The following is a 54435-nucleotide window of genomic DNA, read 5'->3' as shown; positions in this document are numbered from 1 at the left end:
CGCGAATGCGGTGTGACAGTCGCCAGAGGCATTGACTGATCCACTGCATTCGCGAGCAAGCCCGCTCCCACATTTGCTTTGCGGCGCCCCGAAATCGACGCGGACAAAATATTTTTCAAAATTATATTGCGCGCTAACTATTAGCGCGATACATTTATCTCGCCACTTACTTAGCGCGCAAACATTTAGCGCAAATACTGACGAGGAAATCACCATGCAAACTCTCTACACCGCAGTAGCCACCGCCACCGGCGGCCGTGATGGCCGAGCTGTTTCCAGCGACAACATCCTCGATGTAAAACTCTCCACGCCAAAAGAGCTGGGCGGCGCGGGTGGCCAGGCCACCAACCCCGAGCAACTGTTCGCAGCCGGTTATTCGGCCTGCTTTATCGGCGCCCTGAAGTTCGTCGCCAGCCAGACCAAACGCAAAATCCCGGATGACGCGTCGATCACTGCCCATGTCGGCATCGGTCAGATCCCCGGCGGTTTCGGCCTGGACATCGACCTGCACATCAGCCTGCCCGGCCTGGCCCAGGACGATGCACAAAGCCTGGTCGACGCGGCCCACCAGGTCTGCCCGTACTCCAACGCCACCCGTGGCAACGTCGATGTACGCCTGCACGTAACCGTCTAACCCACGCGGTTTTTTGGAGAAGAACATGAACACATTTGGCAAAGCACTCACCGGCACCCTGCTCGCCCTGTCCATTACCAACGCCTTTGCGGCCGGCGGTGACGTGGAACACAACACCCAGGCGTTCCTGGATGTATTGAACGCCGGCACTGGCAAACCGATGGAGCAACTGACGCCCAAGGAAGCGCGTGCAGTGCTGACAGGTGCCCAGTCGGGAGTGAAGTTGACGCTGCCCAAGGCCGACGTCAGCCAGAAGACCATTCAGGTCGACGGCCAGCCATTGAGCCTGACCATCGTGCGTCCGGCCGGGGTCAAGGGCACGTTGCCGGTGTTCATGTTCTTCCACGGCGGTGGCTGGGTACTCGGAGATTTCCCGACCCACGAGCGGCTGGTGCGTGACCTGGTGGTAGGTTCGGGAGCGGCGGCGGTGTTCGTCAATTACACGCCATCACCTGAAGCGCACTACCCGGTGGCGATCAACCAGGCCTACGGCGCGACCCAATGGGTGGCCGAACACGGCAACGAGATCAACGTTGATGGCAAACGCCTGGCCGTGGCTGGCAACAGCGTCGGCGGCAATATGGCGGCCGTGGTCAGCTTGATGGCCAAGGACAAGGGCACCCCAAAGATCAAGTTCCAGCTGCTTTTGTGGCCGGTGACCGACGCCAACTTCGACACCGGGTCCTACAACCAGTTTGCCGAAGGCCACTTTCTTACTCGAAACATGATGAAGTGGTTCTGGGACAACTACACCACCGACGCCAACCAGCGCGCCGAGGTCTATGCCTCGCCGCTGCGAGCCACCACCGCGCAGCTCAAGGGTTTGCCACCTGCGTTGATTCAGACCGCCGGCTCCGATGTGCTGCGTGACGAAGGCGAAGCCTATGCCCGCAAGCTGGATGAAGCCGGTGTACCGGTGACCGCCGTGCGCTACAACGGCATGATCCATGACTACGGTTTGCTGAACGTCGTCAGCCAGGTGCCGGAAGTTCGCTCGGCGCTGTTGCAAGCATCTGAAGAACTGAAGCAACACTTGAAGTAAAAACCTGCGCCCACAAAAAAGCCCGACGCATGGTCGGGCTTTTTCTGTCGTACCGGTAACCCAAGAATTACTTCTTGGCGCGACCTTTGTACGAACCACCTTCACGGGTGTCGATCTCGATCATGTCGCCGATTTCGATGAAATCTGCAACGGCCAGTTCGGTACCGTTTTTCAATTTGGCAGGCTTCATGACCTTGCCCGAAGTGTCGCCGCGAGCGGAACCTTCGGTGTAGTCAACCTGACGCACGATGGTGGTCGGCAGCTCTACGGAAACCAGACGCTCTTCGAAGAAAATAGCTTCGCAGACGTCTTCCATGCCTTCTTCGATGAACGGCAGAACGGCTTCGATGTCTTCAGCGTTCAGCTCGTACATGGTGTAGTCGGAGGTGTCCATGAACGTGTAGGTGTCGCCGCTGATGAAGGACAGGGTCGCTTCTTTGCGGTCGAGGATCACGTCGTCCAGTTTGTCGTCGGCGCTGTAGACGATCTCGGTCTTGTAACCGGTCAGCAGGTTCTTCAGCTTGGTCTTCATGATTGCGCTGTTACGACCAGACTTGGTGAACTCAGCTTTCTGAACCAGCCAAGGGTCGTTTTCGAGACGGATCACTGTACCGGGTTTCAGTTCTTTACCAGTTTTCATTGCGAATATCCGAAATTTGGATGGGATTTACAAAAATCAAGGTCGCGTATCATATCCAATTTACATAAAACTGTACCAGCGCCGTCGCAAGATCGGTCCGCGAGCCTTGTTCCAGAGCCCATTTTTCAGCGTTCACCGTCACTTCCGGCCAGTGTTCAAGGAGCATTTTCCAACTTTGTGCCATATCGCCATCAGCGTTCCAGGCTTGCCAAAGGCTGACCAACGCCGTTTTTGCAGCGGGTGACAGGCCTTCGGTATACAACTCCAGAAAGGCATCGAGCTTGTCCAGGTGGATGTCTTCGTCCTGGCGATAGATGTGCCACAGCAGCGGACGCCCAGCCCATTGCGCCCGAACAAACGAGTCTTCGCCGCGCACGGCGTTGAAGTCGCAGCACCACAACAGCCGGTCGTATTGCTCCTGGCGCACGAACGGCAGCACTTGCACGGTCAAGGCATCACGCCGGTGTACATCGCCCACGCTCAACGACTCGACACCCAGCCAGCGCTGCACGTCACCGAGAATCCGCCCTTCCGGCACCAGCAGATGGGTGGCGCGGCCATCGGCTGCCAGCACGTCGAGCCAACTGGCCAGCCCGGCGTTTTCATAGGCAAACAACGACATCATTCGCGCGCCAACTGCCGGAAAAACCCCAAGGGCTTGCAAAAATTGCTGCCGCGCGGCGACGTTTTGCTGGAAGGCATCGCGCTGTTCCAGCAGCCCCGCTTCGCGCAGCAAGCCGCCGGTACCGGGACGGAACCCGGGAAAGAAGAAGTACTTTTGTACGCCCTTGAACTTCACCGAGGGCAAACCGTGGCAGCCGACGACCCAGTCTTCGGCGCTCAGGTAGTCCAGGTTCATCCACAGCGGCGTGCGTTCGCGTGCGGCCATCGCTTCCATATAGTCAGGCGGCAATTGGCAGGCGAACGCAGCGATCACCACGTCTGCCGCGTCGGTCTGCGGCCAGTCGGCAGGCCAGTAGCGCACGTCAACGCCCTCCTGCCACTGCTGGTGCACCTGCACATCAATTTCGGGGCACATGCGTTCGAACGCCCGCAGGTCATCGACCCACAAACGCACCGCGCAACCGTGTTCCGCCACCAATTGCCGGGCCAGGCGCCAGGTCACGCCGATGTCGCCGTAGTTATCGACGACACTGCAAAAAATATCCCAGCGGGCTTTCATTCCGGGCTCCAACGCTCAAAGGCTCGATTGTCCGTATAAATGCCCCGATACAGAAGGGTTGATCGCGATTATTCTGCACACGGCTGTGGGACAATCGGCGCCATGCCGCACGTGCCTGCCAGGAGGCCACCATGTCTGATCGTTCGTTCTCGCTGTTCAAACTCAGTATCGCCGTGGCCTTTGGCCTGTGGCTGGGGTTTATCGCCATTGTGCTGAGCCTGTGGCTGGCGTCCCGCTACTTGCCTGAGCAAACCTTGGCGCCTGTGGCCCGGGTAGTGCAGCAGTTGGGCAAACCGGCGGAGGTTGCACCGGAGCCGCCGAACCGCATGTTCGAGCAGTACCAGGAGAACCTGCGCAAGCAGGAGCAACAGCAGACCCTGGACCAGGCCCGCAACAACCCGCGCAACCTGTCCAACCCCAAATGCCAGTTCTGGCTGCAACAGGACCAGAACGCCCCCAACGACAAGAGCCGGGCGAATGTCCTGCAATTTTGCAATTGATCACAAAAGCCGCCCATGAATAAGCACGCCGTTCACCAATTGGTCCTGGACAAGCTCGCGGTCGATCTCGATATCGCCCAGCGCGCTGCGCAAACCGCCTACGAAACCGCGACCCACGAAGAAAACATCGCCGAGAACAAGTACGACACCTTGGGGCTGGAGGCATCCTACCTGGCAGCCGGCCAGGCCCGGCGCGTCGAGGAAATCAAGCAGGCGCTGACGCTCTGCCAGAACATGCAGCTGCGTGCCTACGACGATCAGCGCGGTATCGAGGTGGGTGCATTGCTGGGGCTGGTGGATGAAAACGATCGCCAGCAGTGGCTATTCCTGGCGCCGGACGGTGCAGGTTTGAAGGTCGATGTGGCGGGGCAACCGGTGACCGTCATCACCCCACGCTCGCCCCTGGGCAAAAGCCTGCTGGGCAAGTTCGAAGGGGATGAGGTGGAGATTCTGGTGGGAGGCGCTCGGCAACAGTTTGCTGTTACCGAGGTGAAGTAAGCCGATCAGTGAACCGGTAGTTCAACACCGTCGAACAGCTCTTCCAGTTCCTGCTTGTTGTGGCACTGAATGGCTTTTGCCATCACTTCGCGCGTCAGGTGCGGCGCGAACTTCTCGATGAAGTCGCACATGAAGCCGCGCAGGAAAGTGCCACGACGGAAACCGATCTTGGTCACACTGGATTCGAACAGCTCGCTGGCATCGAGCACCACCAGGTCGCTGTCGAGCTTGGTGTCGACCGCCATCTTGGCGACGATGCCGACGCCCAGGCCCAGGCGCACGTAGGTTTTGATCACGTCGGCGTCGGCGGCGGTGAACACCACTTTCGGCGTCAGGCCACGATGGCTGAAGGCTTCATCGAGTTTCGAACGGCCGGTGAAACCGAACACGTAAGTCACGATCGGGTATTCAGCCAGGGCTTCCAGCGTCAGCTTCGGCAGCTTGGCCAATGGGTGACCCTGCGGGACCACGACGCAACGGTTCCAGCGGTAGCACGGCATCATCACCAGGTCGCCGAACAATTCCAGGGCTTCGGTGGCAATCGCGAAATCGACGGTGCCGTCTGCGGCCATCTCGGCGATCTGCATCGGTGAACCCTGGTGCATGTGCAGGGCCACGTCCGGGTACTGCTTGATGAAACTGCTGATCACCGGCGGCAGCGCATAACGTGCCTGGGTGTGGGTGGTGGCGATCGACAGGGTGCCTTTCTTCTCGTTGGAGAATTCCTGGGCGATCTGCTTGATGCTTTCGACCTTGCGCAGGATCTCGCCGGCGGTGGTGATGATACGCTCACCGGCTGGGGTGACGCGGGTGAGGTGCTTGCCGCTGCGTGCGAACACTTCAACGCCCAGCTCGTCTTCGAGCAGGCGGATCTGCTTGCTGATACCGGGTTGCGAGGTGTAAAGGCTTTGAGCAGTAGCGGAAACGTTGAGGTCGTGGTGCGCCACTTCCCAGATGTAGCGCAGTTGTTGAAGCTTCATATGTGTCCCTCAAAGCGGATAGACGCCACGGGTATCAGCGACGGTATATAACTATATTAAAGGTTAGACATAGAAATCTAGAACTTTTTATCGTTTTCTACCAATCACACATCATCACTGCGGCGACGTTGCAACAGCGGCACCAGGTACACCGGTACCTGAGACAGCTGCAGCACCCGTGCGGCGGTTCTCCCCAGGGGCGTCGCCACTCCGACCGCCTGGCTGTGACTACCTACGATCAACAAATCCACAGAGAGTTTCTGCGACTGGTCGAGAATCACTTCACAGGGGTCGCCCTGGATCACCCGCACCGAACGGATCAACTTGAGGTCCTGCTCCCCTTCCCCCAGCTCCTCGCGAAAACTGTCGAGCACCCGTTGCTCGATGGTTGCCATCACCGTCGTCAGGCCCTGGCTTTGCCATTCACTCAAGGCCTTCTCATCAAGGTAGCTCTGCAATACCGATTCGGCGAACAGCCCGATGGGCTCGACCACGTGAATCACATACAGATCAGCCTTGAACGTTCGCGCCAGCGCCAGGGCATGTTGCATCACATAAGGCGCGTATAGACCCAGGTCAGTGGCGTACAGCATCGAACGAATCATAGAACCTCCTGGACAGCCAGGATGGCGGAGATTGATTCAGCTTAGCAGCGCGTTTGGCAGTGCTCAGCCCTCGGTCTGAATTTTCAACTCGTTACTGATGCCGTGGGGTACGTGCCCGGTGGCCACGAACTCCCTGGCCTTCTCGCAATGCCCTTCCTGGTCATCGAAAAACACATCGGCGGCAAAGGCTTCAAGGAACGCCGACTTTTCCAGGCCACCGAGGAACAGCGACTCGTCAAGACGGATATCCCACTCACGCAACGTACGAATCACCCGCTCGTGGGACGGCGCCGAGCGGGCGGTCACCAACGCGGTACGGATCGGGCAAGACTCGTCGGGGAACTCACGTTGCAACAGATTGAGCGCCGCCAGAAAGCCCTTGAACGGACCACCGCGCAACGGCTCGCGTGCAGACTCCCGCTCGCTGGCCTGGAAGGCTTCAAGACCTCCCGACTGATAAATGCGCTCGGACTCATCAGAAAACAGCACCGCGTCGCCGTCGAAGGCGATCCGCAATTCGGCGCTGGAGGCCCGACGCGCGCCACCCGACAGAATCGTCGCTGCGGCAAACCCGGCATCCAGGGCGCTGCGCACATCCTCGGCATGGGTGGACAGAAACAGGTGGCAGCCAAACGCTGCCAGATAAGGATAAGGGCTGCGCCCGCCGACGAACGCGGCGCGGGAGATGTCCAGGCCGTAATGCTGGATCGAATTGAACACGCGCAAGCCGGTGTCGGCACTGTTGCGCGACACCAGCACCACCTCGACCCGGGCACGGCCGAGGCTGGCGTTGAGGCTCAGGAGTTTCTTCACCAGCGGGAAGGCGTCACCGGGCTCGAGGGTTTCTTCCTCGTGGTCGATCTGGTACTTGCGATACGCCTCCACACCTTGGGCCAGGTAGACCTTGTGACTTTCGCTCAGGTCGAACAGCGCCCGCGAGGAAATCGCCAGCACCAGTTTGTCGCCCAATCCCTTTGCCATGGTGTTCCCCCCAATCAGCGGTTATGCCGATCCATAAAACTCAAGGCCTGGTACAGCGCCTGCATTCTTGGCAATTCACAACCGGCTGCCTTGGCCGCCGCCAAGGGGCGCGCGTAAATCGCCGCCAGCTCCAGCGGGCGCTTGTGTATGTAATCGTGATACATGCTGGGCAGGTAGTCATCCATGCTCTCGGTCATGGTGAACATCTGCTCGGCGTAACTGGCGGGAATCTCATGGCCGCACGCGTGGGCGCCCTGCACCACTTCGGCCATCAGCGCCTGGATCAGTTCGCGGCTCGACTCGTCCGCCATCATCGCCGTGGTACCCGTGCCGAACAACACGGAAAGACCGTTGTACGGCACATTCCACACCAGTTTATGCCAGCGTGCCTGATGCACATTGGCCATGGCCTGGGAATCGATGCCGGCCTGGTGAAACAGCGCGGCGCCTTCCTCGACAATCGCCCGCTGGTGAGCGTCATCGTTGGCCGCAGGGCCACTGTGATAACCCAGGTTGACCCGCCCCAGCGCCTGATGCTCGATAATCCCGGGGCCGGAACGGTGCACACCGATGTAGCACAGGCCGCCCAGCAGGTGCAGCGACGGCGGCAGGTGTTCACGCAGGCTGTCTTCAACGTCCAGGCCGTTTTGCAGCAATACCACCTTGGCGTCCGGAGCGGCGACCTGGCCGATGGTCGGGGCCAGCTCGACATTATCCGTCGACTTGGTGCCCACCAGCAGCCAGTCGCACGGCGGCATGTCGGCGGCGCGGGCATAGGCCTGCACCGGGTGCAGGTGCAAGGTTCCGTGGATCGTGCTGTTGAGTTGCAGGCCGCGCTCACTGACCGCCGCGTACTCGCTGCGCAGCAGGAAATGCACATCGAAGCCGGCACGCGCGAGCATCAGACCGTAGTAGCCACCAATGGCCCCGGTGCCGATAATCCCGATCCGTGGCGACTGCTTTGTTACTTCGATCATGGCAACTCCTCTGGTATTCGTTTGAGCGCCTGCTGCACACCCCGAGTCAGGTCGCTGGCGGTCAGACGCGTCAGTGACGCTAATATTCCATGGAATTTCCCGTCGCACACCACAAACAACGCCGGCAGATGGAAGATCTCGTAGCGTTCCACCGCACCGCCATTGTGGCCCGCATCCACCCAACAGACCCGGTCCACCGGCACGTCCCAACCCGGCAGTTGCTGGTGCAGGAAGCGGCAGCGCGAGCATCCGTCCCCGGTAAAAACCACCAGCGAGGTGCCGCAAAGCCCCAATAATTGCTGGTCGATATCCAGATCGGTAAGTTGCAGTTCTTTCACTATACTGCTGCCACCGCCGTCAACTGGACGGTGCTCGGAGTCCGTGTGCATGGGTCGTTTTTTTCCTCACCCTGATGATGTCGCTGTCGAATTAACCCAACGTCCCATTTCCGGCATTTCCCGCCAACGGCTGCACACTATCGGCCTGGGCGGCGTTGCATGCAATTACCCGCGCGCCTGGCGCCAGGGCACGGCCATCGAGATGCACATCCCGTCACTGGGCCTGACGGCTCGCTATCCGGGCTATGTGGCGTGGTGCCGCAAAGCTGGAAACGGCTACCGCGTGGGCATTGCCTTCACCGATGAGCAGGCCTTGTTCGGTGCAAGGATGGGCGAGCAAGTGTGCCAGATCGAACGCTACTGCCGCCTCCATGAAGGCACCCAGCCGACACCCAGGCAGAACGAAGCCCTGGCCCTGGAATGGGTCACGCGCCATGCCGGTGAGTTCTCCCATGAGGCTTTTGTGCAGCCAGCGCTGGATTAAAGCGGCCTTTGCCCATTGTCTCCCAGCCTTGTAACGCGCTAAGGTTCGGCTCCCCGCTGCATTTAAATCATGCTGTGCTCCGCCGCACGGGGATCGCTGGCGGCCGGCACCCGTGACCCTGACGAGTAACACGATGGCTGATTTACCGATCAACGACCTTAACGTCGAATCCAACGAGACCCTGATCACGCCCGATCAGCTCAAGCGCGAAATCCCCCTGAGCGACGCTGCCCTGCAGACCGTCACCAAGGGCCGCGAAGTCATCCGTGAGATTCTCGACGGCACCGACCACCGCCTGTTCGTGGTCATCGGGCCGTGCTCGATCCATGACCTCAAGGCTGCCCACGAGTACGCCGAGCGCCTGAAGGTGCTGGCGGCAGAAGTGTCCGACACCTTGTACCTGGTGATGCGCGTCTATTTCGAGAAACCGCGTACCACTGTCGGCTGGAAAGGTTTGATCAACGACCCGTACCTGGACGACTCGTTCAAGATCCAGGATGGCCTGCACATCGGTCGTCAATTGCTGCTGGACCTCGCGGAAATGGGCCTGCCGACGGCAACCGAAGCCCTGGACCCGATTTCCCCGCAGTACCTGCAAGACCTGATCAGCTGGTCGGCGATTGGTGCGCGTACCACCGAATCCCAGACTCACCGGGAAATGGCTTCCGGCCTGTCCTCGGCAGTCGGCTTCAAGAACGGCACCGATGGCGGCCTGACCGTGGCGATCAACGCCTTGCAGTCGGTCTCCAGCCCTCACCGCTTCCTGGGCATCAACCAGGAAGGTGGCGTGTCCATCGTCACCACCAAAGGCAACGCCTACGGTCACGTGGTGCTGCGTGGCGGCAACGGCAAGCCCAACTATGATTCGGTTAGCGTCGCCCTGTGCGAACAGGCGCTGAACAAGGCGAAGATCAAGCCGAACATCATGGTCGATTGCAGCCACGCCAACTCCAACAAGGACCCGGCCCTGCAACCGCTGGTGATGGAAAACGTGGCCAACCAGATTCTGGAAGGCAACCAGTCGATCATCGGCCTGATGGTCGAGAGCCACCTGAACTGGGGCTGCCAGGCGATTCCGAAGGACCTGGCCGACCTGCAATACGGCGTGTCGATCACCGATGCCTGCATCGACTGGTCTGCTACCGAGACCACCTTGCGCAGCATGCATGCCAAGCTCAAGGACGTCTTGCCCAAGCGCCAACGCGGCTGAGCACAGACTGCGGACACAAAAACGCCGGGCTAGCCCCGGCGTTTTTTTATCGTTCCCCCGCTCTGCGTGGGAATGCATCCTTGGATGCTCTGCGTCCCGCCTTACTCCAAGATTCAGAGCTTTGCGGCATGGCGCTGATGGCGCTCCATGTAGCGCTCCACGTAGGAGCAGGACGGGATCACCGTATAACCTGCCTCTTCGGCGAACTTCAACGCTTCCTCGGTGAGCGCGGCAGCAATACCACGGCCTCGCAGCGCGTTGGGCACGAAGGTGCGATAGATATCCAGGGTCTGCTTCCCAAGGTCCATATAGGTCAGATAGGCACGATGACCGTCCACATTGGTCTCGAACTGATGACCAGCCTGGTCATGGTGGATGGACAACGCCTCGCTCATCACTACTCCTCGCGGGTCTTGGTTTATGACCCCTACCTTACCGATGTTTTTCCGGCGAAGGAACATCTACGCCACCCGGTGCCGGTTTCGACAACGAGAAAAGCGGCCAGTGCCTCGCACTAGCACTCACAACCAGCACAGGGAAATAGTAGGCACCAATCGCGTAATTGCTCAAGGCGCACTCGTCTTCCGTTGCACTGGCGGACATAGAAAGGGCCGATCGAGCATCCTTAGGTCGATGGCCTGAACATTGCCGGCAGTTGAAGCTTGAGACGAACACGCGCTCTTAAAGTCACCTCTACATGCACAAAAGATACCGGGCGGCGAAAAGACAATCTGAACAATAGTGTCAGGGGCGATATATAAATTGACTTATATTTAGATGGCTTAACACATGCCAGCCGGCCCTTTCAGGCTGGATCCAATCCCCGGCAGAGTGCAAAAATCTGGACGATTTTTATACAGACTCTCAAAAGATTAGCCAAAATAGATTGGCCGCGAGAATTTTTTTTGCTTCTTGCGCTACGTCAGTTTACTTACTACAAGTAATGGGTAGTATGTACGCCGGCTATTAGCTCACTCTGAGAAAGTAGCCATTTAATAGAAAGTCCTTGAAGGGGAACACGATGAACAACGTTCTGAAATTCTCTGCTCTGGCTCTGGCCGCAGTTCTGGCTACCGGTTGCAGCAGCGTCTCCAAAGAAACCGAAGCTCGTCTGACTGCAACTGAAGACGCAGCAGCTCGCTCCCAGGCTCGTGCAGACGAAGCCTATCGTAAAGCTGATGAAGCTCTGGCTGCTGCTCAAAAAGCACAACAGACTGCTGATGAAGCTAACGAACGCGCTCTGCGCATGCTTGAAAAAGCAAGCCGCAAGTAATAATCCTTCGGGGTTGTTATCAAGCCGATCCATTCTTGGATCGGCTTTTTTTTGCCTGTGATTTGACTAATGGCCGGGCAATAAAAAACCCGCCACCGCGCAAGGCGATAACGGGTTATGGGGCGTGCAGGTTTATTGCTGCAGATCGACCGGCGTACTCGACACCATCGGCGCCCCGCCCGGCACACCGATTTCCGTGGGTATACCGTCTTCAGCGGCAACCACGTCACGCACCTGGTCCCAGTTGACCCGCAGGTTACTGGACAGGTCTTCGCGCTTGAGCAACGCGTTGATCACTGCGGTGTGCTTGTCGACCACCGACGGGGTGCCATCGTCGTTCAACGGCGTATGGGCTTCCAGATACACCTTGCCACCGGCAGCGCCAAACTTGTACGCGTCGCTGATGATCCGCACCGACGTGCCCACCGGCACCATATCGGCCATTTCCAGCACGTTGTTGTTGAACATGCGGAAGCAACCGTGGCTGGTACGGGTACCAATGCCGAACTTCATGTTGGAGCCGTGGATCAGGTAACCAGGCGTGCCCAGGGTGAATTTGAACGGCCCCAGCGGGTTGTCCGGGCCAGCCGGCACCACGTTGGGCAACGGGTCACCGTTGGCGGCGTGTTCGGCCTTGATCGAGGCTGGCGGGGTCCAGGTCGGGTTCGGGATCTTGCCCGTGATGGTGGTGTGGGCCACCGGCGAGCCCCAGCCTTCACGGCCAATCCCCAACGGGAACGTGTACACCACGTTCTGGCCCTTGGGGTAGTAGTAGAGCCGGTACTCCGCCAGGTTGATCACAATGCCTTCACGCGGGCCGGGCGGCAGGATGAAACGTGTCGGCAGCACAATCTCGGTACCCGCTCCCGGCAACCACGCATCGACGCCCGGGTTGGCCGCGACCATCTCCGAATAACCCAGGTCGTAGGTGGTGCCAAGGTCAGCGAAGGTATCTTCGTACTTGGCCTTGATCACCTGGACCTGGCCAACGATATCTTCACCCGGTGGCGGCAAAGGCAACTGCAAGGCTGCAGCGGAACCGGCCGCGCAGAGAGCAGCAAGAGACAGGCAGCAGGTGACGACGGAGAGGCGCGACAACATCCGGGAATTCCTTCGCAGATCGACGGGTAGTAAAAAATGGATTGTACACGGCTGCCCGCGGGCACCCCTATTCAAAGTTCGAAGCGCAGCTCTGGCCAGATCGGCGGTGTGCCGCGTTTTTGCGACTCCAGGATCGCCCGGCACAAGGGGCACAAACGCTGATCCTGGAAGATCGAGCGATCCACCGAAGACCAGCGCGGCTGGGCAGGCAATAAAGTACCGCAGAGGGTGCGGTCGATGGACCCGCCCAACTCCAATTGACGCGTCACCAGATGCACCCGGACTTCCTGGCAGGCGAACAGATCCAGCTGTTCGTCAGGCTCGATCAGTTGGTAGGCAAACAGGGACCAGGCAGGACGCGACATCGGGGGCTCCAGATCGGGGGGGCGCCACCTTAGCCGAAAGACCGCTGCTAGAAAAGCGTCATAGCAGTGGTTTTAGCGTTGGCCAGACATTTTCCAGCAACTTGCCCTGCGCGCCAACCGCCGGGTGCAATTGGTCAGCCTGCATCAGCTCCGGATGGCCGCCGATTCCTTCCAGGAAAAACGGCACCAGCGGGACGCTTTTTTCCTGGGCCAGGGCGCCGTATACCTCGGCAAACGCCGTGGTGTATTTCGGGCCGTAATTAGGCGGCAACTGCATGCCCAACAGCAGTACCTTGGCACCGCCGGCCTTGGACTGGTCGATCATCGATGCAAGATTTTGTTTCAATTGCGCAGGCGGCTGCCCACGCAAGCCATCATTGCCGCCCAGCTCAATGATCACCAGGTCCGGCTTATGCTCTGCAAGCGCCGCCGGCAGCCGCGCCAGGCCTCCGGCACTGGTGTCGCCACTGATGGAGGCGTTGACCACTTTATCGTCGAAACCTTCGCTCTTGAGCCGTTGTCCCAACAACGCTACCCACCCTTTGCTGGTATCCAGTCCGAAACCGGCACTGATACTATCGCCAACGATCAGGACTGTACCCGCCGCTGCGTTCTGGGCCATGCACATCAAGGCCAGGCCAGCACTCAAAAACCACATTCGCATTGGATTCTCCATGGGCGCAAGCATTCTCACCGCGCGAAACCTTAGCAAAGTGGTTCCCAGCGCGGAAGGTGAACTGACTATCCTGCACGAACTGAGCCTGGAACTGAACAAGGGCGATAGCCTGGCTATCGTCGGCGCTTCCGGTTCCGGCAAATCCACCCTCCTGGGCCTGCTGGCCGGCCTCGACCTGCCGAGCAGCGGCGAAGTCACCCTCGCCGGGCAAGCCCTGAGTACCCTTGACGAAGATCAACGCGCGCGCATCCGCGCCGAGCACGTGGGTTTTGTGTTCCAGTCCTTCCAGTTGCTCGACAGCCTCAATGCCCTGGAAAACGTGATGCTGCCGCTGGAACTGGACGGCCGCAAGGACGCCCGCGAGCGTGCCAAACACCTGCTGGAGCGCGTTGGCCTGGGCCAGCGCCTCACCCATTCGCCGCGCCAACTCTCGGGCGGCGAGCAACAACGGGTGGCGATTGCCCGGGCGTTTGCCGCCGAACCGGATGTGCTGTTTGCCGATGAACCCACCGGCAACCTCGACAGCCACACCGGCGAGCGCATCAGCGACCTGCTGTTCGAACTCAACAAAGAGAGCGGCACGACCCTGGTGCTGGTGACCCATGACGAGCGCCTGGCCCACCGTTGCCGCCGCCTGATCCGTCTTGAAGCCGGCCTGATGGTCGCGCCCCTGGAGCCTTGATGGCACGTTTGCCCTTGTTGCGCCTGTTCAGCCTTGCCCTTCGCCAGCTGCTGCGCGATGCCCGTGCAGGCGAGTTGCGCGTGCTGTTCTTCGCCCTGCTGGTGGCCGTCGCCGCCAGCACTGCCATCGGTTACTTCGGTGCACGCCTGAACGGCGCCATGATGTTGCGCGCCACGGAGTTCCTGGCGGCCGACCTGGTGCTGGAAGGCAGTTCACCCGCCCGCACCGAGCAAATCCAGAGTGGCACCGAGCTGGGCTTGCAGCACGCCAGGGTCGTGGAGTTCTCCAGCGTGATTGCCACCGACAATGGCATCCAGCTCTCCAGCATCAAGGCGGTCAACGACGAGTACCCGTTGCGCGGCGAGCTGAAGAGCGCCGCCGAACCCTTCGGCGAAGAAACCGCCGGCGGTGGCCCCAAACCCGGTGAAGCCTGGGTGGAAGCACGGCTGTTGACGGCGCTGGGCCTGAAGATCGGCAACAGCATCGACGTCGGCATGAAGACCCTGCGCCTGGCCCGCGTACTGACCTACGAGCCGGACCGCGCTGGCAACTTCTACAGCCTGACGCCCAGGGTGATGATCAACCTGGCCGACCTGGATGCCACCGGCGTGGTGCAGCCCGGCAGCCGCGTGAGTTATCGCGACCTCTGGCGCGCGCCGCAAGGCGGCACCGTGCTGCAAACCTATCGCGACCTGGTCAAGCCAGGCTTGGCCGCCAACCAACGGCTGCAGGATGCCCGCGACGGCAACCAGCAGATCGGCGGCGCCCTGGGCAAAGCCGAGCGTTACCTGAACATGGCCAGCCTGGTGGCGGTGTTGCTCTCCGGCGTGGCGGTGGCGCTCTCGGCGAACCGCTTCGCCAGCCGACGCTTTGATGCCAGTGCGTTGCTGCGCTGCCTCGGGTTGTCGCGGCGCGAGACCATGCTGCTGTACAGCCTGCAATTGGCAGTGCTGGGGCTGCTGGCCAGCCTGACCGGCGCCCTGCTCGGCTGGCTGGCGCAACTGGGGTTGTTTGCGCTGTTGCATGACCTGCTGCCGGCAGACGTTCCGCCCGGCGGGCTGTTGCCGGCCATTGCCGGGATCGGCACCGGGCTGGTCGCCCTCGCCGGTTTCGCCTTGCCACCACTGGCCGCGCTGGGTCGCGTACCACCGCTTCGGGTACTGCGCCGCGACCTGCTGCCGATCCCCTCCAGCACCTGGATGGTCTACGGTGCCGCGCTGTTCGCCCTGGGCCTGATCATGTGGCGCTTGAGCCTCGACCTGGTGCTGACCTTCGCCCTGCTGGGCGGCGGAGTGATTGCCGCGCTGGTTCTCGGCGGCCTGCTCCTGCTGCTGTTGCAAAGCCTGCGACGCCTGCTGGCCCGGGCCTCCCTGCCTTGGCGCCTGGGGCTGGGCCAGTTGCTGCGTCATCCATTGGCGGCAGCGGGCCAGTCACTGGCATTCGGACTGATCCTGTTGTCCATGGGACTGATCGCGCTGCTGCGTGGCGAGTTGCTGGACACCTGGCAAAATCAGTTGCCCAAGGACGCCCCCAACTATTTCGCCTTGAACATCCTCCCCGCCGACAAAGACACCTTCGGTGCACGCCTGCTGGAATTGCAGGCGCATTCTGCGCCGCTGTATCCGGTAGTGCCGGGACGATTGATCAGCATCAATGGCGCCCCAGTGCAGGAGATTGTGAGCAAGGACTCCAGCGGCGATCGTGCGGTACAGCGCGACTTGAGCCTGACCTGGGCCGCCGACCTGCCACCGGGTAACAAGCTGACAGCGGGCTCCTGGTGGACGGCGCAACCGACTGACGAGATTCCAGGCGTCTCGGTAGAGGCCAAGGTCGCTGACAGCTTGAAACTCAAGCTCAACGATCATCTGGTATTCACCGTCGGCGGGGAAAACCGTGAAGCACGGGTCACCAGCCTGCGGGAAATCAACTGGGACAACTTCCAGCCCAACTTCTTCATGATCTTCCAGCCCGGCACCTTGAAGGACCTGCCGGCCACCTACCTGACCAGCTTCTACCTGGCGCCCGGCCACGACCAGCAGATCGTCGACCTGTCGCGGGCCTTCCCGGCGGTGACCATCCTGCAAGTGGAGGCGCTGCTTGAACAACTGCGCAGCATTTTGGCCCAGGTCACCCTGGCGGTGGAGTACGTGCTGTTGTTTGTCCTGGCAGCGGGGATGGCGGTGTTGTTCTCCGGACTCCAGGCAACCCTCGACGAGCGCATTCGCCAAGGTGCCCTGCTACGGGCGCTGGGTGCTGAGCGCAAGTTGCTGGTCAAAGCCCGCCGTATCGAGTTCGGGCTGCTGGGCGCGGTCAGTGGCTTGCTGGCGGCGCTGGGTACGGAACTGGTGACGCTGGTGCTATATCGCTATGCGTTCGACCTGACTTGGCATCCGCATCCGTGGCTGTTGCTGCTGCCGGTAATTGGTGCCGTGCTGATCGGCGGCGCCGGCGTGTTCGGCACTCGCCGTGCGCTGAATGCCAGCCCGTTGACGGTGTTGCGCGAGGGCTGAAAACGCAGATGGCCCGCGCTCTTCAGAGAGTGCGGGCCATCCGTTGTTACTTCACATACTCGATAGCGGTGATCCACCAGCACACTTCGCCGCCTGGGGTCTGCACGAGCGCTTCGTCATCCATTTCTTTGCGCAACAAGGCACGGGCCATGGGTGAGTCGATGGAGATGTAGTCCATGCGCTCATAGATCTCATCGTAACCCACGATGCGAAAACGCTTGGTCTCGCCCTGCTCGTTTTCGATTTCTACCCAGGCACCGAAAAATACCTTCCCTTCCTGCTCTGGCATGTACTCGACTACGCGCATGTCTTCCAGGCGCTTGCGCAAATACCGCACCCTGCGATCAATCTCCCGCAGCAGCTTCTTGTTGTACTGGTAGTCGGCGTTTTCGCTCCGGTCCCCCAGGGAAGCGGCCCATGTCACTTTACGGGTGGTATCAGGACGCTTTTCTCGCCACAGGTAATCAAGCTCCTTTTTCAGGGCTTCATGACCTTCTTTGGTAATCAGCTTGGTGCTCAAAAGCTCTACATCCCCTGGAAGTTTCCATTTTCAGGCCCGCTGCCGCATCAGGCACAACGTATTTAACGCCCAATGTTGGCTGTGGGGGTCGATGATAAATGAACACAGGAAAGTAGCCAGACCCACCGATGGATTCCGGTAACCAGCGTCAGTCTGCATCAGAACGGAGTGGGCCGCTGTCAGGCTCGCTGCGTCCACTCTCGCCCAGCCATGCAAGCGACTCATCCAGGGTTTGTAGCGCAACCCTCAGGTTGTCCCGCAGCACCGGCAACTGAAACAGTGCTGCCGCCAGCTGTTGCTCCTTGTGACGAACCGCCAGGTCACGGTTGTGCATCTGGGCCTCCTGGCTTTCCAGGTAGCGCACACGCTCGTCGATTCGACGCTGCTCCGCTTGGTTTAGCGCCGAACCGCCAGCCAGATCTTCCTCACGAGCGGCCAGCGTGCGCGCCAACAATTCCAGCGAAGCCTCTTTTTCAGCCACTCGCTCGGCACTCCGTTGACTCCCCTGCGCGATATCAGCCTTTTCCTGGCGCAGTTCGAGTCGCATCTGCTCAAGCGCTTTCTCCTGCTTGAGCACGGTGAGCTTTTGCTGCGTCAGCTCTTGTGCCACTCGGGCAAGATTGGCCAGCGTATCGTCAACCTCGAACAACGAGGGCGACTCCTGCCGTACAGGGGGCGCCTGCGGCGTTGGTTGGGCAGGTTCAGGCTGTGGGGCTGCCGGAGCGTGCGGTGGCGCGGCGACCGGTACTTGTGGAGGTTGAGACTCAACAACGGGCTCGGTTATCTCGAACGTATCCACGCGTACTTGCGGCACCGGCTCGGGCAATGGTGATGCAGGCTCGGAAGGGTCCGGGGCCCTTGGAGGAGACACCATCCTTGAGGAGAAACGAATCGACGGCACGATCAGCGAGTTGCTTTCGATAGCGGGCAACCCCGGCGCCGAAGTTCCCAGGGAAATCACCTTCATCACCAGGGATTTCTTGATCGTCAGCGAGTGATGGTCTTCAGGCCTGGCGGGAGGCAGTTTGCAGCCTTTCAGATCAACGAAATGATAGGGAATCTGAGCCTCGCCGGCGCTTGCGGGTTTTGCCCCGGGAGCCGCCGCGAGCGTCAGGATTTGCTTGAAGACATGGGTCGCTATTTGCAGGTCTTCCTTGGAATCAATCGCCCCCAGAAAGTACCGTTCGGACTTTTTACGCAACGCCGCAATGTATACCCGTGAACTACCGGGTTCTGTTTCTTCATCCAGGCTATAGGCAAGAAAGTTTGAAGCAATCTGAGCCACCGCAAAACCACAAAGCAGTGCACCGTTGACCGGCGCATCATGCCCGGACTGTTCAAGAACAAGGGTACGTAGAAGCAGCATGACGATCAGGCTCCCTTTCAAATTGGCAGAACTTCAACTACACGCCAAATAAACAACGACCGTAATTAAAGCATCAAAAACAAAACAATTGTTTCAGCGAGCTATAGCTTGGCGCGTAGGACTTATCTTATTCAGGCTCCTCAGCGTTTCCAATACCGTTTATTGAACGTACCATTTTTTAACAGTACGACACCGGACACACCCCAACAAAAAAGATTTCAAATTTTGACTTTTCGAACATTCACAACCTGCCACTCATGCAGGTTATTCGAGGCATCGAATTAATCGAGCCTTGCCATACACATTCAGTAGAAAAGCATAATGATCGAGATAACGAGCCTGACAAAAAAGATGGGCAGAAAAAGCATTATCCATGACTTTTCATTCAGCGCCCAACCCCGGGAATGCCTGGGATTGTTTGGAAATGATGGCTCGGGTAAAACCACTATCATCAAAATGATATCAGGCTCGATTGCGCCCTCTTCAGGCCATATAAAAATATTCGGTAACGATATGCTCCTCAATACGCTACAGGCGAAGAAAATTACGGGATATCAGCCAGAACTACTGCTGAGCCATACTGCAATGAGGGTGAAGGGCTTTCTTGAGTTTATTGCTGAAGTGCGCGGATTCCACGGCGCGCAAAAACGCAAGATGATTGACCGCGCGATCGCACGACTTGAACTTTGGCGAATACTCAAATGCCCGATCGAAACCCTCCCGACAGGGTTGAAACGCAAAGTAGCCATCGCCCAGGCAATCCTGCACGACCCCAGCGTGCTGTTGCTCGATGAGCCAACGGAAGGCCTGAACGCCGACCAGAAACACAAAGTCAGAATGCTCATCAAGTCGCTGAACGACGAGATGACGATCATTGTCGCGTCCCGTACGCCTGAAGAACTGAGCGGCATTTGTAACAGGGCCTTGGTGATCGCCGACGGTCGATTAGTGGCAGACACTCCACTGCCCGAATTGCTGCGCAGTTCCCGTCATTACCAGGCTGTCACCCTTGCAGCAGACACGCCGCTGGATCTGCTGGCCCTGGCGGTATTGCCCGGGGTCGCCGGCATTGAGCAAGACCGCGAAACCCCAGGCACAGTGACTGTGCTCGCCATGCCGGGGCAAATCATTTACCCCCACATCAGTGCACTGATCACCCATCGCCGCTGGAAAATCAATGCCCTGAACCTGGAACCCGGGCGCCTGGATGACGTGGTCCACCACATGAGCCAGGAGGCATCGAATTGAAACTTCTACCCGTCATATTCAAGCGTCAACTTGTCAGTTATTTTTCAGCACCTGTCACTTATCTGAGCACTGCAGTTTTCCTGACAGCAGCCACTGCATTTGGCTTCCAGACAAGCCAACTGCTGGAAAAAGGCAGCGTGGACTTGCATGGTTTCTTTCAACTGCACCCATGGTTTTATTTACTGTTGACACCGGTTCTTTCCACTCAACTTTGGTCGGATGAGCACAAGTCTGGCGCCATGGACTTTCTAAAAACCCTGCCGGTCACGGGTTTCGAATTGGTTTTCGGGAAGTTCATGGCCGCCTGGGTCGTTTCTGGCGTTGCCTTGCTATTGACCTTTCCAATAGTCATTACCGTCAACTATTTCGGAAATCCGGATAATACAGTTATTGCTTCCCAATACCTGGCAAGCTGGCTATTAGCCGGAAGTTATCTGTCTGCGGGCTGTTTTATTTGCACACTGGCACACCACCGCGTCGTCATATTTACAGTAACACTGTGCTTGTTACTGGCCGCCAGCGGGCTGTCATCCATCCTTGATGCCATTGAGCATCAAGCACCGATCTGGCTCATTGACCGTATTATTTCCCTGAGTCCGACAACGCGCTTTGATGCCATTGACCAAGGGGTGCTGGCTCTTCAAGACAGTTTGTACTTCGTCAGCATGGTCGTTGCCTTTCTGGCCGCAACGACCATTGCCCTGAATGTTAGAAACCGTTGAGAAGGACGAATTACGATGAGAACGCCATTAAGCGCCAGCATCACAATTATCACCCTGCTATTACTCTTTCTCGCGTTTAACCTGGTATGGGCACTTAAACTACCGAATATACGGCTGGATTTTTCAGAGCAGAAAGTCCATACACCCTCCGCCCCTGTACGGACACTGCTCGCTTCACTGGAGCGGCCGGTTGATCTGTACTTTTTCAACTCAAGTAAACATCCGCAAAAATCCAATGGCATGGAAAGCTACGGTAAACGTGTGGAGCTATTGCTCAGGGAGTATGAAAAAGCGGCAAACGGCAAACTCAACCTGCACCTCATCGACCCCAGGCCTTTTTCGGAAGATGAGTACAAAGCCAGGCTACTGGGGCTTGACGACCAGCAAGGATTCTTCGGACTTGTCGGTACCAGCGCGGGCCACGGGCCACAAAGTATCGAGTCATTCAGCCCGGACCGGGAGCCGCTGCTGGAATATGAAATCAGCCACCTGATCCATAAGGTAATCCACCCGGAGCAACCCGTGATTGGCCTGATATCCCGGCTGCCAATGGACAGTGAACGGGATGAGCGCAACGGCGTAAATACGCCGCCCTGGCAGGTGTTGCAGGAGCTGCGTCGCCAATTCAACCTCGTGAGCCTGGAGCCAGGCATCGAGCAAATACCCGAACACATCAAAACCCTGATGGTGGTTCATCCCGGCAAACTGCCCGATCAAACCCTGTACGCAATCGATCAGTTTGTGCTGGGCGCAGGCAAGCTGATGATGTTTATCGACCCGCTTGTAGGGCTGGATGCGGGCATCACTGCCCCGGAAAACGCCAGGCTGGAAGCGTTGCTGACAGCCTGGGGCATCCAGATGCCTGCGAATAAGGTACTCGCCGATCGTGACTATGCCACCTCAGTGATCATGACCACCGGCCAGCCACCGATGCGCCATCCCGCGGCGCTGACCTTGCCCCGCCAGGCGATGGCACGGGATGACATCAGCACCTGGAAACTGCACAACGTCAATGTCTTGAGCAGTGGCGCACTGGCCCCCGCCAAAAAAAGCCGCATGACCTTCACCCCGCTACTGCAAAGCTCCGGGCAAGCTGCCCTGTTTGATGCTGAGCGCTTCGCCCTGCCGGCACAGTTCGGTTCACTGATCAACGAGGCAGACGCGCGCGGTCAGCAACAAGTTATCGCCGCCCGCGTCGAGGGGCCCGCCTATTCCGCATTTCCCGATGGGATCAACGGGCGTGAAGCCAATTTGCAAAAGTCTGCGCACATTCATGTCGTCGTGGTGGCCGATACCGATCTGCTCAGCGATCGTGTGGCTGGAATGGTCCAAAACAATAGTGCGACGAGCGGGGCTTCGTCAGATAACGCAATGTTTGTCTTGAGCACCCTGGATAACCTGGCGGCGCCCGACGCCCTGATGAATGTTCGCCCCCGCGCAGGCGGCACTCGCTCAATGCAGGTGCTACAGGCAATGCGCGAAGACGCTGCACAGGCCTACCGGGAAAAGTCCGCCGAACTGGCGCAACGCCTCGAACGCACGGAAAAGGAATGGCAATTGCTGAACCCCCGGACGGTTTCTCCGGGAAGCCAGACGGTCACCTCCAACGCACTGCTGCAAGCGCTCAACAAGGAACGCTTGCGAGTACCCATGGAAATTCACGCGCTTAAGGTTGAGGCATACGCCCAGGTTCACGCCCTGGAGCGTAAGGTGAAGCTGCTCAATATCCTGCCTGTACCGCTGATACTGTGCCTGATCGCGTGGGGCATTTGCCTGTTTCGCCGTCGTCGACAGCACCTGCCTTCAGCGGCGTTTTACTGAAGGCTCAACGCCGGGCGATCAGCCCTTGCCGGGCAATACGGGTCAACTGGCGAATCACTTCGCCCGCGTCGCTGGCACTCGGGGCCTGAATAACGGCGAGGTCAAAGCTGTTGGACGCAAAGCGCGCAAGGGAGTCGCCGTCTTCGACAAACTGGATCAAGAAGGCCGAAGGCCGCCCTGTGCGACGCGGCCAGCCATCCAGATAACGCAGCAGCGTAGGCTGGTGCTTGCCGCCCAGAAGGATTTTCGGATTGCGTTGGGTGAGGTCCGCGGTGATCGGGGCCAAGCGTATGAGGGGGCGTAGTGCATTCATCGTGTCGTGTCTCTGCCTCAAAAGTCTGCGGGCAGGTGAGAGGCAACACCGAACCAGCGCTTTAGCGGAATTTCGAAGCTGGCCTATGGCTCTGGCTTCTGTCGGGACTGTGATCAGTCACCGGTGGCGCCCCGCAATTAGCTGTTTAAATCGGCGCATGGGCAACATCCTAGAGAAGGCTGTAGGGCAGTGTCAAGAATCCCGAGCAACGAAAAGGCCCGCACGGGGCGGGCCTTTAAAGGGGATTTCGCGGTATCAGTGAGTGATGGCGCGGTCGGCAGACAATTTGCCAGCACCTTCCAGCAGCACCGCCAGCGTGCCACCCAGCAACGCCAGGGCGAACTCGTAACCGTTGTTGGCCATGAACAACCCGTTATGGATATGCACCGAGAAAATCGCCACCAGGGAAATGATCGACAGGCCCAACGCCGCAGGCCGCGCCAACAAGCCGATGATCAGCGCCAGCCCGGCGAAGAACTCGGTACCGCCAGACAACACCGCCATCAAGGTACCCGGCGCCAAGCCAATACTTTCCATCCACTGGGCAGTGCCCGCCAAGCCGCCGCCACCAAACCAGCCAAAGAGCTTTTGCGAACCGTGGGCGGCGAAGACGATCCCGACAAAAATCCGCAGGATTGTCAGGCCGTAACCGGCGCGGGTGGAGAGAATGCGGGTGATCAATGGGCTCATGCTGATAATCCTTTTCAAGGTAGGGGTTGGTTGGCCGCTATATTAATCAGTTTAAGCAATGATAAAAGCCGATAAAACGGCTAATTACAATCGAATTAATAGATCATTTTCGTGAGGCAACTTTCGCTGCCGGCGGCTCCAGGGACTCCCGTTCCCGATCAAACGCCAAGTAATACTTGTTCACGCTATTAACATAGCTGACGCCACTCATTCCCACCTGCTCCATGGCGATGCGCTCGACCTGAAAAAACCACTGGTTGGGGTTCAGCCCGCGGCGCCGGGCTTCGGCGCGCATCCCCTGGACCCGCTCCGGCCCCATGTTGTAGGCCGCCAGCACAAAGGCCATGCGCTCGCGCTCGTTGAGCTTGGGGCTTGAGAAAAACTTGCGCCGGATCATCGCCAGGTACCGCGCGCCCGCTTGCACGTTGCTGTCCAGGTTCTCGATGTTATTGACCCCGACCCGCTGCGCCGCCGACGGGGTGATTTGCATCAACCCGGTGGGGCCGCCGCTGCTTCGGGCGCCGGGGTCGAGGGCCGACTCCTTGAACGCCAGCGCCGCCAGGTTCAGCCAGTCCATGCCTTGCTCACGGGCATGCTTTTGCAGCACCGGGCGCAGTTTTTCCAGGCGTTGGCGGTCGGCCCGGGCCAGTGGATAACGCACTTGATACAGGCGGCGGTAGATACGCTGGAATGCCACATCCTGGTCGGACGGCGTGCGGTAGGTCTTGAGGAAACGATCAATACTGGCTCGCAGCATGGAGGCATCCTGGCGTACGAACCAATACTCTTCGCCCGGCTCGCTGATGGTCACCTGCCGGTCGAAACGCAGTTTGGGCAGAATCTTCGCCCAGCGCTCGGCGATCGGCCGCTCGACAATGGTCAGATGAAAAATCCCGGCCTGGACCATCTCCAGCACGTCTTCCACCGCAAGGCTGGGGTCGACCCATTCCACCTTCACCGGCGGCAACTTGTGCAGCGCCAGCTTCTGGTTGACCTGGTTGATCGCATCCGACGCGGCGCTGCCCGTGGTCAACGCCAGGGTGCGCCCGGACAGTTGCTCCAGTTTGGTAAACCGCCGCTCGCCTTTGAGCCCCACCAGCCACAACGGTACGTCGCTGGCAATCGGGTCGCTGGTGGCAATCTTGTGGGCGGCCTTCACGTCAAGCAATTCGCCGGGCGCCACCAGGTCGCCCTCGCCGCGCGCCAACGCGCCGATCAACTGATCCTTGGCCTTGGGAATAATCTTGAGGTTGATTTCCTCACCGTCACGGGCGTGACCGTTGAGGTATTGCTCGAAAGCGCGCAGGCGATGGTACTCAACGCCGATGGCCTGGCCCTGGACTTCACCGGAGCTGTTGCGGCTCTGGTTGACCAAAACCCTCAAGGTGCGGCTGCTGCGGATTTGCGCAAGATCACGAGCCTTGCCAGCCTTGGTCACTTCCAGCGGCCCGTCCAGACGCGCAACCGCCGCCATGGGCAGCAGTAACGTCAGGCACAACATAAGCAACGCCGAGGGTCGGATCATCCGCTCTCCGGAAGAAAGAATACTGCCCATTGCTTCGCGAAAAACGAGGCGTTGGGGGACAGAAACAGAGCGCCATGAGCGCAGGCTTTGGGCGCAAGGTTGGCACGGCAGATGGCGACAAACCAAACACGGTGTTACTTGCGACTTTCAAAGACAGCTTTAACTCGTTGTAGTTCTTGGCTTTTCTTATAAATCTACAGCTCTGATATGCTTTCCGACCGCAGGCGGAGGTAGCACCATGCAACTCATTGATATCGGCGTCAACCTGACCAACCCAAGTTTCGACGAAAAGCACCAGGCCGTTCTCGACCGTGCCTACGCCGCCGGGGTGAGCCAATTGGTGCTCACCGGTACCAGTGTCGACGGCAGCGAACAGGCCCTGGAGCTGTGCCAGCAACTGGACGAAAGCGGTCAACGCCTGTTCGCCACCGCCGGTATCCACCCCCACTCCGCCAGCGACTGGAACGCCGAAAGCGCCAAGCGCCTGCGCGGTTTGCTCCAGGAAAGCCGCGTGCGTGCGGTGGGTGAATGCGGGCTGGATTTCAACCGGGACTTCTCGCCGCGCCCCCAACAGGAAAAAGTCCTCGAAGAGCACCTGGCCCTGGCCGTGGAGCTGAAACTCCCGGTTTTCCTTCACGAACGTGACGCCAACCAGCGCCTGCTGGAAATCCTGCGGGACTACCGCGATCACCTGTCAGCCGCCGTGGTGCACTGCTTCACCGGCGAGCAGCGTGCGCTGTTCAGCTACCTCGACCTGGACCTGCATATCGGCATCACCGGCTGGATCTGCGACGAGCGCCGTGGAACTCACCTGCATCCGCTGGTCAGGGAAATTCCACGGGGCCGCCTGATGCTGGAAAGCGATGCGCCCTACCTGCTGCCTCGAACCTTGCGGCCCAAGCCGAAAAACGGTCGCAATGAGCCGGCCTATTTGCCGCAAGTGCTGCGGGAAGTCGCGCTGCACCGCGAGGAAACCGTGGAAGACCTGGCGCAACACAGTACCGCCTGCGCCCGCGCCTTTTTTGGATTGCCTGTGCCGGATTGACGCGGCTCATTGACCCATATCAAAACCCGGCTCCTCGATAGCGGCACAATAATGGCACCTTGCCAATGCTGTTTCCGCTATCAGAGAAAACCTTCCATGGGTGCCTGGCTTAGCAACATCTCGCTGAAGTACAAATTCTGGGCCGTGAACGCGGTCGCCTTCATCACCACCCTGTTGCTGGTGCTGTACGCCGTGCAGCTCGAACAACAGGCCCGCAGCCAGGCCTCACAGGCTTCGGCGCAAGCCCAGGCGCGCTTGCTCGGTGCCTGGCCGGCCGGCCAACCGCTGCCCAACGGCGAGCACTGGCTGACGTATGCCAAGGGCAAAGTCCCACAACTCGGCGATCTGGATCTGTCAGCCCTGGCCTCCGCGAATGGCTGGGTTGACTTCAATCACATGCCACTGTTCGGCGAAAACCCGCTGATGGGCGCCGAAGTGATCACCCGTGCCGACAGCCAACAGGTCGCCGTGCTGGCCTACGGCCCCAGCTTGAGCCAAGTGTTCGAAGAGCGTTTCGCCAACTACGCCGTGGCGGTCATGATTCTGATGCTGGCCATGCTTGGCGCCTCACAGTTGCTGATCCGCTTTCTGCTCAGCCAGCTCAACACCTTGAAAGACGTGATGCTGCATGTCGAGAAAACCGGCGACCTCTCGGCCCGCGTACCCCTGGCCTGTAAAGACGAAGTTGGCCAAATGGCCACTGCCTTTAACGCGATGCAGGCGGGTTATCAGCGGGTGGTCAACACCGTTGCACGCACCGTCAAGCAACTGGACGACGGCGCCGCTCGCCTGGCCAGCAGCATGAACGAGGTGCAGCACGGCATGCTCGGCCAGCAAAGCGAAACCGACCAGGCCGCCACCGCGATCAACGAGATGACCGCCACCGTCCATCACATCGCCCAGCACGCCGGCGCCACCCGCGACCTGTCCCAGACCGCCGACACCCTCGCCGGCAGCGGCCAGGAAGTGGTCAGCCGGGTGCAGCGTTCGATTGCCGGGCTGTCATCGGGCGTACAGCAAACCGCCGAAATGATCCAGAAACTGGCCGAGGACAGCCAGAAAATCAACAGCGTGGTGGGGGTGATTCACAGCATCGCCGAACAGACCAACCTGCTGGCCCTCAACGCCGCCATCGAAGCCGCCCGCGCCGGAGAAATGGGCCGGGGCTTTGCCGTGGTCGCCGACGAGGTGCGCAACCTGGCCAAGCGGGTACAAAGCTCCACCGATGAAATCACCCGCATGGTGTCCGCCCTGCAAGCCGGCACCCGGGACGCGGTGGACTTTATGCAGGAAAGCTCGTTCAAGGCCGACGACTGTGTGCAACAGGCGCAAGAGGCCGGGATTGCCCTCGCCGAAATCACCGGCGCGGTGGCGCAGATGCGTGAGAGCAACACACAGATTGCCGTGGCGGCCGAACAGCAAAGCCATGTGGCCGAGGAAATGAATCGGGCAGTGGTGAGCATTCGGGATGTCACTGAAAACACCGTGCAGCAAACGGTGGATTCGGCGACCACCAGCAATCAGCTGGCGACCTTGGCCGGTGAACTGAGCAAGGCGATCGGACAGTTGAAGCTGTAAACCCTAAAGGGATGGCTATCGCCTCCATAGCCATCCTTGATTCGCCGCCCCACCCTGCCCGGCCTACACTCTGTTCAAGATGTTTCAACGGACAGAGGAATCACGATCATGGGCAAACGTCATCCAAATCTCCCCGCCTGGCAATGGCGCACCCAGCCGCAGAACCATCAGCATGCGACCAATCAAGCGTTGCAGCTGCTTGCGCTGCCACTGCTGGTTATCGGTTTTCTGTTGATGGTGTCCGGGGTGTTCAGCGAGAACCTGGCGAGCGTCGCTATCGGTGTTGTCGGCATTCTGGCCGCCCTGGCGCTGCAGCATCACGGTCGTAGCCTGGAGGCACGCACCAGCGACGCCTCCAATGATCAACACCTGTTGGTCTGAGGACTCAGGCGAACACCACCACCGACTGGCGGCTGATAGCGATCAACTGGCCGTCGGGGCTCCACAGCTGCGCAGCAGCATGGCCGTAGCCGTCGCGGGCATGTTCGATGTGGACCAGGTACTGGCACCAGTCCAGTGTGCTGAGGGCTTGCAACGGCTGCACGAATTCGATGGTCCAGGTCAGGGTGCTGCCCGCCGCCGGTTGGGTCAGGTGCGGTAACACCGAGGGTGGCCACGCATCCACCAGCGCGAGAATATGCGCTTCGGTCAGCGGTTCTTCTTTCACATCGCCACGCAGGCGCACCCAGCCGCCCATCTCACGGGATTTATTGCCGGTGAACGGCAGGCCGCCGACGCTCCAGCGCATCGCCAGGTGCCGCATGAATTCCGGCGTCACCCCTTTGATGTAAGGCAGCTCCTGGCATTCATCCCAGTGTTTGAAGGTGGGCGCCGGTTCAGCCCCGACGTCGATCTGTGACGGCCGCGAAGCGCCAAAACTGGCTTGCACCAGGGTCATCGTTTCACCGTTTTGCACCACACGGCCCAGCAATTGGCTGACAGCCTTGCCTTCGCGCAGCACTTCTACTTCATAGCTGGCCGACACATCCGGCGCCACCGGGCCGACAAAGGTAATCGCCAGCGAGCGCAACGGCCGATCCGTCGGGACCTGCGCGCGCAAGGCTTCGTACTCCAACGCCACGACCAGGCCGCCAAAGGTGGCCCGGCCCTGGGCCCATTCGGCCGGGATCGAAACGTCCAGCGGGTGGCTGCGGGCAGCGTCAAGCAAATCACTAAAGCGCATGGCGATCTCAACTTGAAAAAGGCTTGAGGGATCTTAACCAGCCAGCCTGCGCCGTACAGCACCTATTCCAGCCAAAAGTCCGGACAGATACGCCGCGGGTTCAAGCGAAGCAGTCGGCGCTCAATTTATCCAGCACCCGATCCGCCTGCCCTTCGGCCTTGGCCATGGTGCGGTGCCAGCCGGTCACGCATGGCTGCAAATCGTGCTCGTGCCCGGCTTGCGCCAGCCATTGCCAGCAATCATGCCAATCGCCAAGGGCGCCTTGGGCCGCCTTGAGACGAGACACGGCTTTGGAGGGCAGCTTGTCCAGCTCGGGATAAGCCTCGGCCGCATACCGCACGCGCTTGATCAACAAACGCAGGCGGTGGCGGTCATGGTTGGGATCGCGTAGGGCCTCGCCGAGTGTTTTCCACTGCTTGGCCAGGCGTTTTTCAATGCGCGTGCGCAGGCCCTTGAGCAATTTCTGCCGTTGGGATGCGCGGATAAAGCGGGGGAATGCATCGAGGATCAGCAGCAGTTGCGCCAGCTGCGGCCCTTGTGCGACCGAGCGATAGGTAGCGGGCTGCTGGCGGATACGCCGCTCAGCTGCTTCGTGGTGGCCGTGCTGGTGGAGGTACGCCGCCAACACTTCACGGTCGCGAAACGGCGTGGTCAGTTGGCCCACGGCACTGGCGGCCTGTTCGAGTTGCTCGACACCGGGCAACCCGCGCAATGGCCGCAACAGGCTGCGCAAACGCCGCACGGTGGTGCGCAGATCATGCAGGGCTTCGTCGTCCGTGACGGCGGCCAGGCGCGCCTGGGAGTTCAGCAACCCTACTTCCAGGCCAATGACCTGAGCGACCAACTGATCTACCAAGGCTGACATCCTTTCCTCCTCAATGATTAAGCTTTTGTGGGCCTGAGGCCGCCGACGCAGCCTCGTTGCACTCGACAGCTACTACCGGTCAACGCCCTGCGCGCGACTCACGAATATAGAAGCGGGCTTTTTCGGCCTTGTTCGAGCAACCTTCGAAGGCTTCGAACTGCTGCTGGGTCTTGGCGCCAGTCAACAACGAAAGAGCCTTGGAGTAACTCACTGTGCCGGCAAAACCTTCAGCCTTGGCCAGGTCCAGCTCGTGCCACGCAGCGTCCAGTTGCGTGCCGCAGCTGTCGCGATAAGCAGTTTTTCCGGCACAACCGGCCAGGGCCAACACGATCACAGGCACACACATCCAGGCTTTCATCAAATGACACCTCAAGAAAAGAAAAAACAGTCACAGGTGTAGACGTTGCCTACACCGAAAAGTGCCTTATCCGACTGCCTGAATCCGCAGTGCCGATTGCCAGAGCATACCCGAGCCAAGTGGCCCGCTCGCGAAAATAATCGGTTGTGACAGTGATGATTGAAGCGCGCCCCTCGATGGGTGCATTGTGGTCACCTGTTTTGCGAAGGATCAGGTCATGAAGAAACGTGTTGCATTGGTGCTGGGCTCCGGTGGCGCCCGGGGCTACGCCCATATCGGCGTGATCGAGGAAATCGAAAAACGCGGCTATGACATCGCCTGTATCGCCGGCTGCTCAATGGGCGCGGTAGTGGGCGGAATCTATGCAGCGGGCAAACTTGAGGAGTATCGGAACTGGATCGAAAGCCTCGACTACCTGGACGTGCTGCGCCTGGTAGACGTGAGCTTTCGCCTGGGGGCGATCCGTGGCGAGAAGGTGTTCGGGCAGATCCGCAAGATCGTCGGCGAGATCAACATTGAAGACCTGCGCATTCCCTACACCGCCGTGGCCACCGACCTGACCAACCAGCAGGAAATCTGGTTCCAGGAAGGCTGCCTGCACCAGGCGATGCGTGCCTCGGCGGCGATTCCCAGCCTGTTCACCCCAGTGATGCAGGGCAACCGTATGCTAGTGGACGGCGGTCTGCTTAACCCGCTGCCGATCGTGCCGGTGGTGTCGAGCCATTGCGACCTGATCATCGCGGTCAACCTCAACTCCACCAACCAGAAGCACTACACACTTCCAGTGATCCAGCGTCCGCCGGCGTTCAGGAGCCGCTTCGATAACCTGGTGCGCTCACTGGGTTCGCACTTGCCGTTTCGCCGCAAGCAGGCCGAGCAGTTGTTAATGCTGGAGCAAGAAGCGCTGTTGGCCCAGGCCGCCGATATCAACCCGTGGCTGGACTCTGCCGAACCCGAAGCGCAGCAACCGGCGGCCGCCCCCGAAAAGGCCGGGGCGCCGAAGTCGGCAACGGGTTCGTTCATCATTGATAACGTGGGGCCGGCGTCGTTGCTGGACTTGATCAACCAGAGCTTCGAGGTGATGCAGACGTCGTTGGCGCAGTACAAGATCGCCGGGTATCCGCCGGATATCCTGATCAACGTGCCAAAGCGGGTTTGCCGGTTTTTCGAGTTTTACAAGGCGCCGGAGTTGATCGCGCTGGGCCGGGAGATCGCCAGCGATACGCTGGATCGGTATGAAAGTGAGCAGCACTGAAATTTTATGAGTAGGGCTTTGGTGGCGAGGGAGCTTGCTCCCGCTGGAGTGCGAAGCGCTCCCAGGATTTCGGGGCTGCTGCGCAGCCCAACGGGAGCAAGCTCCCTCGCCACAGGTTAAGCACAACCCTTACGCTTCGGTGTTCAACAAGCGATACCCAACACCTGCCTCAGTCACGATAAACCGTGGCTGAGTCGGATCATCCGCGAGCTTCTGGCGCAGATGCCCCACCACAATCCGCAGGTAATGACTGTCTTCGGTATGGGTCGGCCCCCAGATATCCTTGAGCAGTTGCTGCTGCGTAATCACCCGCCCGGGATGCCGCGCCAGTTGCGCCAGCACCGCGTACTCCTTGCGGGTCAGCGCCACTTCGACACCGTCCAGCAGCACCCGTCGATACGCCAGGTCCACCGTCAACGGGCCAAAACGCAACGCCGCTTCCTGGGCCTCCCCCGCCGGCGCCTGACGCAACAAAGCCCGCACCCGCGCGAGAAACTCCTGGATACCAAACGGCTTGGTCACGTAGTCATTGGCGCCGTTATCCAGCGCCTCGACCTTTTGCACTTCGCTGGCCCGCACCGACAACACCAGCACCGGCACCGTGGACCACTCACGAAACTCGCGCAGCACCTGCTGGCCGTCCATGTCTGGCAGGCCGAGGTCGAGCACCAGCAGGTCCGGTTTACTCAAGGCGGCCTGGGCCAGGCCTTCGTTGCCGGTGCCGGCCTCGATCACTTTGTAGCCCTGGGAGGCCAGGCTGATACGCAAGAACTTGCGGATCTGCGGTTCGTCGTCAATGACCAAAATCGTCGCAGTCTGGCTCATGGTTCCAATCAAAATCCGTGAAGAAACATTTTATTGTAGGAGCGAGCTTGCTCGCGAAAAACGCAAGGGCTGCGCGTTAACTCAGGACACCATCATCATCGTTAACGATCTTCGCGAGCAAGAGCCAGGCGCCCCCCTCGCTCCTAGAGTTCGCTTTCCAGGCCAGGCTGGGCCTGCAATGGCAGGAATAAAGTGATGCAGGTGCCACGGCCTTCAATCCCGTCAGCCACACTGATATGCCCACCGTGAGCACCCACCATGCCCTGGCAGATCGCCAGGCCGAGCCCGGTGCCCTGCCCGCCACGATCACCTCTGGCTGCGGTGTAGAACATGTCGAAAATCTTTGCGCGCTCCTCCTCGGGAATGCCCGGGCCTTCATCGGCGACGGCAAAAAACAGCTGGTTATCCTGCACGCCAGCGCTCAGTTTCAGCCGACCCTGCGGCGGTGAGAAGCGCGCAGCGTTTTCCAATACGTTGACCAGCGCTTGCTCGATCAAGGCCGCATGCACATACAGCAATGGCAGCTCGGGCGGCACGTCGGTGGTCACTTGCAGCGGCGCCAGCACCGCGCGCAAACGGCCCAGGGAGCTGCCGACGATATCGCCGGGCGAGACCCAATCCCGCGCCAGCTTCAGGGCGCCGTGACCCAGGCGAGTCATGTCCAGCAGGTTCTGGATGTAGCGATCCAGGCGCTCGGCTTCATCGCGGGTGCCTTCCAGCAACTCCCGGCGATCTTCCAGGGGAATCGCCTCGCCGAGGGCCAGCAGGCTGTCGATGCTGCCGCGCATGGAGGTCAGCGGCGTGCGCAAATCATGGGACACCGAGGCCAGCAAGGCGCTACGCAATTGCTCGGTTTCGCCGTGCAGCCGGGCCGCTTCGAGTTCCTGGGCCAGTTGCGCGCGGGCCAAGGCCTGGGCCAATGGCTGGCTCAAGGCAGTGAGCAGGCGACGGCGCTGGCCGCTCAATTCGAGCCCGGCTTTCGGGCTGACACCCAGCAAGCCCAACGGGCCTTCTTCGCTGGACAACGGCCACCACCACCAGCGACCAAACGGCAAAGTGCCGGTGCCCATTCCAGCCGGTTGATCGTGCTGCCAGGCCCAATCGGCGGCGGCGCGTTCGGCTTCGGTGAAGGTGATCGGGCCTCCGGTCTCAACCTTCCAGTCGCCCTGCCCGTCACGGTTGAGCAGGCACAATTGCAGGTCGCTCCAGCCTTCAAGATGATGCGCGGCCGCACTGATTACCGCCTGGCGATCCGTGGCGGCGGTGAGCTTGCGGGACAGGTCGAGCAGCTCGCTGGTTTCTTCCTGGGTATCGCGCAATGCTTGCAACTGCCGCCGCTGGCGGGCGGCCAGGTTGCCGGTGAGCGCGGCCATCAGCAGGAAAAACAACAGTGTCAGCACGTCCTCTTCACGCTGGATCGCGAAGGAAAAATTCGGCGGGATAAACAGGAAGTCGTAACTCAGGAATGACAACGCCGCACACGCCAGCGCCGGGCCCAAACTGCTGCGCACCGCCACCAGCAATACGGCGGCAAGGAACACCAACGAGATATTCGGCAACGGCAAAACACTGGCGACTCCCCAGGCGACTGCGGCCGCTATCACAGTCGCTACCACCGCCAGCGCATAGTCAAACCACACCAGCCCACGCACGTCCGGCAGGCGTGGCGCGGTCGGGACTTCGTCGCTGTCGAGGACGTTGATTTCCAGGCCTCGGGCATTGCGCAGCAGGCGCGCCGCCAAGCCACCGCCAAACAGATTACGCCACCAGCCCGGCCTCGATTGGCCCACCAGAATCAAGCTGGCACGACGTTCGGCGGCGTGCTGAATCAGCGTTTTTGCAACCTCTCCCGCCCGCAGCAGCACCACTTCGCCGCCAAGGCGCTCGGCCAGTTGCTGGGCGTTTTGCAGGCGCAGGCGTGACTGTTCATCGCGCACCCGGCCGTTATCCACATGCACCAGGCTCCACGGCAAATGCCGACGCTGGGCCACGCGACTGGCGTGACGCACCAGGCGTTCGGCCTGGGCGTCGCCGTCCACGCCCACCAGCAAACGACCACGCACGGCGGGCGCCGCCTGGCCCAATTGGCGATAACCCTGGGCCAGGTCGTCGTCGACGTGGGCCGCAGCGGTTTGCATCGCCAGCTCGCGCAGGGCCATGAGGTTGGTCTGGGTGAAAAAGGCATCGATGGCGGCGCGGGCCTGTTCCGGCACGTAGACCTTGCCGTCGCGCAGGCGCTCCAGCAGTTCGCGCGATGGCAGGTCGATCAGCAGCAGCTCGTCAGCTTCCTGCAAGACCCAGTCGGGCAAGGTCTCGCGCACTTGCACGCCGGTGATGCCGCGCACCTGGTCGTTGAGGCTTTCCAGGTGCTGGACGTTGACCGTGGTGAATACGTTGATGCCGGCAGAGAGCAGTTCCTGAATGTCTTGCCAGCGTTTCTCGTGACGGCTGCCGGGGGCGTTGCTATGGGCCAGTTCGTCCACCAGCACCAGTTTTGGCTTGGCGGCGAGCAGGCCGTCGAGGTCCATTTCCTCCAGCATCACGCCGCGGTATTCGGAGCGCAGCAGCGGCTGTTGCGGCAGGCCGCTGAGCAAGGCTTCGGTCTCGGCGCGGCCGTGGGTTTCCACTACGCCGGCGATCAGCCGCACGCCCTGGCGCAGTTGAGTGTGGGCCGCCTGGAGCATGGCGTAGGTCTTGCCCACGCCGGGGGCGGCGCCGAGGAAAACTTTGAGCCGGCCACGGCCGTCCCGGGGTAGATCGGCTAACAGGGCATCGGCGCGGCCGGAGTCGCTCATGCGGGCAGTCTTCCTTCAGGTGTTGATGTGGATTTCTTAAGTCCGCCTTCGCGAGCAAGCCCGCTCCCACATTCGACCGCATTCCAAAGATGAAACTCAGTCAAATGTGGGAGCGGGCTTGCTCGCGAATGGCGGCGCCACTGCTTACAACTTTTCCAACGCCATGTTCAGCGCCAAAACGTTCACCACCGGCGGGCCCACCAGCGGGCTTTCGATGTGCTCGTCCATCAAGCGCTCCAGCGTCGCCACCGGCAGGTTACGTGCAGCAGCCACCCGAGCCAGTTGATAGGCAATCGCCTGTGGTGGCAAGTGTGGATCAAGACCGCTGCCGGAGGTAGTCAGCAATGCCATCGGCACCGGCCCCTGGTCTGGCACCAGCATTTTCTTGGCATCGTCAAACACACGAGTAGCCAACGCCGGGTTGCTTGGGCCGAGGTTGCTGGCGCTGCTGGAAACGGTGGCAAACGCACCGGCGGATGGCCGTGGGTGGAACCAGCCGTCACCAGTAAAGTCCTGGGCAATCAGGCTCGAACCACGCACCTTGCCGCTGGCATCGCGTACCAGGCTACCGTTGGCCTGGTCAGGGAACGCGACTTGCGCCACGCCGGTAACAACCAAAGGATAGGCCACGCCGGTGATCAGGGTCATCAACACCAGCAGGCTCAGGGCCGGGCGGATTATGTTGGACATTTCAAATTCCTCAATTCGGTCATTGCAACCTGCTGGCACCGGTTTGCCGGCGCCCGCAGGCATCGGGTCAAACCAGGTGCAGCGCGGTCAACAGCATGTCGATCGCCTTGATGCCCACGAACGGCACCACAATCCCGCCCAGGCCGTAGATCAGCAGGTTGCGACGCAGCAACGCCGCCGCGCTCGCCGCCTGCACGCGCACACCGCGCAGCGCCAGCGGGATCAGCACCACGATGATCAGGGCGTTGAACACGATGGCCGAGAGGATCGCGCTCTGCGGGCTTTGCAGGTGCATCACGTTGAGCACACCCAGTTGCGGGTAGATCGAGGCGAACAGCGCCGGCAGAATCGCGAAGTACTTGGCCACGTCGTTGGCGATGGAAAAGGTCGTCAGCGCGCCACGGGTCACCAGCAACTCCTTGCCGATCTGCACCACGTCCAGCAGCTTGGTCGGGTCGCTGTCGAGGTCGACCATGTTGGCGGCTTCACGGGCGGCTTGTGTGCCATCGTTCATCGCCATGCCGACGTCAGCCTGGGCCAGCGCCGGGGCGTCGTTGGCGCCGTCGCCGCACATTGCAACCAGGCGACCGTCGTTCTGTTCGTGACGAATGCGTGCCAGCTTTTTCTCTGGAGTGGCTTCGGCCAACACATCATCCACGCCGGCTTCAGCGGCAATCGCAGCAGCGGTCAGCGGGTTGTCGCCGGTCACCATCACGGTGCGAATCCCCAGCTTGCGCAGCTCGGCGAAACGTTCGCGAATGCCGGGCTTGACCACGTCCTTGAGGTGAATCGCGCCGAGCAACTTGCCGTCGGCACACACCAGCAATGGAGTGCCGCCGCTCTGGGCGATCTTGTCGATTTCCCGGGCCAGCGCTGGTTGCAGGTCGCGGCGTTGCAGGCCGACGAACGCGAGCAGCGAATCCACGGCACCTTTACGGAACACGCGGCCCTGGTAGTCGACGCCCGACAAACGGGTTTCCGCGCTGAACGGTACGGCGGTCAGCTCATCCGTCGACGGCTCGGCTTGCGGGTGCAGGCCACGCAGGTATTCGACGATGGATTTACCTTCGGCCGTATCGTCCGCCAGCGACGCCAGCAGCGCGCCTTCGGCAAGCTCCTTGCCGCTGACACCGGGCGCGGCGATCACGTTGGTGCAACGACGGTTACCGAAGGTGATGGTGCCGGTCTTGTCCAGCAACAGCACGTGCACGTCCCCCGCCGCTTCCACCGCGCGACCGGATTTGGCGATCACGTTGAGGCGTACCAGGCGGTCCATACCGGCAATACCGATGGCCGACAGCAGGCCGCCGATGGTGGTCGGGATCAGTGTGACCAACAGCGCCACCAGGAACACCAGCGGCAGGTTGCCATTGGCGAAGTGGGCGAACGGTTGCAGGGTCACGACCACCAGCAGGAAGATCAGCGTCAGGCCGATCAGCAGGATGTCCAGCGCGACTTCGTTGGGGGTTTTCTGGCGTTTGGCGCCTTCCACCAAGGCGATCATGCGGTCCAGGGTCGACTCGCCCGGGTTGGCGGTGATGCGGATCATCAACCAGTCCGAGACCAGGCGGGTGTTGCCAGTGACGGCCGAGCGGTCGCCGCCGGATTCACGGATGACCGGGGCCGATTCGCCGGTGATCGCCGCTTCGTTGACCGCGGCAATCCCTTCGATGACCTCGCCGTCGCCCGGGATCATTTCCCCGGCGACCACACGGACCACATCACCTTTACGCAGGCTGGTGGCGGGCACGACTTTGAAGGTGCCGTCGGCCTCCTTGCGACGGGCACTGAGGCCCTCACTGCCAGCCTTGAGGCTGTCGGCGCGGGCCTTGCCGCGACCTTCAGCCAAGGCTTCGGCGAAGTTGGCGAACAGCACGGTGAACCACAGCCACACGGCGATTTGCACGGAGACGTAGGTCGGTACGGCCACGTCCGGCACCAAGCACAGGATGGTGGTGAGGATCGCGGTCAGTTCGACCACCAGCATCACCGGCGAGCGTTGCAGCTGGCGCGGGTCCAGCTTGACGAACGCCTGGACCAGCGCCGGGCGCCACAGGGCCGACATTGCGGTTTTGGCCGGCTCCTGGGTTTTCACGGGAGCTGCGTTTTTTGCAGGCATATTCATTTTCATATCCCTCAGAAGCCCATGCTCAGGTGTTCAGCGATAGGCCCAAGTGCCAGCGTCGGCAGGAAGGTCAGGCCGCCCACCAGCAAAATGGTCACGGTCAACAGGGTCACGAACAGCACGCCGTGGGTCGGGAAGCTGTTCTGGCCAATCGGTGCGGTCTTCTTCATCGCCAGGCTGCCGGCCAGGGCCAGTACCGGGAAGATGTAGCCGAAGCGGCCAAGCAACATCGACAGGCTCATCATCAGGTTGTGGAACGTGGTGTTGGCACTGAAACCGCCGAACGCCGAACCGTTGTTGGCACTGGCCGAGGTGTAGGCGTACAGCAACTGGCTGAAACCGTGGGGGCCAGGGTTACTGATGGCACCGGCCGGGCCAGGCAGGCTGGCGGCGATGGCGCCCAGCACCAGGGTGCCGACCGGCATTACCAGCAGGGTCACGACCAGCAATTGCACTTCCTTGGCCTGGAGTTTCTTGCCGAGGTATTCCGGCGTGCGGCCAATCATCAGGCCGGCGAGGAACACCGCGATCAACACGTTGAGCAACATGCCGTACATGCCGGCACCGACGCCGCCGAAGATCACTTCGCCGACCATCATGTTGACCAGCGACACCATCCCGGTCAGGGGGTTGAGGCTGTCTTGCATGCCGTTGACCGAACCGTTGGACGCAGCGGTGGTAGCCACCGACCACAACACAGTGCCGGTGGTGCCGAAGCGCGCTTCTTTACCTTCCTGAGGTGCGGCCTGTTCAACCGCCGGGTTGTTCAGCGCCGGGTTGGGCTGATATTCGGCCCACATCGCAGTCGCACCGCCGATCAGGAACAAGGCAAACATGCAACCGAGGATCGCCCGGCTCTGACGCAGGTCTTTCACGTAGTGACCAAAGGTGAACACCAGCGCGACCGGAATCAGGATGATCGCGCCCAGTTCAAACAGGTTGGCCCAGGCAGTCGGGTCTTCGAACGGATGCGCCGAGTTGACCCCGAAGAAACCGCCGCCGTTGGTGCCCAATTGCTTGATCGCAATTTGGCTGGCCGCCGGGCCCAGTGGAATCACCTGATCAACGCCCTGCATGGTCACCGCGCTCACATAGTGAGCGAAGGTTTGCGGTACGCCCTGCCACACCAGGAACAATGCAAACACCAGGCACATCGGCAACAGGCCGTAGAGGGTGGCGCGAGTCATGTCGACCCAGAAGTTGCCCAGGGTCTTGGTGGATTTGCGACCGATCCCACGGCAAAAGGCGACAAGCACCGCAAGGCCGGTGGCCGCGCTGACGAAGTTCTGCACGGTGAGACCCGCCATCTGGCTGAGGTAGCTCAGGGACGCTTCACCGCTGTAGTTCTGCCAGTTGGTGTTGGTGATGAAACTGATGGCCGTGTTGAAGGCCAGGGTCCATTCCAGACCCGGTAATTTCTGCGGATTCAGCGGCAAGTATTGCTGGAACAGCAAAAACGCGAACAGCAGCGCGAAACCTGCGAAGTTGAAGGCAAGCAAGGCCAGTGCATACTTCTGCCAGCTTTGCTCCTGATCCGCGTCGACACCCGAAAGGCGATAGCAAACGCGCTCGACCGGGCCCAACACGGGCGTGAGCCAGGTTCGCTGCCCTTCCATTACCTTGTAGTAGAACCGCCCCAGGGCCGGTGCGGGAATCAGCACCAAGGCAAAGAAGGCGATGATCAGCCAATAGTCATAACTGTGCATAGCCTGCTCCTAGTTCCGATCCGCGCGTAACAGCGCAACCAGCAGATAAATGAACAGCGCCACAGCCAACAGCAGTGACACCCCGTCCAGAACGCTCATGGAAGTTTCTCCGTCGTGCGGCGACTGCCGCGTGTAGGAGGATTGTCCGCAGGAGTGGCGTAAAGGAACGAGAGCGAGGGTATGGGTGGGGCGTAAAGACGGCGTAAAGAGTGGGTTTATGCGGGGTTTACAGGGGGATTTGTGAGCGTTTCCCGTAGGCGGCGCCCTTATCTGGTGCAAGCCCTCCGGGCATTCAAACGCCAAACCGTTCCCTCGGCGACAGTTCGGCGCCTTTACGACACTGCATTGCGCAATGGCATGCCCGCTGCAATGCCCTGAAACATTCCAAACCGTTCAGGGAGCGCTACACGATGAACACACAACTCAAACCCACCTTGGGCACCCTGCATTTGTGGGGTATCGCCGTCGGGCTGGTAATTTCCGGGGAATATTTCGGCTGGAGCTATGGCTGGGGCGTGGCAGGAACACTGGGCTTCCTGGTGACCTCATTGATGGTCGCCGCCATGTACACCTGCTTTATATTCAGTTTCACCGAACTGACCACCGCTATTCCTCACGCTGGCGGCCCGTTTGCCTACAGCCGCCGGGCGTTTGGTGAAAAAGGCGGCCTGATTGCCGGGCTGGCGACGTTGATCGAATTCGTCTTCGCCCCGCCTGCCATTGCACTGGCCATCGGTGCGTATTTGAACGTGCAGTTCCCCGCGCTGGACCCGAAACACGCGGCCGTGGGTGCCTACATTGTATTCATGGGCCTGAACATTCTCGGCGTGAAGCTGGCTGCCACGTTTGAACTGGTGGTGTGCGTACTCGCCGTTGCCGAGTTGCTGGTGTTCATGGGCGTGGTCGCCCCCGCTTTCAGCTTCAGCAACTTCGCGCTGAATGGCTGGGCCGGTTCCGACACCTTCGGCGCGCCGGCGATTGCCGGGATGTTCGCGGCGATTCCGTTTGCCATCTGGTTCTTCCTCGCCATCGAAGGTGCCGCCATGGCCGCCGAAGAGGCGATAGACCCAAAACGCACCATTCCAAAGGCCTACATCAGCGGCATCCTGACCTTGGTGGTGCTGGCGATGGGCGTGATGTTCTTTGCCGGCGGCGTGGGCGATTGGCGCACCCTGTCGAACATCAACGACCCGCTGCCCCAGGCGATGAAAACCGTGGTCGGCGACAGCTCGGGCTGGCTGCACATGCTGGTGTGGATCGGCCTGTTCGGCCTGGTGGCCAGCTTCCACGGGATCATCCTCGGCTACTCCCGCCAATTCTTCGCACTGGCGCGGGCGGGCTACTTGCCGTCTTTCCTGGCGAAACTGTCGCGCTTTCAGACGCCGCACCGGGCAATCATCGCGGGTGGCATCGTCGGTATCGCCGCCATTTATAGCGACGGGCTGATCAACCTGGGTGGCATGACCTTGACCGCGGCAATGATCACCATGGCGGTGTTCGGTGCAATCGTCATGTACATCATGAGCATGCTCAGCCTGTTCAAACTGCGCAAAACCGAGCCGCTGCTGGAACGCACCTTCCGTGCACCGGGCTATCCGATCGTGCCCGGGATTGCGCTGGTGCTGGCGGTGGTATGCCTGGTGGCAATGGCGTGGTTCAACGCGCTGATCGGGCTGATCTTCCTGGGTTTCATGGTAGTGGGGTTTGTGTACTTCCAACTGACCGCTCAAGACCGCGCCGATGCGCCGGCAGACGCTATGTTGACCGGGCTATAAGGTTACTGGGGCAGAACGGGCCTACAATGAACTACTAAGAAAGCCCGTTACTCAAAGCAGCTATTACCGTGGGAAACTTTCCCACGGCTTGCTGCCTCAAGGAGAACCCTATGCCGTGGTATGCCTGGTTGATTTTAGTGGTTGCGATCGGTTCGATCGTTGGTGGTTTGTTGATGCTGCGAGACAGCGCCAATAAAGTCGAATTGACTGACGAGCAACGCCAGCGTGTCGCCGAGCGTAATGCCCAAGCGGACTCCAAGGACGCCCAGGACCGCTGAGCCTGAAGCGGCTCCAGATCGTTGAGCCGCACAATTTTGTAAACACCCGCGTATGCCCAGGAAAGCTTGGTTAATATGGCCGGACGTTTCGGAGGCCACCCCATGCGCTATTCCCAAGACCACAAAGCTCAAACCCACCAGCGCATCATCAAGGAGGCCTCCGTACGCTTTCGCCGCGACGGCATTGGCGCGACCGGCCTGCAGCCATTGATGAAGTCGCTGAACCTGACGCATGGCGGGTTTTATGCGCACTTCAAGTCCAAGGACGAGTTGGTGGAAAAGGCCTTGCAAGAGGCCGCCGCGCAACTGGATGAGCATTGCGAACAGCTGTTCAGCCAGGAACGGCCGCTGGAAGCATTTATTGATAGTTATTTGTCTGAATGGCACCAGGCCTCACCGCATGAGGGATGCCCGCTGACGACGATGTCTTCGGAGTTGGGGTTGCGTGGGCAGAACAGCCGCACGACGGATGAAGTGCTTAATGCTCGACTCAAGCAGGTTGAAGCTGCGCTTGGGAGCCCGAATGCCGGGGAGCAGAGCCTGGTGCTGATGTCGACGCTGGTCGGGGCGTTGGTGTTGGCGAGAAGTGTGGAGAGTGCCGAGTTGGCGACGCGGATTCTCGATGTGGTGCGGGGGAGCCTTAAGGCAGAGGTCGTTGACCAGAAGAAAGCCGGTCAATGACCGGCCTCCTCGTCTGCTTTCAGATTCTCAATTCACCTCAAGCCTGTCGCGGTTCTTTTCCAGCAGTGCCTTGCCGATGCCCTTTACTTCCAGTAACTCATCTACCGCAGTGAAGGGGCCGTTGGTTTCGCGGTAGGCGATGATGGCTTTGGCTTTGGCGGCGCCGATGCCGAAGAGGTCGCGCTGCAGGGTCTCTGCGTCGGCAGAGTTGAGGCTGACCTTGCTGGTTTGTTCGACCGTGGTCATTTGGGTGGGGATGGAGGTTGGGGTTTCGGGTTTGGTGGACGGTGCGGCCGTTGTGGCTAGCGAGATGCTGGTGAGGAAGGCGAAGATGAGGGATGAGAAATACGCTTTATGCATTGGTGACGCTCCATGACATCGATAAGGGAAAAGCAGCTTTTCCGAAGCTGCTTTTCAAACTTAGGTGATGTTTGGGGAGAGTCAAAAATGGGTGAGTTACAGGGTGTGAGTTCAGGGTTCCAGGCGACGTTGCTGGTGGATCCAGTCGACGATTTCGCCGTCTGGGGAGTAGCCACTGACAGTTTCGCGTAGAAGTTGGCGAACTCGGGTGTAATCGTCCTCATCCACGGCGCCAAGCAGCTCGGTAAGCTTGCCTTTGAGGACGTCCCAAGAAAGGTGATCCTCGTTTGCGCTCATGATCATTGGATGCTGGGTAGCGACTACGTTGTCTCCAATCAGCAACTCTTCGTAAAGCTTTTCACCAGGACGCAGGCCGGTGAATTCGATGGCTATGTCGCCCTGAGGATTTTTGTCCGAGCGAATACTCAGACCGGACAGATGAATCATCTTTTCAGCCAGCTCGACGATTTTTACCGGTTCGCCCATGTCCAAAACGAACACATCACCGCCCTGCCCCATGGAACCTGCTTGGATGACCAATTGCGCGGCTTCGGGGATGGTCATGAAGTAGCGGGTGATTTTCGGGTGAGTGACTGTCAACGGCCCACCGAGTTTGATCTGATTGTGAAATAGCGGAATCACTGAACCTGAAGAACCCAGCACATTGCCGAAACGTACCATCATAAAGCGTGTTTTATTGACCCGAGATACATTTGCTTTGTCGCCGAACAACACCGGAGCAATTTCCCGACTCAACGCTTGTAAAGTCAACTCGGCAAGGCGTTTGGTACTGCCCATTACATTAGTTGGGCGAACAGCTTTGTCAGTCGAGATCAACACAAAGTTAGAAACCCCCGCCTGCAATGCTGCCTGAGCAGTGTTGAGCGTGCCAATAACGTTGTTCAGTACACCTTCAGCGATATTGTGCTCAACCATCGGCACATGCTTGTACGCTGCCGCGTGATAGACCGTATCCACTCGCCACGTCTTCATCACTTCCAAAAGCTTGTCCTGGTGACGAATAGACCCAAGAATCGGCAATAAACGCACAGAGCGCGGCTTCCTGCGATCACGCGCCTCAAGTTCCGACAATATGCTGTATAGATTGAACTCACTGTGATCAAACAGTAAAAGAGTGGTAGCTCCGAGCTCGAAAATCTGCCGGCAAAGCTCCGCTCCGATTGAACCTCCTGCGCCGGTAACCATGACAGTCTTGCCTTTAATACAGCGCTCTAGCAATTCCGGCTGTGAGGATACAAAGTCACGACCCAGCAAGTCGGCAATGTCGACTTCTTGAATATCTTCAACTTTGACCCGACCACTCGCCAAATCGGTGAAATTAGGAACACTTCGTATATGAAGGGGGAAATTCTCAAGGATATTAAGAATTTCCCGACGCCGCGCGCGAGTAGATGATGGCAACGCGAGGAGGATTTCCTGCGCCCCGGTTTCATCGATCATCTGCTGAATGTGTTTGGGTTTGTAGACCTGGAGGCCCGCGATAGAACGGTCTGCAATCCCGGCATCGTCATCGAGGAATGCGACTGGACGCATGGCTCGGCCCATACGCAATGCTGCAACGAGCTGGTTACCCGCCACGCCTGCGCCATAGACCGCGACTTTAGTGAGCCCGTCATCACGACCGGTGGAAGGGGCGTGCTGGGAACCCGCAAACCAATCCCCCATAAAATACTGACGCATGCACAAGCGCAGGCCGCCAATGATGACAAGGCTTAACCACCAGTAGTTAAAGACGATGGAGCGAGGAATTACCGCTTCGTGGTTGCCGTACCAGTAGACGACAAGCGCCAGGACCAGGGACGACAAACTGACTGCCTTGATAATTGCCACAAGCGCGTCGTTGCCAAAGTAACGCATCACCGCCCTGTACATGCCAAACCGAATAAACAAAGGGGTAGCAACGATCGGCGCACTTAAAAATAGCCAGAAGTGAACCCTGAAAGGGTTGTACATATCATCGATACCCAAGCGCACGATGAATGCCAACCACAGGGCGAACCAGACCAGCAATATGTCTGTCGCGACCTGTAGCATGCGCTTCTGCCGCCTGGGCAGACCGACAAGGCGCGCCCTGACGTTATCCATAAAATCGTCAAACACCTCAGTCTTCTCCCTTCAACCGCAGTACTGCTGCAGTAATCTTATAAGCGCATCACGCTGACTTTAGAACGAAAATAAACGTTTTCGCTTAGCTCTTGATTGGCGGAGCTTCAATCGCCCCAGCGTGAAACCTGATGGCCAGCACTACCAGAGGAGCATAGGCAATAATCATACCCAGCCAGGGTTCCAAGTCATAACGCGTAACCCCTAAAGCGATAGGTAGCAACCAAACCACATTAATTACACCTACTGTCAGCGTCACGGGCAGATGATTACCCAACTGACGGGAGGCGAATTGGTAGGCATGACTACGGTGTGCTTCGTAGACCTTGTCCCCCCTGAGCAAACGGCGCAAAAGCGTGAACGTGGCATCCACGATAAACACACCTAGCAGGATCAGCCATCCCCACAGAAAGTTTGGAGAAACCCATGCCGCCTGGAGCGATAAACCACCAAGGATGATACCCAGGAAACCACTGCCGGCATCTCCCATGAAAATTTTCGCCGGTGGAAAATTCCAAACGAGAAAGCCCGCTACAGAAGCAGCCAATAACAAGGGAGCCCAGACAAGCTGAGGCGCACCGCCCATCCAGTATAAAAAACAGGCGCCAAGGCACACGCAAATGGCCTCAACACTGGCTATACCGTCGATTCCGTCCATGAAGTTGTAGAGATTGAGCAGCCACACTAGATAAAAGACCGCAAGCAGATGGCCAAACCAGCCCAGACTGAATGTGCTGCCCCCGATTTCAATCGAGGGCAATCCGCCAACCCAGAACAATAGCCAGATTGACGCGGTAAAGTGCCCCAACAAACGCCATCGGGCAGCGATGTGCCCATGGTCATCCATGAAGCCGATAATAGCGACGAGTGCTCCAGCACCAGCAATGCTCAAAAATCCGTACAACGAAGAGGCCTCCACAGCCCACTGCACGGTCAGAACAAACAAAAAAACCAGCACTATCGCCACTCCACCTCCCCGCGGGGTGGAAACGGAGTGTGAGCTACGCGCATTCGGGATATCCATCAGACTACGTGACAGTGCATAGCGACGCAGCAGCCCCGTAAAAAAAAGAGAAACGCCGGCGATAACCGGTATTAACCACCAGCAAGTCATGCTTTTTTATGTTCCAAAAAATACTGCGCAGTCGTACGAAGGGCACTCTCCATTTTGACAGAGGGCACCCAATTCAATAGCTCGGCATTTTTCCTTATATCCACCTTCAAGGAACCTAGCAGCCGTTGAGCGAGTGGAGCCTTCCCCGAAAGAACCAGCGCGGCGCGCAAAAACCAGCAGGGAACGGGCAGCAACCGAGCAGGCTTACCTAACGCGAGACCCATTTTCTGCAACAATGTAGAGGTGGAAATATCGTCATCATCACTGACTAAAAAAACTTGATTAGCTGCATTAGGATGTTCAAAACACACCACGATTAAATCGATCAAATTATCCAGAGAAACCAAGCTACGACTATTGGAAATAGAGCCGAATGGCAAGGGCACGCCTTTATCCAGCCATCTCATCATATTTAAAAAGTTCGCTTTAACTCCCGCACCATAAACAAGCACCGGCCGGATAATTACTACTTCCATAGAGCTTTCAGCAGCAATTTTTAGAAGCCCTTGTTCTGCTTCATATTTAGAAATCCCATAAGGATCAACGGGGGCCGGTAAGTCGTCAGCAGTAAATACATGACCCGGATTAGTCTGTTCACCATTAACCTTGATGGAACTGATAAAAATAAAGCGTTTTACACCGGCAATGGCCGCTTGCCGGCCGAGATTAAGCGTCCCCTCTACATTGACAGCACGGAACTCTGCAAGAGGATCGGTCGCGACGTCCGCCATAACATGTACACGTGCAGCTGTATGTACAACGATATCCACATCAGAAAGTATGAGGCTCCAGTCGGTAGCCCCATCCAGGGTGCCCACTGGTTGCAGCCTCACACTGGAAGGGAGGTCAACAACCAGGTTTCTAAGCGCCGCAGCTACAGACAAGTGTTCAATTGACGCCAGATGTGCGATTAACGCCCGCCCCAAAAAACCAGAACCTCCCGTGACAAGGACAGATGATGACTTCATACCAGCGACCTAAAAAAAAATGCGGCCAATATTATAATGCCACCCACCCCATACGAGCAACATGCACCCACCGCTATAAACCGCATGAATAACAAAGGGCGCGAATAAGCAAGTTCGTTTTCAACTGCATCTCCGAAACAACAAGACGTCTCAACATCAGGTCACTAAATTAAACTACGATACAAATCAGAATAAGAAGAAACCATCGACTCGACAGCAAAATGCTTTTCACAGCGGATTGCTGCAGCCGCCCCCATAGCTTCTGCCAATTCAGAATTACTCCAGAGTCTCAACATAGCTTCGGCAAGCGCCGAGGAATTGCGAGGCGGAATCACCACACCCGTTTCTTCTGAAATATTAATATAGCTTGTACCGGTGCCAATTTCGCAAGAAATCATTGGCTTACCATACATGGCTGCCTCAAGTAAGGAAATCCCAAAGGCTTCGGAGCGTAGGTGAGAGGGAAAAACGAGCGCATAACAAAGACTGAGCAAAGCACATTTATCTTCGTCAGGTAAGCCGCCTAAAAAGTGGACATTGCTAACGCCGAAGCGCTCAGCTTGCTGCTTCAACTCGGCCTCAAGAGGCCCAGAACCGAGAATCACAACCGGGAGGTTGGTTTGATGCGCAGCATCAAGCAAAAAGTTAAGGCCTTTGTAATAACGCAACGCACCTACAAATAGAAAAAATCGAGATCCCAAGCGGTTGCGCCAAAATGCCAATTTTTCGGCCGACGGCGTTACATAGGTATCTTTCTCAAGCCCAAATGGAATGACAGAAATTTTGTCTTTGAAGTTCTGCAGTACCGGGCTACTTTCAACGTAGTTTGGAGAAGACGCCACAATACTATCAACACTATTAAGGAAACGATTCATCAACGGATTATAAAGCCTCAACAAAAACTTCTGCTTAACGATATCCGAGTGATACGTTACAATCGAAGGCTTATTAACACCTGAAGCAAAATGCACTAAATCCATGTACGGCCAGGGAAAGTGATAATGTACAATATCAGCATTCCTGGCCAGTTCCTTGAAGTCTTTAAATGCAGAAAGTGAAAAACCTGTAGAGGCCACCTGCATATCCAGCCGAGAACAATGAGCAAGGTGGTTAGCCACTTTCCTACCACGTACCGCACCAGCTCGGCTAAGGGATAAAACCTCTGACTCTACACCATGCTTTATACAACCTTCGGCCAGCTGAAAAATAACCTGCTCTATCCCGCCCATACTATCAGGATAGTATGTTTTAAAAAAATGCAAAACCTTGATCATTAGCCACTCAAACCTTGTTATCTTCAGGGACGCTACAACAAACAATAGTCAGCCGTCTAATTGTACTGAGGTTACACTTATTATCAAGAACATGAAAAACCATAAGAAGGCTAGGGTTTAGTAGCACTTTCCAAAAGCCCCAGCTTACTCATGATTTTGCGAACTATCCGCTTGGCCAATACTAACGGATAGAGCCCGCGCTCCAGACATCTTATCTGACTCTTCAATTTCTCCTGAACAGCAATTGCATCCCGAAACGCCTGGCGAGCGTGTTCAAGGTCACTCAACTTTTCAGTACGTGTAGTAGCCGCCTCGAGCCTGCCCTGTTTCACAGGGTCCGCGACCTTCGTAAGCGTTACCATAAACTCTCCTGACACATCGCCGCCTTCTACTGAAGGCTCACCCTGCTCAGGCGTAGTCATCGTGACGTTTATCAAACCTAGATCTATCAAGGTAGAAATAACGTCCACGAAACTTTCAGGCGTGAACACAGAGCAATGAACATCGAGATATTCGTCTGAGTAATAGGAGTTGACAGCATAGTTATATGCCTCATCCAAGGAGTAAACACGCTTGGCTTCGTGAACAGGCAGATGCAAATCGAAGGGGCGACTACCAGCAGGGCCAGAGTCATCCGCAGCCATCGACAAGCAATCAAAAATTTGTTTGGGAGAGGGCTTACTGGCTTGACGAATCCAAGCATCAACAAACTCGGCTACCGGAGTAGTCTGACGGTAATAATCAAAACAAGCAGTTTTGTTAGGTATTACCAACGCAAGTTTACCGCCAGGCTTAATAACCGCCAAAATCTCGTTCAGCCAACCGACTATGTTAGGTACATGCTCGATAACGTGCGATGCGACCGCATAATCGAACACAAGTTCGTTTGGCACCGAGGCCTTGAGGTTGCTACCTGGCAACCAAACGAAGTCCAAAGTCTGTATTCCAGCATACTGGCCTGAATGCGCGCTTGGGTTGTTTGCATTCTTTTCACGAAGTACCTCAGTGGGCGCGTAGTCCGTGTAGTACACATTATAGCCGTGCTTGGGCACGGTGGGCCTGAACAGTGGGGCTATTTCGAGACCGCAGCCCGAAAGGTTCAAATGCTTCGTTATATGCTGCTGCCGACTGTCCATGCTTTCTCCTCGCTATTTGGATCCATCCTACGCACCGGAACGAGCAAGCAAGTCGTTCGAACCCGCGCCACCAAGCCTACTGAACACGAATCCAGCTGTAAAAAGCAATACCTTAACGAACTCTGAGGAGAACAAAGCACCAAAAGCCCAACCTAAGGCAGTGTTGATGGGCATAGCAAGGGTGATGGGCCGTCCAAAACCAATGAGCTCCAGGTCAAAAACGACCGCGCCCTGTCATGTCACCTCGGTAACCGTACCATGCTTCAACTCAAAAACCCGATTACAGAATTTGCTGATCAATTCTTCAGAGTGAGAGGCAAAAACGAAAATTTTGGCTGAGGAAATAATACCTTCCATACGCGCCTTAGCCTTTTCCTGAAAACCTTTGTCCCCGGTGCCAAACATTTCATCAACCAACAAAATTTCGGGTTGATTCGACGTACTTACGGCGAACATCAAACGCATCAACATTCCGGAAGAATAAGTACGTACTGGAGCCTGAAGGAAATTTCCAAGCTCCGTAAATTCTTCGATAACCGGAATAAGCTTTTGCACTTGGACCTTACTCATGCCTAACAGCAAGCCCAAACGAAAGATATTCTCATACCCGGACAACTCAGAATCAAGACCGGCACCCAGCTCAATAATCGTTGAAATCCTGCCGTCTGTCGTAACCAAACCAGAAGATGGCGGATAGATACCAGCCATCGTTCTCAGAAGCGTGGTTTTCCCTGCGCCGTTATGCCCAATCAAACCAATGGCATCTCCGTCAGACAGCTTGAAGCTGACCTTATCCAACGCCGTGATTGTCAAAACATCGCCCGGCTCTTTTGATAAAAATCCGCCAGTACCGACATTAACCAATGTTTTTTTCAACGATTTGGCCGCGCCATTATATATCGGATATCTGATGGTGACATTATCGAAAGTTATGTGAGCCATTTTTTAGATCCAAAATGAAATATGTTTCCGGTGCTTTCCAAACTGGTAAACTGTAAATACCGTGCCGATTAGCAGAGCCAGAAGGGAAACCTGATATACAAACAGCGGCGGAACATTTCCCAAAATTGGGTCACGGATCAACGTAATAAAATAGCTGAACGGATTGAACCATACTATTTGCTGAGCAATACCGAGTTGACTCGGCCGATAAATAACAGGACTCAAAAAGAACATCAAAGGCATCACAGCGCCAATAATCTGTTCAAAATCGCGAAATCTCGAACCCAGCATGGCGATGAGCAATATAATCCAGCTCAAATTACCTATGACAATCAGCAGCCCAGGAATGATCAATAACTGATTAAGGTGCACAACCGGAGAAAAATACAGCACAACCACTACGACAACAATTGCGTTATGCCCGAAGTTAATCAACTGCCGCATGACCAATTGCATGGGAAATATAAAAAAAGGTATTCTTATATTTCGGATAAAATGCGCATTTCGGGAGAACACCGTCGGCGCCTCCAAAATACAGCCGGATATAAACTGCCAGATAACCAAGCCAACGGTCAGTGACGGCACTAACTTAATAGGATCGTCTTTGAGTAGCATACTCCAAAGAAACCCAAGCCCCGCAACACTTACAGCAGTACTGAGAACCATCCAAAATGGCCCCAGAACGCTTCGGCGGTATCTTGCCTTTGTATCTCCCCATGCAAAAAAGAATGCCAAGCCGATATTTTTCAGCCCTTGGAAAATATCACCAACTCCGTCTAGGAGTGCCTTTCTCTGCAACTCTAGAAAGGCAGGAGACCGTTCTGCGCTCAAGCCACACCCCCACTCACATACGTTTCAGCTTGAGATTTCAAACTATAGGTGGAATCGTCACAAAATGGGAAAGATCTCTTCTCCGAACGCAAGATCATCTCAGTCTTCAGCCCCATCTCCAATATATTGCCTATATCAAAGCGCATGACGTTGTTATAGGTGACAAGTTTGAAAAGTTCATCAAAGGCGAAGGACGTCGAGCACAGGACTCTCGGGCACAAGTCCAAGCAAATCGAGGCAATTCCGGAACCATCTTGACCGTTTTCGTAGTAGGGCAGCCAGGCAACATCGACACTACTAACAACGTCCAGAAAATCGTTATCGTTTAGTTCGCCCATAAAAAACACACGTTTTTTCAGCAAACTATTATTTTTAATCAGACCAATCAAACGCTCCAGATATTCATCTGGTTTACCATTCGCCTTGAGCGTCTGTGGATGCTGACGACCAAATATAAGAAGCTTATAGTTATCAGGCAACTGCTCAAGCGCCTTTAGGGCATCGACGTGACCTTTGTACGCACTTATGTAGCCAAACATACCGACCAGCCGATCACTTTCCGCCAAATTGGCTTGGCGGGCAATGTCCCCTAAAGTATCGTGATTCGGCACATAGCCCACGGGCACCATTTTCAGGGGGTGAACAACTATATTGGTATAGGAAAAAAAATCCCTGACCTGCTTTTCGGAACGATTGGTATGCACAATCATTCGGGCATTAAATTTAATCGCCGCCTGGACTATTTTTCTATTAATATTTAAATGTATTTGAGCATATTTATCGCCAATGAGATCACGCAACCCACCCTTGATATCAAATTTGAGTAGTTTTTTTATACCAGCGCGAAACGCAGACTGAGCCGATGAGATCAACCGAGGGGAATGCAGAGTAACACTAGTATGAGGATTGGCAGAGACAAGCTTACGAAAACGATTGACAATATCACCAGGGAGAGTCCCATATAATCCGGCCTCCATCTGGATATTTACCAAATCGTAATCCTTAAGACGAGTGCATATCTCTTGAATGTGTTCATTTGCCTTGGCTCTTACAGAACGCTTGATTGATTGCAGCAGTTTCAGATCAAGCTCAACCACTTCAACTTGCACACCCTCCTGATAATGCTCAATACTATCATGCAATATTCTTGTGAAAGCGGCATTACCACAACTTTCAGAATAGCTCGAAACAATCGCCATCTTTCTGTTATTCACACCCGAATCTCCTTCACATTTTCAGAATACCACTTATACAAGCGCTCAATGCCTTGCTGCAAACTTATGGACTGCGAAAATCCAAGAGTGGTTAATAACTCATTATCAACAACTCTGGATTGGATGCCGACAGGCTTGTCCGACTGAAACCTAACATCGGTAACGCCGGCTTCCTGGGCAATCAGCCCTGTCAGTTCACGGATTGTCGCAGCCACGCCGCTTGAAATATTAATCAATGGCGAGGACGCATCAGACATCATGCATAACACTACGGCCTCAGCAGCATCTTCAAAATGTAAAAAATCTCTCTGGGCCGTACCATCACCCCATACATAAAAGGGCTGTCCAGCCTGGCTAGCTCGATGAGCCTTCATTATTAACGACGGAATAACATGGCCACTATTCTCATTGAAGCGGTCATTCTCCCCATATAGATTTGTAAATACCCCATATGTGAATTTGACTCGCTTAGTCTCTGCGAGTATGCGCAAATAAGCATAAGCGTGCCGCTTGGACATGGCATATCCAAATTCACCACCATGAGGAAGACCGGCAAAAAAATCGGCTTCCTGCAAAGGAACTTGAACATAGGGGTATGAGTAAGCGGCTACTGTTCCAGCAAAAAATACATAATCGACTGGATTTTCATTTATCGCAGAAAAAAGATTAGAATTAATCTGGGTGTTTTCCACCAGCGAACGCATTTGGTTTTCGAGATTGCCCAAAAGACCAAATACCACAGATGCCAAATGGAGCACCACCTGTGGCTTATGCTCTGAAAAGTAGTTCGCGACTGCCTTTGGGTCGAGCAGATCCAATACCTGCCTCGAAGGAGTCAGTATATTTTTGTACCCCTTCTTGCGAAGCGAGGCGAGCAAGGCTTTGCCCAACCCGCCGCCCGCCCCTGTAATTAAAATAGCGGAATCGAGTGAAATATTATTCATGATGATTGAAGTATTTAAACCCGTGCTGTTTGACTAGCTCATCTCTTTGAGCTTCTTTCAGATCGGACAGCATCATTTCCTTCACAAGCTCACTGAAGGAAGTAGTCGGTACCCAGCCGAGTTTCACCTTGGCTTTTGTAGGGTCTCCCAGCAACGTTTCCACTTCCGCAGGGCGGAAATACACCGGATCGACCGAAACAATGCATTTGCCGCTTTCAACGTCAAAGCCTTTTTCTTCTACGCCTTTCCCTTCCCAGCGAATTTTGATATCGATTTCGGCGGCTGCCAGTTCGACAAACTCCCGAACGGAATGCTGCTCACCAGTAGCAATAACGAAGTCTTCCGGTGTTTCCTGTTGCAGCATAAGCCATTGCATTTCCACGTAATCGCGGGCATGACCCCAGTCACGCAATGCATCCATATTGCCAAGGTACAGACAATCCTGAAGGCCTAGTTTAATCCGAGCCAAGGCGCGCGTAATCTTTCTTGTAACAAATGTTTCGCCACGAATTGGAGACTCATGGTTAAACAAAATGCCGTTACAAGCATAAATACCATAGGACTCACGATAGTTAATCGTAATCCAATAGGCATACATTTTGGCCGCGGCATACGGGGAGCGAGGATAAAAAGGAGTAGTTTCCTTTTGTGGAATCTCTTGAACCAGCCCGTAAAGCTCGGAAGTTGACGCCTGGTAGAAACGCGTAGTCTTTTCAAGACCCGCAATCCTGATTGCTTCCAGCAACCGCAGCGTGCCCAAGGCATCAGAGTTAGCCGTGTACTCAGGCTCTTCAAACGAAACCGCAACGTGGCTCTGGGCGGCCAAGTTATAGATTTCATCAGGCTTAACTTCTTGCACAATCCGGATCAAGCTCGAAGAATCCGTCAAATCACCATAGTGCAGAGTCAAATCGAAACCTTGACTATGAGGGTCATGGTAGAGATGATCAATACGATGCGTGTTGAACATTGACGCCCGGCGACGAATACCGTGGACCTCATAGCCTTTTGCAAGCAAGAACTCTGCCAGGTATGCGCCATCCTGGCCGGTAATCCCCGTAATTAGTGCTTTTTTCTTAGTCAAAACATAGTCCTTAATCAAATTTTTTCAGTTCTGGGCATGAATAGATAATCAAGCCCCATTTTTATGTGGCTATCATAACCAAATTTTAGAAAAGTCCAAACAAATCCAGCCTTACTCCCTGTGCCCAACCCCTAAGACGCCATTGCAAAATGGCATCATCCGACTTAGCTCCGCAGATAAAATCCACAACGGACACACCAATATAAATTGAGCTCACCGAAGTATCTATTTTCATTCGAAACCTCAAATAATTCCAAACTATAGAAACTCAGTGTGTTGCCGCTGACCGAAAACTGACCCAATAGAGGCTGTTCTGCCGACTGAAAACTGACCCAGGTGTTCAACTGCTTCTGCTCACTTTTCGAGCAGGAGAACACAGGGTGATCAGCATGGAAATGTTG

The 54435-nt window shown here is 57.5% G+C and carries 55 protein-coding genes and 1 pseudogene; 19 read left to right on the top strand and 37 right to left on the bottom strand.

Going from position 1 to position 54435, the window contains the following annotated elements; all coding sequences use genetic code 11:
- The first annotated feature begins 214 nt into the window (after positions 1–214).
- Positions 215–634 carry an organic hydroperoxide resistance protein gene (locus CEC48_RS22435; protein ID WP_010176159.1) on the top strand — a complete coding sequence of 140 codons (420 nt, stop codon included), beginning with the start codon at positions 215–217 and terminating at the stop codon, positions 632–634.
- A gap of 25 nt (positions 635–659) precedes the next feature.
- Positions 660–1676 (top strand): alpha/beta hydrolase, encoded by a 1017-nt coding sequence (locus tag CEC48_RS22430; protein WP_088425738.1) that lies wholly within the window; start codon positions 660–662, stop codon positions 1674–1676.
- A 67-nt stretch (positions 1677–1743) separates the two neighbouring features.
- On the opposite strand, the gene CEC48_RS22425 is transcribed toward CEC48_RS22430, so the two are convergent.
- Positions 1744–2316, bottom strand: a complete 573-nt coding sequence (locus tag CEC48_RS22425; RefSeq protein ID WP_088425737.1) for an elongation factor P — start codon at positions 2314–2316, stop codon at positions 1744–1746.
- A 49-nt stretch (positions 2317–2365) separates the two neighbouring features.
- Positions 2366–3499: an elongation factor P maturation arginine rhamnosyltransferase EarP gene (gene earP / locus CEC48_RS22420; protein WP_088425736.1), complete on the bottom strand. Its 1134-nt coding sequence runs from the start codon at positions 3497–3499 to the stop codon at positions 2366–2368.
- Positions 3500–3630: 131 nt separating this feature from the next.
- Here earP and CEC48_RS22415 point away from each other — a divergent pair, with 131 nt between their 5' ends.
- Together CEC48_RS22415 and CEC48_RS22410 are read left to right on the top strand one after the other, a co-directional pair.
- Complete coding sequence (locus tag CEC48_RS22415; RefSeq protein ID WP_088425735.1) at positions 3631–3999, top strand: hypothetical protein; 369 nt, start codon at positions 3631–3633, stop codon at positions 3997–3999.
- 15 nt (positions 4000–4014) lie between these two features.
- Complete coding sequence (locus CEC48_RS22410) at positions 4015–4497, top strand: GreA/GreB family elongation factor (protein ID WP_088425734.1); 483 nt, start codon at positions 4015–4017, stop codon at positions 4495–4497.
- Between the two features lie 5 nt (positions 4498–4502).
- Here the strand turns inward: CEC48_RS22410 and cysB are convergent, their stop codons facing one another.
- The 5 genes from cysB to CEC48_RS22385 form a co-directional block, all read right to left on the bottom strand.
- Positions 4503–5477 (bottom strand): HTH-type transcriptional regulator CysB, encoded by a 975-nt coding sequence (gene cysB / locus CEC48_RS22405; RefSeq protein ID WP_010176165.1) that lies wholly within the window; start codon positions 5475–5477, stop codon positions 4503–4505.
- 104 nt (positions 5478–5581) lie between these two features.
- A complete protein-coding gene (locus tag CEC48_RS22400; RefSeq protein WP_017477371.1) occupies positions 5582–6082 on the bottom strand; it encodes a universal stress protein in 501 nt (166 codons plus the stop codon).
- Positions 6083–6145: 63 nt separating this feature from the next.
- Entirely contained in the window at positions 6146–7063 is a 918-nt protein-coding gene (locus tag CEC48_RS22395; protein WP_088425733.1) for a 5'-nucleotidase, read from the bottom strand.
- A gap of 14 nt (positions 7064–7077) precedes the next feature.
- Positions 7078–8040 (bottom strand): putative 2-dehydropantoate 2-reductase, encoded by a 963-nt coding sequence (locus CEC48_RS22390; protein WP_088425732.1) that lies wholly within the window; start codon positions 8038–8040, stop codon positions 7078–7080.
- Positions 8037–8429 (bottom strand): thioredoxin, encoded by a 393-nt coding sequence (locus tag CEC48_RS22385; protein ID WP_088425731.1) that lies wholly within the window; start codon positions 8427–8429, stop codon positions 8037–8039. The genes CEC48_RS22390 and CEC48_RS22385 overlap by 4 nt, the downstream gene beginning before the upstream one ends.
- On the opposite strand from CEC48_RS22385, the gene CEC48_RS22380 reads away from it, so the two are divergent.
- Together CEC48_RS22380 and CEC48_RS22375 are read left to right on the top strand one after the other, a co-directional pair.
- Entirely contained in the window at positions 8428–8862 is a 435-nt protein-coding gene (locus CEC48_RS22380; RefSeq protein ID WP_088425730.1) for a PilZ domain-containing protein, read from the top strand. The two genes, CEC48_RS22385 and CEC48_RS22380, sit on opposite strands and share 2 nt — an antisense overlap.
- A gap of 133 nt (positions 8863–8995) precedes the next feature.
- A complete protein-coding gene (locus CEC48_RS22375; protein WP_003218719.1) occupies positions 8996–10072 on the top strand; it encodes a 3-deoxy-7-phosphoheptulonate synthase in 1077 nt (358 codons plus the stop codon).
- Between the two features lie 113 nt (positions 10073–10185).
- On the opposite strand, the gene CEC48_RS22370 is transcribed toward CEC48_RS22375, so the two are convergent.
- Entirely contained in the window at positions 10186–10467 is a 282-nt protein-coding gene (locus tag CEC48_RS22370) for a GNAT family N-acetyltransferase (RefSeq protein ID WP_003189869.1), read from the bottom strand.
- Between the two features lie 626 nt (positions 10468–11093).
- Between CEC48_RS22370 and oprI the strand changes: the two genes are divergently transcribed.
- Positions 11094–11345: an outer membrane lipoprotei OprI gene (gene oprI / locus CEC48_RS22365; RefSeq protein WP_003172710.1), complete on the top strand. Its 252-nt coding sequence runs from the start codon at positions 11094–11096 to the stop codon at positions 11343–11345.
- A 132-nt stretch (positions 11346–11477) separates the two neighbouring features.
- Here the strand turns inward: oprI and CEC48_RS22360 are convergent, their stop codons facing one another.
- The 3 genes from CEC48_RS22360 to CEC48_RS22350 form a co-directional block, all read right to left on the bottom strand.
- Positions 11478–12446, bottom strand: a complete 969-nt coding sequence (locus tag CEC48_RS22360; RefSeq protein WP_088425729.1) for a L,D-transpeptidase family protein — start codon at positions 12444–12446, stop codon at positions 11478–11480.
- Positions 12447–12517: 71 nt separating this feature from the next.
- The gene (locus tag CEC48_RS22355) at positions 12518–12811 is read right to left on the bottom strand and encodes a hypothetical protein (RefSeq protein WP_003218723.1); all 294 of its coding nucleotides are present in this window, start codon (positions 12809–12811) and stop codon (positions 12518–12520) included.
- A gap of 58 nt (positions 12812–12869) precedes the next feature.
- On the bottom strand, positions 12870–13475 hold the full coding sequence (locus tag CEC48_RS22350) for an arylesterase (protein WP_176438765.1): 606 nt from the start codon (positions 13473–13475) through the stop codon (positions 12870–12872).
- Between the two features lie 10 nt (positions 13476–13485).
- On the opposite strand from CEC48_RS22350, the gene CEC48_RS22345 reads away from it, so the two are divergent.
- A complete protein-coding gene (locus CEC48_RS22345) occupies positions 13486–14169 on the top strand; it encodes an ABC transporter ATP-binding protein (RefSeq protein WP_003218726.1) in 684 nt (227 codons plus the stop codon).
- Positions 14169–16679: an ABC transporter permease gene (locus CEC48_RS22340; protein WP_088425727.1), complete on the top strand. Its 2511-nt coding sequence runs from the start codon at positions 14169–14171 to the stop codon at positions 16677–16679. The genes CEC48_RS22345 and CEC48_RS22340 overlap by 1 nt, the downstream gene beginning before the upstream one ends.
- Positions 16680–16725: 46 nt before the next feature.
- Here the strand turns inward: CEC48_RS22340 and greB are convergent, their stop codons facing one another.
- The gene (gene greB, locus CEC48_RS22335) at positions 16726–17199 is read right to left on the bottom strand and encodes a transcription elongation factor GreB (RefSeq protein WP_088425726.1); all 474 of its coding nucleotides are present in this window, start codon (positions 17197–17199) and stop codon (positions 16726–16728) included.
- A gap of 148 nt (positions 17200–17347) precedes the next feature.
- Positions 17348–18565 carry a hypothetical protein gene (locus CEC48_RS22330; RefSeq protein WP_088425725.1) on the bottom strand — a complete coding sequence of 406 codons (1218 nt, stop codon included), beginning with the start codon at positions 18563–18565 and terminating at the stop codon, positions 17348–17350.
- 321 nt (positions 18566–18886) lie between these two features.
- Between CEC48_RS22330 and CEC48_RS22325 the strand changes: the two genes are divergently transcribed.
- The 3 genes from CEC48_RS22325 to CEC48_RS22315 are packed head-to-tail and all read left to right on the top strand — an operon-like array spanning position 18887 to position 22356.
- Positions 18887–19813 carry an ABC transporter ATP-binding protein gene (locus CEC48_RS22325; RefSeq protein ID WP_088425724.1) on the top strand — a complete coding sequence of 309 codons (927 nt, stop codon included), beginning with the start codon at positions 18887–18889 and terminating at the stop codon, positions 19811–19813.
- The gene (locus CEC48_RS22320; protein WP_088425723.1) at positions 19810–20535 is read left to right on the top strand and encodes an ABC transporter permease; all 726 of its coding nucleotides are present in this window, start codon (positions 19810–19812) and stop codon (positions 20533–20535) included. The genes CEC48_RS22325 and CEC48_RS22320 overlap by 4 nt, the downstream gene beginning before the upstream one ends.
- 15 nt (positions 20536–20550) lie before the next feature.
- Positions 20551–22356, top strand: a complete 1806-nt coding sequence (locus tag CEC48_RS22315; protein WP_088425722.1) for a Gldg family protein — start codon at positions 20551–20553, stop codon at positions 22354–22356.
- 4 nt (positions 22357–22360) lie between these two features.
- Here the strand turns inward: CEC48_RS22315 and CEC48_RS22310 are convergent, their stop codons facing one another.
- The 3 genes from CEC48_RS22310 to CEC48_RS22300 all read right to left on the bottom strand — a co-directional run bounded on the left by CEC48_RS22310 (position 22361) and on the right by CEC48_RS22300 (position 24884).
- Positions 22361–22669 carry a hypothetical protein gene (locus CEC48_RS22310; protein WP_003218736.1) on the bottom strand — a complete coding sequence of 103 codons (309 nt, stop codon included), beginning with the start codon at positions 22667–22669 and terminating at the stop codon, positions 22361–22363.
- Between the two features lie 255 nt (positions 22670–22924).
- A complete protein-coding gene (locus CEC48_RS22305; RefSeq protein WP_088425721.1) occupies positions 22925–23359 on the bottom strand; it encodes a DoxX family protein in 435 nt (144 codons plus the stop codon).
- 103 nt (positions 23360–23462) lie between these two features.
- On the bottom strand, positions 23463–24884 hold the full coding sequence (locus CEC48_RS22300) for a transglycosylase SLT domain-containing protein (RefSeq protein ID WP_088425720.1): 1422 nt from the start codon (positions 24882–24884) through the stop codon (positions 23463–23465).
- Between the two features lie 238 nt (positions 24885–25122).
- Between CEC48_RS22300 and CEC48_RS22295 the strand changes: the two genes are divergently transcribed.
- From CEC48_RS22295 to CEC48_RS22285, 3 genes and pseudogenes are all read left to right on the top strand, one after another.
- Entirely contained in the window at positions 25123–25929 is an 807-nt protein-coding gene (locus tag CEC48_RS22295) for a TatD family hydrolase (protein WP_088425719.1), read from the top strand.
- A gap of 96 nt (positions 25930–26025) precedes the next feature.
- Positions 26026–27507, top strand: a complete 1482-nt coding sequence (locus CEC48_RS22290; RefSeq protein WP_088425718.1) for a methyl-accepting chemotaxis protein — start codon at positions 26026–26028, stop codon at positions 27505–27507.
- A gap of 108 nt (positions 27508–27615) precedes the next feature.
- Positions 27616–27873: pseudogene (locus tag CEC48_RS22285) on the top strand (terminase); the annotation flags it as partial.
- 19 nt (positions 27874–27892) lie between these two features.
- Here the strand turns inward: CEC48_RS22285 and CEC48_RS22280 are convergent.
- The 3 genes from CEC48_RS22280 to CEC48_RS22270 all read right to left on the bottom strand — a co-directional run bounded on the left by CEC48_RS22280 (position 27893) and on the right by CEC48_RS22270 (position 29913).
- Entirely contained in the window at positions 27893–28690 is a 798-nt protein-coding gene (locus CEC48_RS22280; protein ID WP_088425716.1) for an acyl-CoA thioesterase II, read from the bottom strand.
- A gap of 100 nt (positions 28691–28790) precedes the next feature.
- Positions 28791–29555 (bottom strand): CHAD domain-containing protein, encoded by a 765-nt coding sequence (locus CEC48_RS22275; protein ID WP_088425715.1) that lies wholly within the window; start codon positions 29553–29555, stop codon positions 28791–28793.
- Between the two features lie 79 nt (positions 29556–29634).
- Positions 29635–29913: a hypothetical protein gene (locus tag CEC48_RS22270; RefSeq protein WP_010176194.1), complete on the bottom strand. Its 279-nt coding sequence runs from the start codon at positions 29911–29913 to the stop codon at positions 29635–29637.
- Between the two features lie 217 nt (positions 29914–30130).
- Between CEC48_RS22270 and CEC48_RS22265 the strand changes: the two genes are divergently transcribed.
- A complete protein-coding gene (locus CEC48_RS22265) occupies positions 30131–31168 on the top strand; it encodes a patatin-like phospholipase family protein (protein ID WP_088425714.1) in 1038 nt (345 codons plus the stop codon).
- A gap of 129 nt (positions 31169–31297) precedes the next feature.
- Here the strand turns inward: CEC48_RS22265 and CEC48_RS22260 are convergent, their stop codons facing one another.
- From CEC48_RS22260 to kdpF, 6 genes are all read right to left on the bottom strand, one after another.
- The gene (locus CEC48_RS22260; RefSeq protein ID WP_003218747.1) at positions 31298–31993 is read right to left on the bottom strand and encodes a response regulator; all 696 of its coding nucleotides are present in this window, start codon (positions 31991–31993) and stop codon (positions 31298–31300) included.
- 143 nt (positions 31994–32136) lie between these two features.
- Positions 32137–34788, bottom strand: a complete 2652-nt coding sequence (locus tag CEC48_RS22255) for a sensor histidine kinase KdpD (RefSeq protein WP_088425713.1) — start codon at positions 34786–34788, stop codon at positions 32137–32139.
- 144 nt (positions 34789–34932) lie between these two features.
- A complete protein-coding gene (kdpC, locus tag CEC48_RS22250) occupies positions 34933–35478 on the bottom strand; it encodes a potassium-transporting ATPase subunit KdpC (protein WP_088425740.1) in 546 nt (181 codons plus the stop codon).
- A gap of 67 nt (positions 35479–35545) precedes the next feature.
- Positions 35546–37603: a potassium-transporting ATPase subunit KdpB gene (gene kdpB / locus CEC48_RS22245; RefSeq protein ID WP_176438764.1), complete on the bottom strand. Its 2058-nt coding sequence runs from the start codon at positions 37601–37603 to the stop codon at positions 35546–35548.
- A gap of 11 nt (positions 37604–37614) precedes the next feature.
- Positions 37615–39309 carry a potassium-transporting ATPase subunit KdpA gene (gene kdpA, locus CEC48_RS22240; RefSeq protein WP_088425711.1) on the bottom strand — a complete coding sequence of 565 codons (1695 nt, stop codon included), beginning with the start codon at positions 39307–39309 and terminating at the stop codon, positions 37615–37617.
- A 9-nt stretch (positions 39310–39318) separates the two neighbouring features.
- Positions 39319–39408 (bottom strand): K(+)-transporting ATPase subunit F, encoded by a 90-nt coding sequence (kdpF, locus tag CEC48_RS22235; RefSeq protein WP_003218754.1) that lies wholly within the window; start codon positions 39406–39408, stop codon positions 39319–39321.
- Between the two features lie 311 nt (positions 39409–39719).
- On the opposite strand from kdpF, the gene eat reads away from it, so the two are divergent.
- From eat to CEC48_RS22220, 3 genes are all read left to right on the top strand, one after another.
- On the top strand, positions 39720–41084 hold the full coding sequence (gene eat, locus CEC48_RS22230; RefSeq protein WP_088425710.1) for an ethanolamine permease: 1365 nt from the start codon (positions 39720–39722) through the stop codon (positions 41082–41084).
- A 110-nt stretch (positions 41085–41194) separates the two neighbouring features.
- Entirely contained in the window at positions 41195–41362 is a 168-nt protein-coding gene (locus CEC48_RS22225; protein WP_088425709.1) for a DUF2897 family protein, read from the top strand.
- 102 nt (positions 41363–41464) lie between these two features.
- Positions 41465–42043: a TetR/AcrR family transcriptional regulator gene (locus tag CEC48_RS22220; protein WP_088425708.1), complete on the top strand. Its 579-nt coding sequence runs from the start codon at positions 41465–41467 to the stop codon at positions 42041–42043.
- Positions 42044–42070: 27 nt separating this feature from the next.
- Here the strand turns inward: CEC48_RS22220 and CEC48_RS22215 are convergent, their stop codons facing one another.
- The 12 genes from CEC48_RS22215 to CEC48_RS31685 form a co-directional block, all read right to left on the bottom strand.
- Positions 42071–42403 (bottom strand): helix-hairpin-helix domain-containing protein, encoded by a 333-nt coding sequence (locus CEC48_RS22215; protein WP_088425707.1) that lies wholly within the window; start codon positions 42401–42403, stop codon positions 42071–42073.
- Between the two features lie 111 nt (positions 42404–42514).
- On the bottom strand, positions 42515–44509 hold the full coding sequence (locus CEC48_RS22210; protein ID WP_088425739.1) for a nucleoside-diphosphate sugar epimerase/dehydratase: 1995 nt from the start codon (positions 44507–44509) through the stop codon (positions 42515–42517).
- Positions 44510–44612: 103 nt separating this feature from the next.
- Positions 44613–45641, bottom strand: a complete 1029-nt coding sequence (locus CEC48_RS22205) for a glycosyltransferase family 4 protein (protein ID WP_088425706.1) — start codon at positions 45639–45641, stop codon at positions 44613–44615.
- The gene (locus CEC48_RS22200; protein ID WP_088425705.1) at positions 45638–46609 is read right to left on the bottom strand and encodes an SDR family oxidoreductase; all 972 of its coding nucleotides are present in this window, start codon (positions 46607–46609) and stop codon (positions 45638–45640) included. Before CEC48_RS22200 ends, CEC48_RS22205 begins: the two co-directional genes overlap by 4 nt.
- Before the next feature lie 164 nt (positions 46610–46773).
- Positions 46774–47883 (bottom strand): glycosyltransferase family 4 protein, encoded by a 1110-nt coding sequence (locus CEC48_RS22195; protein ID WP_088425704.1) that lies wholly within the window; start codon positions 47881–47883, stop codon positions 46774–46776.
- 110 nt (positions 47884–47993) lie between these two features.
- A complete protein-coding gene (locus CEC48_RS22190; RefSeq protein WP_088425703.1) occupies positions 47994–49019 on the bottom strand; it encodes a class I SAM-dependent methyltransferase in 1026 nt (341 codons plus the stop codon).
- Positions 49020–49253: 234 nt separating this feature from the next.
- Complete coding sequence (locus tag CEC48_RS22185; protein WP_088425702.1) at positions 49254–49961, bottom strand: ABC transporter ATP-binding protein; 708 nt, start codon at positions 49959–49961, stop codon at positions 49254–49256.
- Positions 49962–49964: 3 nt separating this feature from the next.
- The gene (locus CEC48_RS22180; RefSeq protein WP_088425701.1) at positions 49965–50792 is read right to left on the bottom strand and encodes an ABC transporter permease; all 828 of its coding nucleotides are present in this window, start codon (positions 50790–50792) and stop codon (positions 49965–49967) included.
- Positions 50789–52006, bottom strand: a complete 1218-nt coding sequence (locus tag CEC48_RS22175; RefSeq protein ID WP_088425700.1) for a glycosyltransferase — start codon at positions 52004–52006, stop codon at positions 50789–50791. Before CEC48_RS22175 ends, CEC48_RS22180 begins: the two co-directional genes overlap by 4 nt.
- Positions 52003–52950, bottom strand: coding sequence for an NAD-dependent epimerase/dehydratase family protein (locus tag CEC48_RS22170; RefSeq protein ID WP_088425699.1), 948 nt, complete (start codon positions 52948–52950; stop codon positions 52003–52005). Before CEC48_RS22170 ends, CEC48_RS22175 begins: the two co-directional genes overlap by 4 nt.
- Entirely contained in the window at positions 52943–54034 is a 1092-nt protein-coding gene (gene gmd / locus CEC48_RS22165; RefSeq protein ID WP_088425698.1) for a GDP-mannose 4,6-dehydratase, read from the bottom strand. The genes CEC48_RS22170 and gmd overlap by 8 nt, the downstream gene beginning before the upstream one ends.
- 164 nt (positions 54035–54198) lie before the next feature.
- Positions 54199–54435 (bottom strand): hypothetical protein (locus CEC48_RS31685; protein ID WP_088425697.1); only part of this gene is annotated, 237 nt, incomplete at its 5' end.

Origin of the sequence: Pseudomonas sp. K2I15 (assembly GCF_002204795.1) — a bacterium.
Taxonomy (GTDB): Bacteria; Pseudomonadota; Gammaproteobacteria; order Pseudomonadales; family Pseudomonadaceae; genus Aquipseudomonas.
The sequence above is the reverse complement of the archived record's forward strand: the minus strand, read 5'-3'. Positions and strand labels throughout refer to the sequence as shown.

What these genes read in the sequence shown, in the direction of transcription:
- CEC48_RS22435 (WP_010176159.1), top strand. Translation starts at nt 215, where the DNA reads ATGCAAACTCTCTACACCGCAGTAGCCACCGCCACCGGCGGCCGTGAT.
- CEC48_RS22430 (WP_088425738.1), top strand. Translation starts at nt 660, where the DNA reads ATGAACACATTTGGCAAAGCACTCACCGGCACCCTGCTCGCCCTGTCC.
- CEC48_RS22425 (WP_088425737.1), bottom strand. Translation starts at nt 2,316, where the DNA reads ATGAAAACTGGTAAAGAACTGAAACCCGGTACAGTGATCCGTCTCGAA.
- earP (WP_088425736.1), bottom strand. Translation starts at nt 3,499, where the DNA reads ATGAAAGCCCGCTGGGATATTTTTTGCAGTGTCGTCGATAACTACGGC.
- CEC48_RS22415 (WP_088425735.1), top strand. Translation starts at nt 3,631, where the DNA reads ATGTCTGATCGTTCGTTCTCGCTGTTCAAACTCAGTATCGCCGTGGCC.
- CEC48_RS22410 (WP_088425734.1), top strand. Translation starts at nt 4,015, where the DNA reads ATGAATAAGCACGCCGTTCACCAATTGGTCCTGGACAAGCTCGCGGTC.
- cysB (WP_010176165.1), bottom strand. Translation starts at nt 5,477, where the DNA reads ATGAAGCTTCAACAACTGCGCTACATCTGGGAAGTGGCGCACCACGAC.
- CEC48_RS22400 (WP_017477371.1), bottom strand. Translation starts at nt 6,082, where the DNA reads ATGATTCGTTCGATGCTGTACGCCACTGACCTGGGTCTATACGCGCCT.
- CEC48_RS22395 (WP_088425733.1), bottom strand. Translation starts at nt 7,063, where the DNA reads ATGGCAAAGGGATTGGGCGACAAACTGGTGCTGGCGATTTCCTCGCGG.
- CEC48_RS22390 (WP_088425732.1), bottom strand. Translation starts at nt 8,040, where the DNA reads ATGATCGAAGTAACAAAGCAGTCGCCACGGATCGGGATTATCGGCACC.
- CEC48_RS22380 (WP_088425730.1), top strand. Translation starts at nt 8,428, where the DNA reads ATGGGTCGTTTTTTTCCTCACCCTGATGATGTCGCTGTCGAATTAACC.
- CEC48_RS22385 (WP_088425731.1), bottom strand. Translation starts at nt 8,429, where the DNA reads ATGCACACGGACTCCGAGCACCGTCCAGTTGACGGCGGTGGCAGCAGT.
- CEC48_RS22375 (WP_003218719.1), top strand. Translation starts at nt 8,996, where the DNA reads ATGGCTGATTTACCGATCAACGACCTTAACGTCGAATCCAACGAGACC.
- CEC48_RS22370 (WP_003189869.1), bottom strand. Translation starts at nt 10,467, where the DNA reads ATGAGCGAGGCGTTGTCCATCCACCATGACCAGGCTGGTCATCAGTTC.
- oprI (WP_003172710.1), top strand. Translation starts at nt 11,094, where the DNA reads ATGAACAACGTTCTGAAATTCTCTGCTCTGGCTCTGGCCGCAGTTCTG.
- CEC48_RS22360 (WP_088425729.1), bottom strand. Translation starts at nt 12,446, where the DNA reads ATGTTGTCGCGCCTCTCCGTCGTCACCTGCTGCCTGTCTCTTGCTGCT.
- CEC48_RS22355 (WP_003218723.1), bottom strand. Translation starts at nt 12,811, where the DNA reads ATGTCGCGTCCTGCCTGGTCCCTGTTTGCCTACCAACTGATCGAGCCT.
- CEC48_RS22350 (WP_176438765.1), bottom strand. Translation starts at nt 13,475, where the DNA reads ATGCGAATGTGGTTTTTGAGTGCTGGCCTGGCCTTGATGTGCATGGCC.
- CEC48_RS22345 (WP_003218726.1), top strand. Translation starts at nt 13,486, where the DNA reads ATGGGCGCAAGCATTCTCACCGCGCGAAACCTTAGCAAAGTGGTTCCC.
- CEC48_RS22340 (WP_088425727.1), top strand. Translation starts at nt 14,169, where the DNA reads ATGGCACGTTTGCCCTTGTTGCGCCTGTTCAGCCTTGCCCTTCGCCAG.
- CEC48_RS22330 (WP_088425725.1), bottom strand. Translation starts at nt 18,565, where the DNA reads ATGCTGCTTCTACGTACCCTTGTTCTTGAACAGTCCGGGCATGATGCG.
- CEC48_RS22325 (WP_088425724.1), top strand. Translation starts at nt 18,887, where the DNA reads ATGATCGAGATAACGAGCCTGACAAAAAAGATGGGCAGAAAAAGCATT.
- CEC48_RS22315 (WP_088425722.1), top strand. Translation starts at nt 20,551, where the DNA reads ATGAGAACGCCATTAAGCGCCAGCATCACAATTATCACCCTGCTATTA.
- CEC48_RS22310 (WP_003218736.1), bottom strand. Translation starts at nt 22,669, where the DNA reads ATGAATGCACTACGCCCCCTCATACGCTTGGCCCCGATCACCGCGGAC.
- CEC48_RS22305 (WP_088425721.1), bottom strand. Translation starts at nt 23,359, where the DNA reads ATGAGCCCATTGATCACCCGCATTCTCTCCACCCGCGCCGGTTACGGC.
- CEC48_RS22300 (WP_088425720.1), bottom strand. Translation starts at nt 24,884, where the DNA reads ATGATCCGACCCTCGGCGTTGCTTATGTTGTGCCTGACGTTACTGCTG.
- CEC48_RS22295 (WP_088425719.1), top strand. Translation starts at nt 25,123, where the DNA reads ATGCAACTCATTGATATCGGCGTCAACCTGACCAACCCAAGTTTCGAC.
- CEC48_RS22290 (WP_088425718.1), top strand. Translation starts at nt 26,026, where the DNA reads ATGGGTGCCTGGCTTAGCAACATCTCGCTGAAGTACAAATTCTGGGCC.
- CEC48_RS22280 (WP_088425716.1), bottom strand. Translation starts at nt 28,690, where the DNA reads ATGCGCTTTAGTGATTTGCTTGACGCTGCCCGCAGCCACCCGCTGGAC.
- CEC48_RS22275 (WP_088425715.1), bottom strand. Translation starts at nt 29,555, where the DNA reads ATGTCAGCCTTGGTAGATCAGTTGGTCGCTCAGGTCATTGGCCTGGAA.
- CEC48_RS22270 (WP_010176194.1), bottom strand. Translation starts at nt 29,913, where the DNA reads ATGAAAGCCTGGATGTGTGTGCCTGTGATCGTGTTGGCCCTGGCCGGT.
- CEC48_RS22265 (WP_088425714.1), top strand. Translation starts at nt 30,131, where the DNA reads ATGAAGAAACGTGTTGCATTGGTGCTGGGCTCCGGTGGCGCCCGGGGC.
- CEC48_RS22260 (WP_003218747.1), bottom strand. Translation starts at nt 31,993, where the DNA reads ATGAGCCAGACTGCGACGATTTTGGTCATTGACGACGAACCGCAGATC.
- CEC48_RS22255 (WP_088425713.1), bottom strand. Translation starts at nt 34,788, where the DNA reads ATGAGCGACTCCGGCCGCGCCGATGCCCTGTTAGCCGATCTACCCCGG.
- kdpC (WP_088425740.1), bottom strand. Translation starts at nt 35,478, where the DNA reads ATGTCCAACATAATCCGCCCGGCCCTGAGCCTGCTGGTGTTGATGACC.
- kdpB (WP_176438764.1), bottom strand. Translation starts at nt 37,603, where the DNA reads ATGAATATGCCTGCAAAAAACGCAGCTCCCGTGAAAACCCAGGAGCCG.
- kdpA (WP_088425711.1), bottom strand. Translation starts at nt 39,309, where the DNA reads ATGCACAGTTATGACTATTGGCTGATCATCGCCTTCTTTGCCTTGGTG.
- kdpF (WP_003218754.1), bottom strand. Translation starts at nt 39,408, where the DNA reads ATGAGCGTTCTGGACGGGGTGTCACTGCTGTTGGCTGTGGCGCTGTTC.
- eat (WP_088425710.1), top strand. Translation starts at nt 39,720, where the DNA reads ATGAACACACAACTCAAACCCACCTTGGGCACCCTGCATTTGTGGGGT.
- CEC48_RS22225 (WP_088425709.1), top strand. Translation starts at nt 41,195, where the DNA reads ATGCCGTGGTATGCCTGGTTGATTTTAGTGGTTGCGATCGGTTCGATC.
- CEC48_RS22220 (WP_088425708.1), top strand. Translation starts at nt 41,465, where the DNA reads ATGCGCTATTCCCAAGACCACAAAGCTCAAACCCACCAGCGCATCATC.
- CEC48_RS22215 (WP_088425707.1), bottom strand. Translation starts at nt 42,403, where the DNA reads ATGCATAAAGCGTATTTCTCATCCCTCATCTTCGCCTTCCTCACCAGC.
- CEC48_RS22210 (WP_088425739.1), bottom strand. Translation starts at nt 44,509, where the DNA reads ATGGATAACGTCAGGGCGCGCCTTGTCGGTCTGCCCAGGCGGCAGAAG.
- CEC48_RS22205 (WP_088425706.1), bottom strand. Translation starts at nt 45,641, where the DNA reads ATGACTTGCTGGTGGTTAATACCGGTTATCGCCGGCGTTTCTCTTTTT.
- CEC48_RS22200 (WP_088425705.1), bottom strand. Translation starts at nt 46,609, where the DNA reads ATGAAGTCATCATCTGTCCTTGTCACGGGAGGTTCTGGTTTTTTGGGG.
- CEC48_RS22195 (WP_088425704.1), bottom strand. Translation starts at nt 47,883, where the DNA reads ATGATCAAGGTTTTGCATTTTTTTAAAACATACTATCCTGATAGTATG.
- CEC48_RS22190 (WP_088425703.1), bottom strand. Translation starts at nt 49,019, where the DNA reads ATGGACAGTCGGCAGCAGCATATAACGAAGCATTTGAACCTTTCGGGC.
- CEC48_RS22185 (WP_088425702.1), bottom strand. Translation starts at nt 49,961, where the DNA reads ATGGCTCACATAACTTTCGATAATGTCACCATCAGATATCCGATATAT.
- CEC48_RS22170 (WP_088425699.1), bottom strand. Translation starts at nt 52,950, where the DNA reads ATGAATAATATTTCACTCGATTCCGCTATTTTAATTACAGGGGCGGGC.